This window comes from Pantoea sp. SO10 (assembly GCF_005281435.1).
Classification (GTDB): domain Bacteria; phylum Pseudomonadota; class Gammaproteobacteria; order Enterobacterales; family Enterobacteriaceae; genus Pantoea; species Pantoea leporis.
Window position 1 is genome coordinate 230,087 of record NZ_CP040096.1, and the last position, 57,671, is coordinate 287,757.

At 54.5% G+C, this 57,671-nt stretch carries 46 protein-coding genes and 1 pseudogene (1 of these 47 cut by a window edge); 27 read left to right on the top strand and 20 right to left on the bottom strand.

All coding sequences use genetic code 11. From position 1 onward, the window contains the following. Positions 1 to 268 precede the first annotated feature (268 nt). Positions 269 to 958, top strand: coding sequence for an NYN domain-containing protein (locus FCN45_RS20580; RefSeq protein ID WP_137387070.1), 690 nt, complete (start codon positions 269 to 271; stop codon positions 956 to 958). Positions 959 to 1,135: 177 nt separating this feature from the next. Here the strand turns inward: FCN45_RS20580 and FCN45_RS20590 are convergent, their stop codons facing one another. The 6 genes from FCN45_RS20590 to FCN45_RS20615 are packed head-to-tail and all read right to left on the bottom strand — an operon-like array spanning position 1,136 to position 8,686. Beyond that, on the bottom strand, positions 1,136 to 2,362 hold the full coding sequence (locus FCN45_RS20590; protein WP_137387071.1) for a M20 family metallopeptidase: 1,227 nt from the start codon (positions 2,360 to 2,362) through the stop codon (positions 1,136 to 1,138). 10 nt (positions 2,363 to 2,372) lie between these two features. Then, complete coding sequence (locus FCN45_RS20595; protein ID WP_137387072.1) at positions 2,373 to 4,010, bottom strand: ABC transporter ATP-binding protein; 1,638 nt, start codon at positions 4,008 to 4,010, stop codon at positions 2,373 to 2,375. After that, the gene (locus tag FCN45_RS20600) at positions 4,010 to 4,837 is read right to left on the bottom strand and encodes an ABC transporter permease (RefSeq protein ID WP_137387073.1); all 828 of its coding nucleotides are present in this window, start codon (positions 4,835 to 4,837) and stop codon (positions 4,010 to 4,012) included. Before FCN45_RS20600 ends, FCN45_RS20595 begins: the two co-directional genes overlap by 1 nt. Beyond that, positions 4,830 to 5,777 carry an ABC transporter permease gene (locus tag FCN45_RS20605; protein ID WP_110867133.1) on the bottom strand — a complete coding sequence of 316 codons (948 nt, stop codon included), beginning with the start codon at positions 5,775 to 5,777 and terminating at the stop codon, positions 4,830 to 4,832. The genes FCN45_RS20600 and FCN45_RS20605 overlap by 8 nt, the downstream gene beginning before the upstream one ends. 9 nt (positions 5,778 to 5,786) lie before the next feature. Beyond that, complete coding sequence (locus FCN45_RS20610; protein WP_137387074.1) at positions 5,787 to 7,385, bottom strand: ABC transporter substrate-binding protein; 1,599 nt, start codon at positions 7,383 to 7,385, stop codon at positions 5,787 to 5,789. Between the two features lie 20 nt (positions 7,386 to 7,405). Further along, entirely contained in the window at positions 7,406 to 8,686 is a 1,281-nt protein-coding gene (locus FCN45_RS20615) for a M20 family metallopeptidase (protein WP_137387075.1), read from the bottom strand. 79 nt (positions 8,687 to 8,765) lie between these two features. On the opposite strand from FCN45_RS20615, the gene FCN45_RS20620 reads away from it, so the two are divergent. From FCN45_RS20620 to FCN45_RS20630, 3 genes are all read left to right on the top strand, one after another. Next, a complete protein-coding gene (locus FCN45_RS20620) occupies positions 8,766 to 9,536 on the top strand; it encodes a GntR family transcriptional regulator (RefSeq protein WP_137387076.1) in 771 nt (256 codons plus the stop codon). Between the two features lie 130 nt (positions 9,537 to 9,666). After that, on the top strand, positions 9,667 to 9,900 hold the full coding sequence (locus FCN45_RS20625; protein WP_007885913.1) for a YgdI/YgdR family lipoprotein: 234 nt from the start codon (positions 9,667 to 9,669) through the stop codon (positions 9,898 to 9,900). Between the two features lie 27 nt (positions 9,901 to 9,927). Then, positions 9,928 to 10,155, top strand: a complete 228-nt coding sequence (locus FCN45_RS20630; RefSeq protein ID WP_101761264.1) for a YgdI/YgdR family lipoprotein — start codon at positions 9,928 to 9,930, stop codon at positions 10,153 to 10,155. Between the two features lie 74 nt (positions 10,156 to 10,229). Here FCN45_RS20630 and FCN45_RS20635 read toward each other — a convergent pair whose 3' ends face one another. Next, a complete protein-coding gene (locus FCN45_RS20635) occupies positions 10,230 to 11,015 on the bottom strand; it encodes a MipA/OmpV family protein (RefSeq protein ID WP_137387077.1) in 786 nt (261 codons plus the stop codon). Positions 11,016 to 11,139: 124 nt separating this feature from the next. Here FCN45_RS20635 and FCN45_RS20640 point away from each other — a divergent pair, with 124 nt between their 5' ends. The 4 genes from FCN45_RS20640 to FCN45_RS20655 all read left to right on the top strand — a co-directional run bounded on the left by FCN45_RS20640 (position 11,140) and on the right by FCN45_RS20655 (position 17,313). Continuing rightward, positions 11,140 to 11,835, top strand: a complete 696-nt coding sequence (locus FCN45_RS20640; protein WP_101761262.1) for a response regulator transcription factor — start codon at positions 11,140 to 11,142, stop codon at positions 11,833 to 11,835. After that, positions 11,832 to 13,016 carry a cell wall metabolism sensor histidine kinase WalK gene (locus FCN45_RS20645; protein WP_137387078.1) on the top strand — a complete coding sequence of 395 codons (1,185 nt, stop codon included), beginning with the start codon at positions 11,832 to 11,834 and terminating at the stop codon, positions 13,014 to 13,016. The genes FCN45_RS20640 and FCN45_RS20645 overlap by 4 nt, the downstream gene beginning before the upstream one ends. 89 nt (positions 13,017 to 13,105) lie before the next feature. Then, a complete protein-coding gene (locus tag FCN45_RS20650) occupies positions 13,106 to 14,251 on the top strand; it encodes an efflux RND transporter periplasmic adaptor subunit (RefSeq protein ID WP_137387079.1) in 1,146 nt (381 codons plus the stop codon). Then, positions 14,248 to 17,313: an efflux RND transporter permease subunit gene (locus FCN45_RS20655; protein ID WP_137387080.1), complete on the top strand. Its 3,066-nt coding sequence runs from the start codon at positions 14,248 to 14,250 to the stop codon at positions 17,311 to 17,313. The genes FCN45_RS20650 and FCN45_RS20655 overlap by 4 nt, the downstream gene beginning before the upstream one ends. Before the next feature lie 36 nt (positions 17,314 to 17,349). Here the strand turns inward: FCN45_RS20655 and FCN45_RS20660 are convergent, their stop codons facing one another. Continuing rightward, complete coding sequence (locus FCN45_RS20660) at positions 17,350 to 20,049, bottom strand: cation-transporting P-type ATPase (RefSeq protein WP_137387081.1); 2,700 nt, start codon at positions 20,047 to 20,049, stop codon at positions 17,350 to 17,352. Positions 20,050 to 20,555: 506 nt separating this feature from the next. Between FCN45_RS20660 and FCN45_RS20665 the strand changes: the two genes are divergently transcribed. Together FCN45_RS20665 and FCN45_RS20670 are read left to right on the top strand one after the other, a co-directional pair. After that, positions 20,556 to 21,644, top strand: coding sequence for an efflux RND transporter periplasmic adaptor subunit (locus FCN45_RS20665; protein WP_137387082.1), 1,089 nt, complete (start codon positions 20,556 to 20,558; stop codon positions 21,642 to 21,644). Further along, entirely contained in the window at positions 21,644 to 24,688 is a 3,045-nt protein-coding gene (locus FCN45_RS20670) for an efflux RND transporter permease subunit (RefSeq protein WP_137387432.1), read from the top strand. Before FCN45_RS20665 ends, FCN45_RS20670 begins: the two co-directional genes overlap by 1 nt. A 336-nt stretch (positions 24,689 to 25,024) precedes the next feature. On the opposite strand, the gene FCN45_RS20675 is transcribed toward FCN45_RS20670, so the two are convergent. Together FCN45_RS20675 and FCN45_RS20680 are read right to left on the bottom strand one after the other, a co-directional pair. Then, positions 25,025 to 26,065, bottom strand: coding sequence for an AI-2E family transporter (locus tag FCN45_RS20675; RefSeq protein ID WP_137387083.1), 1,041 nt, complete (start codon positions 26,063 to 26,065; stop codon positions 25,025 to 25,027). Between the two features lie 125 nt (positions 26,066 to 26,190). Then, the gene (locus FCN45_RS20680; protein ID WP_137387084.1) at positions 26,191 to 28,878 is read right to left on the bottom strand and encodes a cation-transporting P-type ATPase; all 2,688 of its coding nucleotides are present in this window, start codon (positions 28,876 to 28,878) and stop codon (positions 26,191 to 26,193) included. 851 nt (positions 28,879 to 29,729) lie between these two features. On the opposite strand from FCN45_RS20680, the gene FCN45_RS20685 reads away from it, so the two are divergent. The 3 genes from FCN45_RS20685 to FCN45_RS20695 are packed head-to-tail and all read left to right on the top strand — an operon-like array spanning position 29,730 to position 34,749. Then, the gene (locus FCN45_RS20685; protein ID WP_245250666.1) at positions 29,730 to 30,725 is read left to right on the top strand and encodes an efflux RND transporter periplasmic adaptor subunit; all 996 of its coding nucleotides are present in this window, start codon (positions 29,730 to 29,732) and stop codon (positions 30,723 to 30,725) included. After that, the gene (locus tag FCN45_RS20690) at positions 30,725 to 33,787 is read left to right on the top strand and encodes an efflux RND transporter permease subunit (protein ID WP_137387086.1); all 3,063 of its coding nucleotides are present in this window, start codon (positions 30,725 to 30,727) and stop codon (positions 33,785 to 33,787) included. Before FCN45_RS20685 ends, FCN45_RS20690 begins: the two co-directional genes overlap by 1 nt. After that, on the top strand, positions 33,784 to 34,749 hold the full coding sequence (locus FCN45_RS20695; RefSeq protein ID WP_137387087.1) for an acyltransferase: 966 nt from the start codon (positions 33,784 to 33,786) through the stop codon (positions 34,747 to 34,749). The genes FCN45_RS20690 and FCN45_RS20695 overlap by 4 nt, the downstream gene beginning before the upstream one ends. On the opposite strand, the gene FCN45_RS20700 is transcribed toward FCN45_RS20695, so the two are convergent. The 3 genes from FCN45_RS20700 to FCN45_RS23830 all read right to left on the bottom strand — a co-directional run bounded on the left by FCN45_RS20700 (position 34,736) and on the right by FCN45_RS23830 (position 37,168). Then, the gene (locus tag FCN45_RS20700; protein WP_137387088.1) at positions 34,736 to 36,253 is read right to left on the bottom strand and encodes a carboxylesterase; all 1,518 of its coding nucleotides are present in this window, start codon (positions 36,251 to 36,253) and stop codon (positions 34,736 to 34,738) included. The two genes, FCN45_RS20695 and FCN45_RS20700, sit on opposite strands and share 14 nt — an antisense overlap. Then, the gene (pagP, locus tag FCN45_RS20705; protein ID WP_370445567.1) at positions 36,243 to 36,800 is read right to left on the bottom strand and encodes a lipid IV(A) palmitoyltransferase PagP; all 558 of its coding nucleotides are present in this window, start codon (positions 36,798 to 36,800) and stop codon (positions 36,243 to 36,245) included. Before pagP ends, FCN45_RS20700 begins: the two co-directional genes overlap by 11 nt. A 239-nt stretch (positions 36,801 to 37,039) precedes the next feature. Further along, on the bottom strand, positions 37,040 to 37,168 hold the full coding sequence (locus FCN45_RS23830; RefSeq protein WP_256377441.1) for a hypothetical protein: 129 nt from the start codon (positions 37,166 to 37,168) through the stop codon (positions 37,040 to 37,042). A gap of 246 nt (positions 37,169 to 37,414) precedes the next feature. Here FCN45_RS23830 and cspA point away from each other — a divergent pair, with 246 nt between their 5' ends. The 6 genes and pseudogenes from cspA to FCN45_RS20735 all read left to right on the top strand — a co-directional run bounded on the left by cspA (position 37,415) and on the right by FCN45_RS20735 (position 41,228). Beyond that, positions 37,415 to 37,627 (top strand): RNA chaperone/antiterminator CspA, encoded by a 213-nt coding sequence (gene cspA, locus FCN45_RS20710; protein ID WP_007885867.1) that lies wholly within the window; start codon positions 37,415 to 37,417, stop codon positions 37,625 to 37,627. Positions 37,628 to 37,900: 273 nt separating this feature from the next. After that, positions 37,901 to 38,586: pseudogene (locus tag FCN45_RS20715) on the top strand (dTMP kinase). A 569-nt stretch (positions 38,587 to 39,155) separates the two neighbouring features. Then, positions 39,156 to 39,416, top strand: coding sequence for a hypothetical protein (locus tag FCN45_RS20720; RefSeq protein WP_137387090.1), 261 nt, complete (start codon positions 39,156 to 39,158; stop codon positions 39,414 to 39,416). 426 nt (positions 39,417 to 39,842) lie between these two features. Beyond that, positions 39,843 to 40,112 (top strand): hypothetical protein, encoded by a 270-nt coding sequence (locus FCN45_RS20725; RefSeq protein WP_101761242.1) that lies wholly within the window; start codon positions 39,843 to 39,845, stop codon positions 40,110 to 40,112. A gap of 339 nt (positions 40,113 to 40,451) precedes the next feature. Continuing rightward, positions 40,452 to 40,694 (top strand): regulatory protein YcgZ, encoded by a 243-nt coding sequence (gene ycgZ / locus FCN45_RS20730; RefSeq protein ID WP_101761241.1) that lies wholly within the window; start codon positions 40,452 to 40,454, stop codon positions 40,692 to 40,694. A gap of 249 nt (positions 40,695 to 40,943) precedes the next feature. Further along, positions 40,944 to 41,228: a biofilm development regulator YmgB/AriR family protein gene (locus tag FCN45_RS20735; protein WP_137387091.1), complete on the top strand. Its 285-nt coding sequence runs from the start codon at positions 40,944 to 40,946 to the stop codon at positions 41,226 to 41,228. Positions 41,229 to 41,342: 114 nt separating this feature from the next. On the opposite strand, the gene FCN45_RS20740 is transcribed toward FCN45_RS20735, so the two are convergent. The 5 genes from FCN45_RS20740 to FCN45_RS20760 form a co-directional block, all read right to left on the bottom strand. Then, positions 41,343 to 41,594 carry a biofilm development regulator YmgB/AriR family protein gene (locus FCN45_RS20740; RefSeq protein WP_137387092.1) on the bottom strand — a complete coding sequence of 84 codons (252 nt, stop codon included), beginning with the start codon at positions 41,592 to 41,594 and terminating at the stop codon, positions 41,343 to 41,345. 64 nt (positions 41,595 to 41,658) lie between these two features. Beyond that, positions 41,659 to 41,943 carry a hypothetical protein gene (locus FCN45_RS20745; RefSeq protein WP_110867110.1) on the bottom strand — a complete coding sequence of 95 codons (285 nt, stop codon included), beginning with the start codon at positions 41,941 to 41,943 and terminating at the stop codon, positions 41,659 to 41,661. A gap of 834 nt (positions 41,944 to 42,777) precedes the next feature. Then, entirely contained in the window at positions 42,778 to 45,828 is a 3,051-nt protein-coding gene (locus tag FCN45_RS20750) for an efflux RND transporter permease subunit (RefSeq protein ID WP_137387093.1), read from the bottom strand. Next, positions 45,825 to 46,925, bottom strand: coding sequence for an efflux RND transporter periplasmic adaptor subunit (locus tag FCN45_RS20755; protein ID WP_137387094.1), 1,101 nt, complete (start codon positions 46,923 to 46,925; stop codon positions 45,825 to 45,827). The genes FCN45_RS20750 and FCN45_RS20755 overlap by 4 nt, the downstream gene beginning before the upstream one ends. A 73-nt stretch (positions 46,926 to 46,998) precedes the next feature. Next, positions 46,999 to 47,613: a TetR/AcrR family transcriptional regulator gene (locus FCN45_RS20760; protein WP_137387095.1), complete on the bottom strand. Its 615-nt coding sequence runs from the start codon at positions 47,611 to 47,613 to the stop codon at positions 46,999 to 47,001. 240 nt (positions 47,614 to 47,853) lie between these two features. Between FCN45_RS20760 and FCN45_RS20765 the strand changes: the two genes are divergently transcribed. The 3 genes from FCN45_RS20765 to FCN45_RS20775 all read left to right on the top strand — a co-directional run bounded on the left by FCN45_RS20765 (position 47,854) and on the right by FCN45_RS20775 (position 50,207). After that, positions 47,854 to 48,330 (top strand): DUF2243 domain-containing protein, encoded by a 477-nt coding sequence (locus FCN45_RS20765; protein ID WP_371419613.1) that lies wholly within the window; start codon positions 47,854 to 47,856, stop codon positions 48,328 to 48,330. A 12-nt stretch (positions 48,331 to 48,342) separates the two neighbouring features. Next, on the top strand, positions 48,343 to 49,134 hold the full coding sequence (locus FCN45_RS20770; RefSeq protein ID WP_246862582.1) for a cytochrome c oxidase assembly protein: 792 nt from the start codon (positions 48,343 to 48,345) through the stop codon (positions 49,132 to 49,134). 137 nt (positions 49,135 to 49,271) lie between these two features. Continuing rightward, positions 49,272 to 50,207, top strand: a complete 936-nt coding sequence (locus tag FCN45_RS20775; protein WP_137387096.1) for a LysR family transcriptional regulator — start codon at positions 49,272 to 49,274, stop codon at positions 50,205 to 50,207. On the opposite strand, the gene FCN45_RS20780 is transcribed toward FCN45_RS20775, so the two are convergent. Together FCN45_RS20780 and FCN45_RS20785 are read right to left on the bottom strand one after the other, a co-directional pair. Continuing rightward, a complete protein-coding gene (locus tag FCN45_RS20780) occupies positions 50,146 to 50,952 on the bottom strand; it encodes a substrate-binding domain-containing protein (RefSeq protein WP_137387097.1) in 807 nt (268 codons plus the stop codon). The genes FCN45_RS20775 and FCN45_RS20780 overlap by 62 nt on opposite strands. 15 nt (positions 50,953 to 50,967) lie before the next feature. After that, on the bottom strand, positions 50,968 to 52,263 hold the full coding sequence (locus FCN45_RS20785) for an MFS transporter (protein ID WP_137387098.1): 1,296 nt from the start codon (positions 52,261 to 52,263) through the stop codon (positions 50,968 to 50,970). A 639-nt stretch (positions 52,264 to 52,902) separates the two neighbouring features. Here FCN45_RS20785 and FCN45_RS20790 point away from each other — a divergent pair. The 5 genes from FCN45_RS20790 to FCN45_RS20810 all read left to right on the top strand — a co-directional run. Then, a complete protein-coding gene (locus FCN45_RS20790) occupies positions 52,903 to 53,889 on the top strand; it encodes an autoinducer 2 ABC transporter substrate-binding protein (protein ID WP_137387099.1) in 987 nt (328 codons plus the stop codon). Positions 53,890 to 54,134: 245 nt separating this feature from the next. After that, positions 54,135 to 55,655 (top strand): sugar ABC transporter ATP-binding protein, encoded by a 1,521-nt coding sequence (locus FCN45_RS20795; RefSeq protein ID WP_137387100.1) that lies wholly within the window; start codon positions 54,135 to 54,137, stop codon positions 55,653 to 55,655. Then, entirely contained in the window at positions 55,648 to 56,637 is a 990-nt protein-coding gene (locus FCN45_RS20800; RefSeq protein ID WP_101761228.1) for an ABC transporter permease, read from the top strand. Before FCN45_RS20795 ends, FCN45_RS20800 begins: the two co-directional genes overlap by 8 nt. A 1-nt stretch (position 56,638) precedes the next feature. Further along, complete coding sequence (locus FCN45_RS20805) at positions 56,639 to 57,592, top strand: ABC transporter permease (RefSeq protein WP_137387101.1); 954 nt, start codon at positions 56,639 to 56,641, stop codon at positions 57,590 to 57,592. Between the two features lie 28 nt (positions 57,593 to 57,620). Next, positions 57,621 to 57,671: the 5' portion of an FGGY-family carbohydrate kinase gene (locus tag FCN45_RS20810; protein ID WP_137387102.1), read on the top strand. It continues 1,590 nt past the right edge of the window; the window shows 51 of its 1,641 coding nt (coding positions 1-51); the start codon lies at positions 57,621 to 57,623; its stop codon lies beyond the right edge, outside the window.

Here is a 57,671-nt window from a genome sequence, read left to right on the forward strand (position 1 = left end):
GAATTACCATTAATCTGAAGCAAGACCATTCGCATATCTCCCGATTTTTCAAAGTTAAATACTGCAGCACTATTGCTGAAGCCGAAAGAAGAGCCTAATTTTACAAACTTTATGGCTTAGATTTCACCTTGAGCAACTTGAGTTTAGCCAGTAATGCTGATAAGTTAGCCACACAACTCAACCCTGTACGCAGCGATTCAGTTCGCTGGCCGTTAGGGTGAAAAAACCGGCTCAGGCCGGTTTTTTCGTATCTTAAGGAAGGATAAGAGTGCGTACTGCAATATTCATTGATGGATACAATGTATTTTATGGACTCCTTGCAGGTACGCCTTATAAATGGCTCAACTTGTCATTGCTGCTGTCGCATATATGCCGGGTACAGGATCCGACTGCCATAATTGAAACAATAAATTATTATACCTCCTCGGTTATTCCCCACCTCGCCACACGCGGTATTGAATCCCGACACGCTCAGGATACTTATATTCGCGCGCTGAAAACGACCGGAATAAATATCTTCACCGGACGTCATCGACTTGAGCACGCTCGAGCTCCACGTTTCATTAGTAAAAAACTACCCGCATCACGTCTCGATAAGGTAGATATCTGGGAGCTGGAAGAGAAAGAAACCGACGTGAATATTGCCATCAGCATGTATCGTTTGTTTGCTAAACAGCAGACGTTGCCAATAGAAGAGAGGATCGCGCAGCTGGTGTTAGTATCGGCTGACACCGACATGACGCCAGCACTTAAGGCGATTCGCGAAGATTTTCCCGACATTCGTATCGGGATCATTTTGCCGCACCGCCAGGGCAACGTACGTGGTGTTCCGGGTTCACTGCAGAATCATAGTCACTGGATACGCAGAACGATCACCAATGAAGAGCTTGATGCATGCCAGTTTCCTGTTCGGGTTGCGACGCATAAAAAACCTGCGGTTAAACCCGAATATTGGTAAGCATCAAAACCACGCCATTTAATGCGCCTCGCGGTAAATGGCATAGCTCACGATGTTCTCCGTAGTGGCCTATTTCATATCGAAACGTAATGCGGGAACGGTTACTGATAAATCATTTAGTTCAACGTCCTGCGTCAGGCTAAATCCTATCAGCTCTCATCAGTGCTTAAACCTGCATTAAGCGGCCTCAACCGGCTGACAAATCTCCAGAATGGCCAGCAGATAGATGCGCACCATGTCGAGGAATTCACTGATTTCTACGCGCTCATCCGGCATGGTGTTGTATTTGCCGCCTGGCCCACAGACGATCCCTTCCATGCCCGCATGCTGATAGAGATGTGCCGCATCGGTGCCGAAGAACGCCGGAGGCGTGATCACGCCGGTGGGCTGTTCGGTGCCGCGCACGGTTTTCCAGCCGCGATTCACCGCTTTGACGATGGCGGATTCCGGTGACACTTCGAACGGTAACATGGTGGGTTTATCACGGATGCCATCATCATAAAGCTCGGCTTTTAGGCCCGGATAGCGTTGGCATAAGATATTCAGCAGCGCCTGCAGATCGGCGAGCACACCTTCCACCGTTTGTCCTGGCGCGAAACGTGCCGAGCCTTTTAAGCGCACAAAGTCAGCCACCTGCGGCGGTCGCCACTCTTCCAGATCGCGGCCTAACGCGCCATGCACGGTACCGATATGACCACGGTTAATCTTGCGATGCTCAGCGGTTTTCGCGCCGCTAAAGGTCATGCCGTTAATCTGCGGAATCAGCTCGACGGCGGCGCTGATCGCATCCACCGCTTCTTCCCGTTTTGACAGATGGCGCGTATCGCCGGTGAGCTCAATAGTAAACATCAGCGAACCGGCGTGCATGGTCAGCGCTTGCAGATCGGTGGGTTCGGCATTGATGAAGTAGTCGGCGCGCACGCCTTGCTCAATCGCCGCCAGCGTACCAATGCCGCCCTGCAACTCACCCACCACATAGGTCAAAATCACATCGCCTTTCAGCTTTACACCGGCATCAATCAGCGTTTTCAACGCGCAAAAATAAGCGGCATCGCCCGCTTTCATGTTCGAAACGCCAATACCGTAGATAAACTGTTCGTCGATTTTTCCTTCCCAGGGATCGACAGTCCAGCCTTCGGTGACCGGATTGGTATCCAGATGCCCGTTGAACAGCAGGCTTTTGCCGCCGCCGCTGCCTGCCAATCGTCCAATGGCATTCAGCCTGTTGCCGGGCACATTCTGCAGTTCGGTTTCCAGGCCCAGCTGCGCCATCTGCGCGGCCATGTATTTCGCCAATTCACGCTCGCCATCGGTGGCGCTGTAGCTTTTGTGCTGCACCATTTTTGCCAGGAATGAGAGGCAAAAATCGCGATCGATATGATGAATCAACTGTTCAGGCTTCATGTTTCTCTCGTCATGCAACGGACTTGGATAAGTCGGGAATATGCACCGCATCAAGCAGTGCACGGGTATAAGGATGTTGCGCCAGCGCCGTCATGTTGTCGCCGGGCAGCACTTCCACCACGTCACCGCGATACATCACGGCAACACGATGGGCGATTTGGCGAATCAGGTTGAGATCGTGGGTAATAAACAGATACGCGGTGCCGTAGCGGCGGCGCAGTTCCAGCAGCAGTTCGATAATGGTGGCCTGCACCGAGACGTCGAGCGCGGCGGTGATCTCGTCACAAATCACCAAATCCGGCGGATTGGCAAAGGCACGGGCGATTGCGACGCGCTGCTTCTGCCCGCCGGACAGTGCATGCGGATAACGCTGCGCAAACTCCGCCGGCAAACGCACTTCCTGCAGCAGGCGCGCGACCGCCTGCGCTTCGGTTTCACCTGCGGGTAAACCATACAACCGCAGTGGCCGTGCGATGATTTCGCCAATGGTCATGCGCGGATTCAGCGAGGCATCTGGATGCTGGAAAATCATCTGCACGCGGCGGCGATACTCTTTATCCATTTGCGCCCGGCCATGTAGCGCGTAGCCACAAAAGTCGAGCTCGCCGCTGAACGGCACCAGGCCGGTAATGGCTTTACCGAGCGAGGATTTGCCGGAACCCGACTCACCAACCACGCCGAGAATTTCTCCCTGATGCACGGTGAGCGCAACCGCATTGGCGGCGCGCGTGGTATTGCCTTCACGCTTCAGCAGACGATCAAGAAGACCGTGTTTGCCGTAATCGATGGTCAGCTGCTTCAGGCCGAGTAACGGTTGGTTGCCGGGCGCGTCCTGCACCAGCCGGTGCTGCGGATTGGGTACCGCCTTAATCAGCTTGCGCGTATAGGCGTTTTGCGGCGCGCTAAACAGGCTGCGCGTGTCGGCCTGTTCGACAATGCGTCCCTGTTCCAGCACACAGACGCGATTGGCCACTTTGGCCACCAACGCCAGATCGTGCGAGATGTAGAGCGACGCAACGCCGGTCTCTTCGCGCAAACGCTCATACAGATCGAGGATTTGCGCCGAGCTGATCACATCCAGCGCGGTGGTTGGCTCATCAAAAATCATGCAGTCCGGCTGGCAGGCAAACGCGGTGGCGATCAGGATGCGCTGCTTCTCGCCACCCGACACCTGATGCGGATAGCGGCGCATCATGCGCGCCGGATTTTTAAGTTCAACGTCACGCAGCAGCGATTCGCCCATCTCCTGCGCTTCACGCGCCGATAAACCGCGATGGCGGCGTAACACTTCGGTGACCTGCTCACCCAAGGTCAGCGTGGGATTGAGCGAGGCGCTGGGATCCTGAAAAATCATGCCGAGTTTGGCACCGCGCAGCGCTGTCAGTTTGGCTGCGGGTAAAGTCAGCAGGCTCTCGCCGTTGAGACGAATATCGCCCTGCAGCTCGCGCGCATTGCCCGCCAGCCAGCGCATGATCGCCCAGCCGAGCGTGGTTTTGCCGGAACCCGATTCGCCCACCAGCCCCAACACTTCGCCGGGCATCACCTGCAGGTTGATGTCACGCAGTACCGGTAGTGCATGTCCTTTGGCTAACGCGTAATCGAGACTGTAATTTTCCACCGACAGCACCGGTGTCAGCTTGTCACTCATCAGTGGCTCCTTGGGTTGAGCACATCACGCAGCCCGTCACCCAGTAAATTAAACCCAATGGCGACCAATGCGATGGCGAGGCCCGGAATCATCATCATCCACGGCGCATTAAAGAAGTAAGCGCGCGCTTCAGAGACCATCAATCCCCATTCTGGCTCTGGCGGCTGCGCGCCCAACCCCAGAAAACTCAGGGTGGCAAACAGCATGATGGCGAAGGCAACGCGAATGGTGGCTTCCACGATGATCGGCGCCAGAATATTTGGCAGCATTTCTCGCAGAATGATGTAGTGCCCGGCTTCGCCGCGCGCGATGGCGGCGTTGATGTAATCCTGCTGGCGAGCGGCCAACGCCACGCTGCGCGAGATGCGCACCATGCCCGGCACAAAGGCGATAGTGATCGCCAGCACCGCGTTCATGCTGCTCTGCCCAAGCGTGCTGACAATCAGCAACGCAAACAGCAGGCTGGGAATCGCCATCACCGCATCCATGGTGCGCATCATGAACTCATCAAATTTGCCGCCCAGATAGGCGCTGGCGGTACCGAGCACCGAACCGATTACCATCGCCAGTGCGGTCGCCAGCAGCGACAGTAGAATGGTTGAGCGTGCGCCCACCATCACGCGGCTGAAGATGTCGCGGCCCATCTGATCGGTACCAAACCAGTGTTCCGCGCTGGGCGGCTTATAGCGCGTCAGGATGGAGATCGATTCAGGATCAAAAGGCGCGACGTGCGCACCGCCCACCACCATCAGCAGCGCCAGCAAGATAATCAGCACGCCAGCGGCACCCTGCGGTGAACGCAGTAAACGTTTCAACATATCAGGCATAGGAGATCCGCTTATCGAGAGTGACATAGGCCAAATCAGCCAGGAAGTTCACCACTGAATAGGTCGCGGCGAGAATCATCACGCCAGCCTGAATGGTGGGCAGATCGCGCGCCTGCACGGCGACAATCAGTTCGCGGCCAATGCCGGGAATGGCGAAGATCTCCTCCACCACCACAATGCCGCCCAGCAGGTAACCAACATCCAGCGCCACAATAGTGATGGTCGGCAACAAGCCGTTACGCAGCGCATGTCGCCAGAGAATGCGGCGACGCGATAAGCCCTTTAGCCACGCGGCGCGGATGTAATCGGTATGCAACACATCGACCATTTCTGAGCGCACCATGCGCGAGACGTGCGCCACCAGAATCAGCGCCACGGTCACCGAAGGTAGAATCAGGTGCTGAATCCCGCTGACGACGTTCTCACTGAGCGGCACATAGCCGGTGGCGGGCAAAATCTGCCAGACATCAGCAAACAGCAGCAGCACCAGCGTGGCGGTGACGAACTCCGGGAAGGAGATGCCGATATAGGAGATGACACTCACCAGCACATCGGCGGTTTTGCCACGGCGCACCGCCGCCCAGATGCCGAGGGGAATCGCGATGATCAGCATCAGAATTAAGGCGCACACCGCCAGCAGCAGCGAGCGTGATAATGCCGTCAGCAGCGTCGGCGCCACTTCAAGGCCATTGCGCATCGATACGCCAAAGTTGCCCTGCAGCGCCTGCGTCAGCCAATGCCAATATTGCTGCCATGCTGGGGCATCCAGCCCCAGACGTTCACGCACCGCCGCTAGCGCTTCCGGCGTGGCGTTTTGTCCCAGCAAGGTGACAGCCGCATCGGCCGGTAACAGTTGCGTGATGCCAAAAACCAGCAGCGACACCACTAACAAGGTGTAAACCATCAGCAGAAGGCGTTTGAGCAGATAACTTGCTGTCACGTTCGCTCCTTACGCTGCGCGCTTCGGCGCTTTGTCGGTTAACCAGATATGGTCAAGACGGAATACCGCACCGCGCGGATGCAGATGATATCCGCCGACATAATCGCGGCTGGCGGCGAGCAGATCGAAGAAGGTCGGGATCACCGATGGCACTTCGTCATGCATCAGCTGCTGCGCTTTGCCATACAGCGTGGTGCGCTGTGCTTCATCACGGGTTTCACGCGCCGCACTTACCGCTTTATCAAACTCCGCGTTGTTCCAGCGCGTTTCATTCCACGATGCGGTTGAGGTGTAGAGCAGCGAGAACACCGCGTCTGGCGTCGGCTGCATGTTGTAGAAGCCAACGTAGAAGTTGCCCTTCTTCCACACCTGATCGAGATAGGTGCTGTGCGCCATGGTCTGCACGTTGATGCGGAAACCGCCCTGTTTCGCCATCTCGCGCAGGGCGATGCCCAGCTGCGTGCGGGTGGCCGGTTTGTCGGAAGCGATAAGTGTTAAATCGATACCGTTGGGATAACCGGCCTCCGCCAGCAACGCTTTGGCTTTGCTGTAATCCACCGCTTTTTTCGCCAGGTTGGCGAAGAACGGATACGCGCCGTTAATCGGCGTGTCGTTGCCCGGTGAACCCAGGCCATCCGCCACGAAATCCACCGACGCCTGACGATCAACGCACAGTGCCAGCGCCTGACGTACCCGCACATCGTTAAACGGTTTTTGGTCGCAGCCCATGTTCACATTGAGGAACTGGCCGGAGGCCACGCGCAGCGGCAGCACGCCGGAAGATTTGGACAGGCGCGCGAACTCGCTCGACTGCGCGCTCAGCATCAGATCGGTGTCACCGGAGATCAGCGCGGAACTCTCCGCGATGCCATCGGGATAGACCACCACTTCCACGCCATCCAGATAGGGACGCGCCGGATCGTAGTAATGCGGATTGCGCTTCACCACAATTTTGCGTTCTGGATCGTAGGAGACCAGCTGGAAAGGACCGGCGCCGAACGAGGCTTTGCTCAGCTTGTCATACTGACCTTGCACGATACTGGCAGGGATGATTTTCGCATCCGGATAAGCCAGCATCACCGGCAAATCGGCGTAAGGCGCATCGGTTTCAATCAAAACCGTGTTGGTATCTGGCGCGCTGACGGCGTTAATCGGCCCAATGTTATGCAGTGCTGGCGAGGCATTTTTCGGATCGAGCAGCGCCTGCAGGCTGGCGACCACATCGGCGGAAGTCAGCGCGGAACCGTCGCTGAACTTTAGGTTCGGGCGCAGGGTAAACGTCCACTGTTTAAGATCGGCGCTGGCCTGCCAGGATTGCGCCAAATCGGCTTCGGCTTTCATCTCCTGCGTCAGACGCGTTAAGCCGCTGTACAGCAGTTCCGCTACCAGATATTCCGGGTTGACGCGCACCTGATGTGGATTTAACACGCCGACGGCTTGATCAACGCTGATGCGCAGCACACCGCCTTTACGCGCCGTGCCGCCCGGCGTGGCGCTCGCCACCTGCGCGGCATGGGCCGAGAACGACCAGGGCAGCATCGCTGCGCCCGTCAGAGCGGTAGAACTGGCGATAAACTGTCTGCGGTTTAACCCTTTCATTGCGCACATCTTCTCTTCCTCGTGATTAGTTAATTACCCTGGGTTGGCTGAAAATCATCGGCGAGATACGCCAGAATGGACTGCGAAAGTGCGATCACATCTGCCAGCGTGGTGTACTCATCAGCGGCATGAATGCGGTTGTCAGGACGGGCGAGGCCGCCGAGTAAAATCTCCTGAATCCCGGCTTGCTGGACCCAGCCCATATCGGAACTGGTGGACGATCCCCAGGGTTTGAACTCACTGGGTTGGAAGCCAAAACCCTGACTCAGCGCCGCCTGCCAGCGCGGCCAGTGCGGACCGTCTGGATTAGCGACCGGCGCCAGATGGCCAATCATTTGCAGCGTCACGTCGAGCGCGGGGCTGTCACGCATCGCACTTTCCACACAGTGCGTCAGCTCCTGCCACACCGCGTCAAAGCGCTCTTCCGGCGCGTAGCGGCGGTTAATCAGCAGCTCAAACCGTTCCGGAATGGTTGATCCTTTGCTGCCGCCCTGCGCAGCGGCCAGCGTTAACAGTGACGTCAGCGGTTTGCCGTGATAGTGCGGCGGAGAAGGCATCGCCGAGGTGCGTTGTTCCACCTCGAGCTTCAGCTGATATAGCGCGTTCATCATTGGCAGCGCCGCTTCAATAGCATTAACGCCGTTAACCGGATCGCCGGAGTGCGCCGAACGTCCGGTGATAATCACTTTGAGATCGATGCTGCCAAAGCAACCGGCCCAGATGCGCGGCACCGCGCCGCCGTTGAAGCTGAGCAGGTGACCGGAGAAAAGCTGTTGTTCCGCCAGATAACGAATGCCGGGATACAAGCCGCCCTCTTCATCGCTACACAGCAGAAATACCGGATTAAAACGCAGCGGGATGGCCGCCGCCTGGGCCGCGCGCACTGCCGCCATCGCGGCAACGATGGTGCCTTTCATGTCTGCCGCGCCACGCCCAAACAGCTTGCCATCTGCTGCGGTCAGCGTGAGCGCTGGAAAACGCCAGCCATCGCCGGCGGGAACGGTATCGGTATGGAAATAGAGATTGCAGTTTTCAGCGGCACCGGCATCAAGCGATGCCAGCAAATTGACGCGTTCACCGTACGCGCTGCCGTCCGGTGCCTGCCATAAATGTTCCGGCACCGAGACGCGCGCAAAGTGAAAATCCAGCGGTGTTAACAAGTGCGTCATCAGGTCAGCAAATGCGCCATAACCGTTGCCCGGCGGGAAGCAGGTATCCACCTCCAGCATCTGTTTGAGGTCATCCGTCATTTGCGCGCCGTCATGAGCAATCATCGCTAATGCGTTGTTAAAGCGTGGATTTTGCGTCATAGGATTATCGTCTGTTGTATTTCTATATAGTTTATAGATAATGCAATTCAACGACTGAGGTCAATCGGTAATCGGAAACATGCAAAAAAACTATGACGCGAACCACGCTCAACCTTTCGCCAGACTCAGCGAAGGTGAGGGTGCGCCGCTGTATGAAGTGGTCAAGCGCCATATCAGCGAATCGATCCTGCAAGGTGAACTGCCCGCAGGCACGATTTTGCCGAGTGAAAATAGCCTGGCGGCGAAGTTTGGTGTGTCGGTGGGCACCGTGCGCAAAGCGCTGGCGGCGCTGACCACGGAAGGCATGCTGATGCGACGCCGCAAAACCGGCACCGTGGTAACCGGCTGGGCGCCGCTGCACAATCTCAGCCACTTTTTCCAGTATTTTCGCCTGCACGATAAAACCGGCGGATTGCTGCAATCCGATACCCGATTACTGGATTATCAACTGAGTCATGCCAGCGCCGACGAAGCAGAGAAACTGCAAATTGGTCAGGGCGATGAAGTGATCCGGCTGAAGCGTTTGCGTCGCGTGAAGGGCATCGCCGCGATGCATGAAACGCTTGTGCTGCCCTCGGCGCGACTGGCCGATTTCCCAGCAGCCGATCAGTTACCGCCGCTGCTTTATCGCTATTTGTTTGAGCGCTACGACCTGCGCGTCGCCGCCGTGCGTGAACAAATTACCGCTACGCTGGCGAATGAAGAGGATGCGACGCTGCTGGAGCTGAGTTTGCCGCACGCCGTGATGGTGATTGATGAAGTTTCATTTGATCAAAGTGCCCTGCCGGTAATTTTGGCGCACCACCGTTTTAGTACCGAACACTTTATGTATGTGAATGAGATCCGCTAAGCGCGCGGCATGAACCGCCATCTGAGTAGGATTAAACAGCGCAGATGCGCCGGGTTTCTGGCTGTTTTGGGAAAATGTTCTAAGCTATTTAGGTAGTTAAAACTTATTCCACTGAAAGGAACTCATCACGATGAAAAAAACAGTACTGGCAACGGCATTTCTTGGCACTTTTATGGCAATGACATTGACCGCTTGCTCTTCAAATCAGGCGATTAAGACCACCGACGGACGCACGATTGTGACGTCTGGTAAGCCGCAAATCGACAGTGACACGGGCCTTGTTTCTTACAAGGATGCGCAAACCGGTAAAACCGAGCAGATCAATCGCGACAAGATTACCAACATGAGCGAACTGGATAATTAATATCCTTTTAACAGCCTGGAGAGACTAATGAAGAAATCAATTTTGCTTTCTATTACTGCGCTTATTGCCCTGTCCGCTTTAACCGGATGTACGCGTACCTCGTACGCCATCCACACCAATGATGGACGCACCATCGTCACCGATGGCAAACCACAGGATGCTGAAACCGGCCTGCTGGGTTACGTCGATGCCAATGGCGTGAAGCAGCAAATCAATAAAAGTGACGTGAAAGAGATCTCTGAAGTTCCGCATTAATAATCTTTCTCACTCAAGCCGCCCGCTGTAGTGGATTTCCTTACAGCGGTGCGGGCTTAAACACCATTCAAATCTTAAAACGTATAGGTCACCGCCGCTGTTGCGGTCAGCTGATTCTGCCTGAACACGATGGGACTGTCCGCCGCGTGATCGTCCAGCCACGTGTAGCCCGCACTTAACGCGCCGCCCCAGTGCTGGGTAAACTGATGACTCCATGTCAGGTCGGTTTCTACCCCATAAAATCCCGCTGCCGGTGAATAAGTCGCATAGCCACTTTTCACGCTTTGACGCGCACTAACGCCGTACCAGGTTTGCATGTAACGCGCATCCCCAAACAACGCGGACGTCTGCAAGGAAAGGCTATCCTGCTGGCTTTGCAGCGGAATTAATGTTACCGAGGTGCGATAATTCACGCCCTGACTGTCTGTCAGCGGCAGCACGGCTTTCGCTTCGAGGACCAGCCACGGCGAGACCGCCCAACCGGCCGCAATAGCGGTGTTGAGTGTGGCTTTGATCGTGCCCATGCCACGCAGCTTGTCAGAACCGTCGCGCCAGTCGGAATCCTTGTCTGCCCTGCCCAGGGCATATCCCAGCGAATGCTCCAGATACAGGCCGCTGTCGTTTTGCAGATCGTAGCCGACCCCCTTTTGCGAATCGACGAAAAATGCGCCTTTTCTCGCCTGCAACATCGGCACCGCTTGCCAGCGTTGCTTGTCCGCGCCGCTGTATTTCGGCGTGGTCTGCGCGCCCACGCCAATCATCACGCCATCCTGCGCTGCGCAGTCATCAGCGCGGCTGCTGGTACTGATACTGACCAGTAACAAACAGCCACTGTACAGCGCCTTTTTTCTCGTTATCATCGTGTCACCTCAGTTACCCATCTGTTTTTAGCCCCTTGCCCGGGCGTTGCGTCACGGATTGGAGTATCCCGAAGCATTGTCAATAACGTGCCAGGGATTTATGAAGAAACTGTCAAGGTGAGCCATGAACAACAGACGAGTATTGGTTATTGAGGATGATGCAGACGCGGCAGACGTGCTGGAAGCCTATCTGCTACGTGAAGGATACGCCGTGGAGATTGCCGGCGATGGGCATAGCGGTCTTGAGCGCGTTGAGAAGTGGAAACCCGATCTCATTCTGCTCGACATCATGTTGCCCGGCATGAACGGCACCGAGGTGCTGGCTGCCGTGCGACGCCGCGCGGACACGCCGGTAATTATGATTACCGCGATGACCGACACGCCCGACAGAATCGGCGCGCTGCGCTTAGGCGCGGATGACTACGTGGTGAAACCCTATCATCCGGGCGAAGTGGTCGCGCGCGTGCAGGCGGTGCTGCGCCGCAGCCGGGCGGCCGTTGCGGAGGATGAAGTGCTGCGCTGGCAGGCGCTTGAGGTTAATACCGCCGCGATGACTGCAATGGTCGCGCAGCCAGAGCAACAGCCAACACGCGTTGAACTCACGCCAACCGAATTTTCCCTGCTGGTGACCCTGATGCGAGCGCCGGTGCGCGCACTCAGCCGTCACTATCTGATCGAAACCTGCATGCCTGAAAGCGAGGCGCTGGAAAGGGTGATCGACACCCACGTTTACAACCTGCGTAAGAAGCTCGAAAACGCCGGTTTATCCGAGATATTACTCAACGTGCGCGGCGTGGGTTACAGGTTCAGACAGCCATGAAAAAGTCACCTCCTCAAACGCTATGGCGCTGGATCTGCGTGCGTATTTTGACGCTGGCCATCGTCACGGTGATTGCCGTCGCCGGGATTATGTTCCTGCGCTTTGCGCTGCAAAACCTGTGGATTATCCACCATATGCCGCCGGCGATGCGCCAGGAATTTCTGACGCTGCGTGCGCATCCGCAAACCAATCTGCCGCGCTTCCACGAGATCGTTGATGAACGCTGGGGCGTGCGCTACTCCGATCCTTCGGTGGGTGCCGCTGACTGGCTGATGGTGATCATCCTGATTTTCATCATTACGCCGTTTGTTGCCTTCACCGTTCTGCGCAACGCCCGCCCGCTGGCGTTGCAGTTTAGCCACCTGAAAAAAACCGCTGATCGGGTATCCGAAGGGCAGTTTGGTTCCGCCGCCACCATTGTAAAAAGCGCGCCGGCGGAGCTGTTGCACTTCGCACACGACTTTAATCGCATGAGCCAGCAGCTGGCGCTCTACGATCGTGAACTGCGCGCCTCGCACGTGGCGCTGGCACACGAACTCCGTTCGCCGCTGACGGCCGCCATTGGCCGGTTACAAGGTCTGCTGGATGGCGTGTTTCAGCCCGAACCGCAGCAGCTGGAGATGATCATGAAACAGCTGCGCCACATGAGCCGACTGATCGATGAGCTCCACCTGCTGTCGCTGGCCGACGCCGGACAACTCAAGTTGGATCTGCATGAGATCAACCCCGGAGAACTGGCGCGGGAGCGCGTGGCCTGGGTGCGACCGCAAGCCGAAGCCAGCGGCATGATCATCAGCGTGGCAGCAGACAGCACGCTCACCTGCCGCGCCGATCCCTTCCGCCTGGGTCAGGTGTTTAGCGTGTTAATTGAAAATGCCTTGCGCTATGGCAAACCTGCGGGCCAGTTGCAGATTACTGCCCGCGCGGTGCCGGGAGGGTGCAGCATCGAATTCAGGGATGATGGCCCCGGCGTGGCGCCTGAATTTCTGCCCGAGATGTTTGAACGCTTCACGCGCGGTGAATCCTCGCGCGCGCGCCACTCAGGCGGCAGCGGGCTAGGCTTGTCGATCGCTCGCGCCATCTGCTCGGCGCACGGCGGCAGGATCAGCGCCAAACTACCCAAAGAGGGCGGCCTCAGCCTGGCGATTTTCCTGCCGGACGTCAGTCCGGCACCGTTTTAAGCGCTCTTGACAGGATCTTGACTCGCCGTACAACGAATCTCGACAGTTCGCCGTTTTAATGGCGCCAAATCCTTGTACGGAGTGGCGCCATGACTGACTCTTTCACCGGCCTGGTCAAACAGGCCGCCGACCATCTTATCGATGCACAACGCCTGATAACGTTGCTGCCATTGTTGCCCTGCATGGTGGCCATCGCCTTGTCGCTGACTGCCTGCGGGCCACGCGATCCCTTACCACCCGCGCCTCCCCGACCGGTAAAATTCATCACCGTGAAGCCCGCCCTGCAAGGGCAACAGGTGCAGATGACCGGCGATATTCATGCCCATGACGAAACATCATTGGGTTTCAGGCTGGATGGGCGGATTCTGACGCGCCCTGCCGAAGTGGGCGATCGTGTTGACGCCGGTCAGGTGCTGGCAACGTTAGAGAGCAGCACTACCGCCAATGCGTTACGCAGCGCGATGGCGGACACCGACAGCGCGCGGGCAGCTGAACGCGTTGCGGCGCTGAATCTACATCGTATGAAACAGTTGATGCCTTCCGGTGCGATTGCACGGGCGCAGCTCGACAGCGCGCAATCCGATTGGCAATCCGCTGCGGCGCACCTGCAAAGCAGCGAAGCCGCACTCAACAGCGCGCAGGAAAATCTACGCTGGACGCAGCTGACGGCTCCTTTTAGCGGCGTGATCACCGCCGTCAGCGCCTCTGCCGGACAGGTCGTGAGCACCGGTCAAACGGTGATGTCACTGGCAAGCGGTGCGCGGCGGGATGTGGTTCTGGATGTGCCTTTCCCGGCAGCATTTTCCTCGCTCCCCAGCGATGCCTTTCGCGTAACTCTGCTCACTTCACCGGCGATCGCCGCGCAGGCGCATCTGCGCGATATCAGCCCGCAGGCCGACCCGCAAACGCGGACCTGGCGGGTTCGATTAACGCTAGACGATCCACCGCCAGCGATGCTGTTGGGCGCCAGCGTCAGCGTGGCACTACCGGAGAGCGATCCCCGCACCTTTATCCTTCCTGCATCCGTGCTGACGCACCTGGCGGACAAACCGGCGGTGTTTGTGCTGGATGCGCAGCGCGGCAAGGTCACACGCCGCACGGTGGTGATTTCCCGCTTCACCGCCAGCGAAGTCTATATCGCCAGTGGTCTCACGGCAGGCGAAAGCGTGGTCACGGCAGGCGTCAGCACACTGCGCGATGGCGAAGCGGTTGCGCGGGGAGATGAGCAGCCATGAGTGAACCTTCCGCTCGCGATAAATTCAACCTTTCCGCCTGGGCGCTGGCTCATCAACAGCTGATGGCTTTTCTGATGCTGATGATCCTTGGCGCTGGCGTGCTCAGCTATCAGGCGCTGCCGCGCAACGAAGATCCCGCCTTTACCATCAAAACCGCCGTGGTCTCCGCGCAGTGGCCCGGTGCCGATCTCGACGATACGGTGCAACTGCTGACTGAACCGCTGGAGAAAAAGCTGCAGGAAGTGCCCTATCTGGATTACGTGCAGAGCGAAACGCATCCCGGTAAAACCGTTATCTTTGTCAATCTGCGCGACAGCACGCCGCCCGGCAAAGTGCAGGACATCTGGTATCAGGTACGTAAGAAAATGCAGGATGTCAGCTCCGCGCTGCCTGCGGGCGTTGCGGCACCGGCGGTCAATGATGATTTTGACGATACTTTTGGCACGATTTACGGTTTTACTGCGGAAGGATTCAGCACGCGTGAACTGCGCGATCGTGTTGAGTCGATTCGCGATCGGCTGATGAGCGTACCGGATGTCGGCAAAATTACGTTGCTCGGCGTGCAGGAGCAGCAGATTGTGGCGAGCTTCTCTCCGCGCAATCTCGCGGGAATGGGCCTGAGCCTGCAACAGGTCACCGATGCCTTGCAGGCGCAGAATGCCTTGTCACCCACAGGCGTCATTCGCACCAACAGCGATAACATCGCGCTGCGCGTCAGCGGTGCCTTCAACTCGGAACAGAGCCTGCGCGCCGTGACGCTGCACATCAACGATCGCTACATTCCCCTGACCGATATTGTCACACTGACGCGTGTGGCGGCGGAACCGCCAACGCCGCTTTATCGCGTCAACGGTAAGCCAGCGATTGGGCTGGCGATCTCCATGGCGCCGACCGGCAATATGCTGGATTTTGGCCACGCGTTAACGGACAAAATGTCGCGGATTGCCAGCCAACTGCCGCACGGGATTGAGGTCACGAAAGTGGCGGATCAGTCGCGGGTGGTCAACGACGCGATCAGCGGATTTGTGCGGGTGCTCGGTGAAGCCATCTTTATCGTGCTGGCCGTCTCTTTCGTCTCGCTCGGGCTGCGTGCCGGTTTAGTTGTGGCGGCGGCGATTCCTCTGGTGCTGGCGATGACCTTTACCGGCATGATGCTGGCGGGCATTGGGCTGCAACGCATTTCCCTTGGCGCGCTGATCATCGCGTTGGGGTTGTTGGTGGATGATGCGATGATCGCGGTGGAGACCATGGTCGCCCGACTCGAAGCCGGTGATTCCCGCTGGCGCGCCGCTACCGTAGCCTTTGAAACCACCGCATTTCCGATGCTCACCGGCACGCTGGTGATGATTGCCGGTTTCATTCCCGTCGGCTTCGCCGCGTCCGGTGCGGGGGAGTATTGCTACTCACTGTTTGTGGTGGTGCTGATCTCGCTGCTCAGTTCATGGGTCGTTGCGGTGCTGTTCTCTCCGCTGACCGGCAGCTGGATCCTGGCATCAAGGCCAGGTAAACCGCACGCTGAGCCCGGTTGGTTGCTGCGCCTCTATCGCCGTCTGGTTTCACAGGTGTTACGCCATCGGGGCTTGACGCTCGGCCTAGCGGGCGCATCGCTGCTGCTCGCCATCTGGGGCATGAGCCACCTGCAGGGCGAGTTTTTCCCGGCATCCGATCGCCCGGAGCTGCTGGTCAGCCTCACGCTGCCGGCGAACGCTTCGCAGGCGCGCACCTTAAGCGTGGTAGAACAGCTCGAAGCGAAACTCAGCGGCAACACCAATATCGACCATTTCTCCTCCTATAGCGGCAGCGGCGCCGTGCGTTTTTATCTGCCGATGGACGTGCTGAACGATGATGAAAACATCGCCCAGCTGGTCGTGGTAGCCAAAAATCTGGCGGCGAGGGATCGGTTGAAAGCTGAACTCGATCGCCTGCTGGCACGCGATTTCAGCGATGTGGTGACGCGCGTATCGCCGCTGGAACTGGGTCCGCCGGTTGGCTGGCCGATCCGCTATCGCATCAGCGGGCTGCACTACGAGCAGGTGAAACAGTATGCGGAAAAGCTGGCCAGCATCCTCGGGCAATCCCGCGCGACGCGCAGCGTAAACCTGACAGCGGGCGAGCCGGAACGCGTCATCACCTTTGCGGTGAACCAAACCGCAGCCCGCGCGGCTGGCGTCTCTTCACAGGATATCGCGCAGCTGCTGAACCGCGTGTGGTCCGGTCAAAGCGTGACTACCGTGAGAGATCATAACCGGCTGGTTGATGTGCTGTTGCGCGCCAACGATGCTGACCGGCTGGATTTAACCAGCCTTGCTGCGTTGAAACTGACCACCGTGTCAGGCGCGAAGATTGCCATCGGCCAGGTTGCGACGCTGCAGTGGGGATTGCAGGATCCGGTGATGTGGCGTCGCCAGGGTTTTCCCTATGTGGTGGTACAAACTGATGTAGCGGCGGGCATGCAAGCGGAGACCACATCCGCGCAGCTCAGCGCAGATGTCCAGCAGCTGCGTGCCGGATTAGCGCCGGGTTACACCCTTGATGAAGAGGGCACGGTTGCCGAATCGGATAAAGGTAACGGCTCAGTGTTTGCCGTTTTGCCGGTGACGTTGTTTGTCATGCTGATACTGCTGATGGTGCAGCTGCAACGCGTATCGCGCATGTTGCTGGCATTGGCGATGGCGCCTTTTGGACTGCCTGGCATTGTTCTGGCAATGCTGCCCAGCGGCACGCCGATGGGATTTGTCGCCCTGCTCGGTATGATTGCGCTGGCTGGCATGATCATCCGCAACGCGGTGATCCTGATCATGGAAGCCGATAGCAATCTGCGTGCTGGCATGTCGCGCAATGATGCGGTAAGCCTAGCGGCTGAGCATCGTGCCCGCCCGATTCTTCTCACCGCCTGCGCCGCGATTTTAGGCATGATTCCCATCTCACATCAGGTGTTTTGGGGGCCGATGGCCTACGCCATCATTGGTGGATTGCTGGTGGGAACGCTGATGACGCTGACAGTATTGCCCGCTGCGCTCAGTCTGGTGATGCAGCGTGAATCAGCGTCTTCCGCTGAATGAAAAAGTGTTGGCTGGCATTGCGCCAGCCAACATACGTTAACGAGCCAGGCGCCAGCCGCGTGTCAGGCGCTTCTCTATCTCCACCAGCACAAAGATCCCGGCGCTCACCGCCAGCGAAATCAGCCAGTATTTGAACGGCAATGGCGCGGTGCCAAACAGCGTGTTCATCAGTGGAACATAGATAATCATCGCCTGCAGCGCGATAAGCACCACGGTGACCAGCCAGATGCCACGGTTTTTCAGCAAGCCGGCATCCAGCGAGAATCCGTTGCTGTTGCGGCAGTTCAGCATGTAAACCCACTGCGCGGTGACCAGCATCTGCAGCAGCACGGTGCGGATGAACTCCGGCGTGTAGCCGCGCGGCTGGAGCCAGGCTTCCAGCACAAAGGCGCTAATCGAAATCAGCAGGCCGACGAAGATGACGCGCCAGATGGCGTAAGCGTCCATCACCGGGCTGCGTGCGTTACGCGGCGGGCGGCGCATGATGTTGCGCTCTGCCGGTTCAAATGCCAGACCAAACGACAGCGTTGCTGAGGTCGCCATGTTCATCCACAGAATCTGTACCGGCGTCAGCGGCAGCAGGTTGCCCATCAGAATCGCAATGATGATCAGCAATCCCTGCGCGAGGTTGGTCGGCATGATAAACAGAATGGTTTTCTTCAGGTTATCGTAGACGCGTCGGCCCTCTTTCACTGCAGCTGCGATGGTGGCGAAGTTGTCGTCGGCGAGGATCATATCCGCCGCCTCTTTGGTCACTTCGGTGCCTTTGATGCCCATCGCGATGCCGACGTTGGCCTGCTTCAGCGCGGGCGCATCATTGACGCCATCACCGGTCATGCCGACGATTTCACCGCTGCTCTCCAGCGCTTTCACCAGACGCAGCTTATGCTCGGGGCTGGTACGGGCAAAGATGTCGTATTCACGCGCCGCCACGCCCAACTCGGCATCATCCATGTGCTCCAGCTGGTAACCGGTGATGGCAGAATCGCTGTTACCAATGCCCAGCATCTGGCCAATCGCCATCGCGGTTTCCGGGTGATCGCCGGTGATCATCTTCACGCGAATCCCTGCCTGCTGGCAGTCGCGAATCGCGGTGATGGCTTCCGGACGCGGCGGATCCATCATGCACGCCAGGCCCAGCATCTTCATGCCGTTGCGTAAATCCTCATGCTCGATGTGGTGCTGCGCTTCCGGCAGCCAACGCCACGCGGCGGCAACCGTGCGCAACCCTTCGCTGGCGTAGGTGGTGATCGCCGCTTCCCAATATTCGCGATCAATCACTTCCGCATCGGTAGCACCCTGCTGCTGCTGACACAGCGACAGCAACACATCGGGCGCGCCGGTCATTAGCAGGCACGGTTTGCCATCAATCAGGCAGCTCACCGCCATGTATTTGTAGGCCGAGTCAAACGGCAGCTTGCTCAGGATCTGCACCTTGTCATTGTGAATGCCCGCCTTGGCGACCAGCACTTTCAGCGCCCCTTCCGTTGGGCCACCGACAATGCCCCAGTTGCCGTTGGCATCCTGACGCAGCTGGCTTTCGTTACAGATATCCACCACCTGCAGGAAGCCCTGCATCAGCGCATCGCTCTGCTGACCCGCTTCAAGGGTAAATTCACCTTTAGGCTCATAGCTGTTACCGCTGATGCGCCATTGGCTGTTCGCCAGCACCACCGCTTTCACCGTCATCTCGTTCATGGTCAGCGTGCCGGTTTTATCCGAGCAGATCACCGTCATCGCACCGAGCGTTTCAACCGTCGGCAGCTTGCGAATGATGGCGTGATTGCGTGCCATCGACTGCACGCCAAGCGACAGAATGATCGAAATAATCGCCGGTAGACCTTCCGGCACCGCCGCTACCGCGAGGCTGATCACCGACAGCAGCAGCTCCGTCACCGCGATGTCGCGCAGCAGATAACCAAACACAAACAGCGCCGCCATCATCAACATGATGATGCCGAAAATGGCTTTTCCGAGTTTGTCGATCTGCACCAGCAGCGGGGTTTTCGCCTCTTCAATCGCGGAGATCATCGCGTTAATGTGGCCCAGCTCGGTGTCGCCGCCGGTGGCGATCACCACGCCCAGCGCGGTACCTGAACTGACGGTGGTGCCGGAATAGGCCAGATTCAGGCGATCGCCGAGCCCTTTTTCACTTTCAAGTGCCACGGTGTTCTTTGATACCACCGTGGATTCGCCGGTCAGAATCGCCTCTTCGACGCGCAAGTTATGTACCTCGAACAGCCGCAAATCCGCCGGGATCTTATCGCCTGGGCGCAGCATTACCACATCGCCGACCACCAGATGCTGCGTAGCGACGGTGATCTGCTGGCCGTCGCGCAGCACCATGGCATCGCTCGACATCATGTTCTGGATGCTTTTCAGCGACTTTTCGGCGTTGCTTTCCTGAATGAAGCCGATCAGGGCGTTGATCACCGCCACGCCGAGAATCACAAAGGTATCCACCCAATGGCCCATCACCGCGGTGATTACCGCCGCAGCCAGCAGGATGTAGATCAGTACATCTTTGAAATGCGCCAGAAAACGCATCAGCAGTGATTTTTCCGCCTTTTGCGGCAGCACGTTCAGCCCGTTGGCATCCAGTCGTTGCTGGGCGTCGGTGCTGCTCAACCCCGCGGGTGAGCTGTTGATGGCTTTAAATACGGCGGCGTTATCCTGCTGATAATAAGGACGCGCGGATGCTTCCGGACGTTTTGGCTGAATAGGAATAACGGTCATAATTAACCCCGTGACATTGAATTGAAAATAAAAAAGCGTGCGAAAATAAAAACCACATTTTAATTATATTTTCCCGAAGCATACTGACCGTGGTCATGTTTTTACCGATTCAGAAGTGTGATGCTAATAGTGATAGCATTGATTGCGTAATGTTATTATTTAAACGCAAATAGAAAGGCACATGACGCATATTAATTTTAGTTTCATCTTGAAATGTATTAATCATAGGGGGAATTATTATGAATAAATTACACAACCTGACAATACCGATGATAATTTCCTTTATTATCATTGCGGTATCATCAGCTACCGCCATCGGCTTACTCTCTTATCATGTAGTTTCGCGCATGGTGGCATAATTGATTTCGCCAGACATCGCTAAATTAAACCAACCTTAAACGCATATAATTGCTTCCACCTAATGACCCTTATTTTGCGGAGGGTCATTATTCCCTCTTTCAGGCAATGGCATATTCCCGCCCTTTCTTTCTTATTGAGGCAGGGGCATGAATAATTGGCCAGTGCTGGGCGCACTTGTAATTTGTTTGGTTTTGATCGGTTGTGACAATAAAAGCGGTGATGAACTCAGCGCACCGCGCGTAATTAAAGCGCTAACGCTGACGGAAAATACCACAGAGAAAGTCAGGGTATTTCCAGCGCGTATTTCGGCGGGCGATTACACCGAATTGGCGTTTAAGCGTACCGGGCGGCTGGCGCAGTTGCAGGTGCGTGAAGGCAGCCATGTGAAGGCTGGCGAGGTGATTGGTCGGCTGATCGATACCGATGCGCAGCTGCGCGTCAACGATCAGCAGAACAGATTCCAGCTGGCGGATCGTCAGTATCAGCGCTTCAGTGCGCTGGCCACGCGCAGTGCGGTTTCGCAGGCAGATATGGATATGCAAAAGGCGAACCGCGACTCCGCCGCCGTGGCGCTCAACATCGCCCAACAGGAGCTGGATTATCACACCTTGCGCGCACCGTTTGACGGCATCGTCACCAGCGTGGCCTCACAAAATCATCAGGTGGTCACCGCCGGACAAACGGTGGCGGTGATCAGCCGCAACGATGTGCTGGATGTGATTTTCAGCGTGCCGGAAAACCTGTTCACCAGCCTTGACGTGCAAAACGTGAGTTATCAGCCAGAGATCAGTCTGAATGCGCTGCCGGGCCGCACGTTTCGCGCGGCATATAAAGAGCATCGCGCAGCAGCTGATGCTGCCACGCTAACCTGGCAAGTAGTGCTGACGATGCCGCGTCCGACGGATTTACCGCAGGTCAGCGGACTGAGCGGCACGGTGAAAGTGCAGATGCATAACTTGCCCACTTCCGACGGCACGCCGCTGCTGCGCGTGCCGGCCAACGCGGTGTTTAACCCGGATCACAGCCTGCCGAATCAGCCTTACGTGTGGCTGATCAGCGGTGAGGGTGATGTGCTTAACGTTCAGCAGCAGCCGGTGGTGGTGGGAAAACTCAATGCGCAGGGCATCGAAATTCTCTCCGGCCTGCGAGTGGGCGATCGCATTGTGGTCGCGGGCGTCAGCGATCTGCGTGATGGTCAGGCGGTGCGCCTATGGACACGCGAGCGAGGTCTGTGATGCGCCTGCTGGAACCGTTTCTCAAATACCCGATTCGCAGCTGGCTGGTGATCCTGCTGCTGGGCGTGGGCGGCATCTTTGCGCTGCTCAACATTGGCCGTCTGGAAGATCCGCTTTTCACCATTAAATCGGCGGTGATTGTGACGCACTATCCCGGCGCGTCGGCCCAGCAGGTGGAAGAGGAAGTGACGCTGCCGCTGGAGAACGCCTTGCAGCGCTTGCCGTCGCTCGACAACGTCAGTTCGATCTCCAGCAACGGTTTGTCGCAGATCACCGTTACGATTCATAGCCACTATCGCGCCGACGACTTGCCACAGGTGTGGGATGAATTGCGTCGCCGCGTTGACGATGCCACGCGCCAGTTTCCACCCGGCGTCAGCGCGCCGCTGGTGAATGACGACTTTGGTGATGTCTACGGCTACTTCTTTACCCTTTCCGGCGAGAACTTCACCAACAGCGAGCTGCGCACCTACGCCGATCAATTGCGGCGTGAGCTGAATCTGGTGCCCGGCGTGGCGAAAGTGGCGATTGCCGGTATTGAGCAGGAGCAGGTGAATATCACGCTCTCTAGCCAGAAGATGGTGGCGCTGGGCGTGACGCCACAGCGCGTGGCCGCTTTGCTCAACAGCGTCAATGCCGTCTCCGATGCGGGCCAGATTCGCCTCGGCAATGAAGCGATTCGTTTCCATCCGACCGGCGAGTTTCACTCACTGGATGAGATCGGTGCGCTGCCAATCTCTGCGCCCGGCAGCAGCCAGCAAGTGTTGCTGCGCGATATCGCCACGCTCAGCTATGGCGTTACCGAACGGCCGGGCAATCTCTATCACGCCAACGGCAACGACGCGCTGGCGATGGGCGTCTCTTTCGCGCCTGGCGTCAACGTGATTGATGTCGGCAATGCGTTAAGCGCCAAAATTCAGCAGCATCAGCAGGCCAAACCGCTCGGCATCGATCTGAACGTGTTTTATAACCAGGCGCAGGAAGTGAAGCAGTCGGTGGATGGTTTCATCAATAACTTTCTGATGGCGCTGGCGATTGTGGTGGGCACGCTGCTGCTGTTTATGGGCGTCCGCAGCGGTATGGTGATCGCCGCCTCGCTGGCGCTCAATGTGCTGGGCACGCTGCTGATCATGTATCTGTTTAAGCTTGAGCTACAGCGCGTGTCGCTGGGTGCGCTGATTATTTCCCTCAGCATGCTGGTGGATAACGCCATCGTGGTGGTGGAAGGCATCAAGGTCGATCGCCAGCGCGGCAAGCCGTTGCAACAGGCGATGATGCAGATGGTGAAACGCAGCGCGCTGCCGCTGCTCGGCGCCACGGTGATCGCGATCATCGCCTTCGCGCCAATTGGTTTATCGCAGGATTCCACCGGCGAATACTGTAAATCGCTGTTCCAGGTGCTGCTGATTTCTCTGCTGCTCAGCTGGATTACCGCGCTGACGCTGACGTCGGTGTTCGTGCAGTGGATGGATGGTCGCCAGGCGATCAGCAAAGAGACCACGCAGCCGTATCAGGGCGTGGTGTTTCGCCTGTATCGCCGCGTGCTCACCACGCTGCTGCGCTTCCGCATCACTACTTTAGTGCTGATGGCCGCGTGCCTGGCCGCCTCGGTCTATGGCTTCGGCTACGTGAAGCAGAACTTCTTCCCCGCCTCCAATACGCCGATTTTCTTCACCGATCTGTGGCTGCCGTATGGCACCGACATCCATTACACCGCACAAACCGCGCGCGAGGTTGAAGGCTGGATTAACCAGCAGCCGGGCGTCAGCAGTACCGTGACCACCATTGGTCAGGGCGCGATGCGCTTTACGCTGACCTACGATGCAACGCGTCAGTACAGCAATTATGCGCAGATCATGGTGCGCGTGCAGGACGCCAGGCAGCTGGAAATGCTGGCGCAGCACACCGAGCAGCACATCGGCGAGCACTTCCCACAGGTGACGGAGCGCATCAAACGCATCAATTTCGGCAGTGCCAGCGACAGTGCCATTGCGCTGCGGATTACCGGCCCCGATCCCATTACGCTGCGGCAGATTGCCAGCCAGATTGACGACATTTTCCTCGCCAAGGGCAGCGCGTTTCCGCCGCGTCATGACTGGCAGGCGCGCAGTAAAGTGATTCGTCCGCAGTATTCGCCGCTGCGCGGTCAGGAGCTGGGCGTGGACAAGCGCGATATCGACCGCGCGCTGCGTATCAACTTCACCGGTGATAGCGTCGGTTTGCTGCGCGAAGGCTCGCGGCTGATGCCGATCATGCTGCAGACTTCCGAGCTGGAGCGGCAGAATATCGACCATCTTGGCAATATTCAGGTGTGGAGTCAGGCGCAGCAGCGTTATGTGCCGCTGGCCAATCTGGTGAGCGATTTCCAGCTGGAATGGGAAGATCCGCTGATAATGCGCCGCGACCGCATGCGCGTCTTGACGGTGCAAACCGATCCCGATCCCGCCAGCGGCCGCACCGCCGCAGAGATTGTGGCGCGCGTGCAGCCGGCCATCGATCAGCTGAAGTTGCCCGCCGGCTATCATCTGGAATGGGGTGGCGAGTTGGAGAGTTCGCGCGATGCCCAAAGCGGCCTGCTTGGCTCGCTGCCGTTAGGTTTCCTCGCGATGTTTGTGATTACCGTGCTGATGTTTAATTCGCTGCGCGATGCGCTGGCGATCTGGATTACCGTGCCGCTGGCGCTGATTGGCGTCACCTGCGGCTTCCTGCTCACCGGCATTCCATTTGGCTTTATGGCGTTGATTGGTTTGCTGAGTTTGTCAGGCATGTTGATTCGTAACGGTATCGTGCTGGTTGAGGAAACGCACCAGCTGGCGCGGCATCAGCCGTTACACCAAGCGATTCTTGATGCCGCAACGTCGCGCCTGCGCCCGATTCTGCTCACCGCCTTTACCACCGTGCTCGGCCTGCTACCGCTGCTGCGCGATGTGTTTTTCCAGAGCATGGCGGTGGTGATCATTTTCGGTTTGGGATTCGCCACGGTGCTAACGCTGCTGGTGTTGCCGGTGCTGTATCAAACCTTTTATCGGGGTAGAAAGTCTTGAGCGTGAAATTTTGCCTTGAGTCCGTATTATCCGTGTGGGCACTGACGCATCTGCTGCGTCACGGGCCGTCCTCGCGCCGCTAGCGCGGTGCCTTCGGCTTCCACGTTGTGCCGACGGACCGTTCGGGGATCGGCCGTCCTGGCCGGCCCCGAACTGCCTCACGCATCCCTGCGTGAGGCTCCTGGCCCAACGTAAAAGCCTCAGCGCTGCGGATAGCCCTTTCGCCGCAGCAGACGCGCCAGCGCCTCTCACAATGTAGCCGTTTTCAACCACACGCACTGAAGCCCCGGCCGGCCTGCGCACTCACCATTGAGAAAATAACAAGCGAATCGCCATTTATGGCGACAGGTTTGTTAAATGCTCTCCCTGCTTTTCATTCCCTGCGCTCGCCAGTAATATCTTTTTCAACATAAACGTCAGCGGAATTGCAAGAATCGCACCGATGATGCCCAACAAGGATTGCCAGATAAGAAACGCCAGCAGTTGTGTGGTAAGTGCCATATTCAATCGTTTGCCCAATAACAACGGCTCAATGACTGAACTCAGAATTAAATTCAACGCCACGAAGAACAGTGCGACCACCAATGCGGTTTGGATATCGTACAGCATATAACTTTGCAGCACTGGCGGAATGGCCGCCATAAATGAACCCAGCACCGGAATATAGTTGAAGACAAACATCAACACACCCCAGAAAAAGGCGAACTTCAGGCCAAGAAGATGAGCACCCGCCCAGACAATAATGCCGCCGACAATACTGGTCAGGGTTTTAACCTGAGCATAAACGATAACGCTTTGTACACCCTCTTCAAGTGCCACATAATAGCGCTGATATTGCCCTTCGGCCTGTTTGCGTAGCAAGATTTTTAAATTTCTCATTTCATACAGCATGAAAAACAGCATCAGAAATACCATCAGCCACCAGGAAAGAATGCTGGGTATTTGCGTGAGAAAACCCGTGACAAAGCGCACCACCGCACCCGCATCAACAAACGCCAGCATGTCGTTGGGCGTTAAAACCAGGCCCAAATGACTAAACGTCTGCGTCACCGGCTCGAAGCGTTCGGCCAGTAACTGCGGTGCCTGACGGCTCAGCTGGATTAAATCGGGGGTTAATACGGTGAGTTTGATGATGGTGAACACAATCACCAATAACAGCAGCACAATCACCAGCAGCGATGACAGCAGACGCGGCACGCGTTTTCTTTCGAGCCGACTGATTAACGGATCGAGCATAATCGCCAGAAACAATGACAGCATCACCTGATTAATTAATGCCGATGCCAGATAGATACCGGTGAGAATTATGGTCAACGTGGCGAGAATTATCAGTACGCGCAAAAGCCTTGACCATAAAGGAAACTCGTTCAGTCCCATTATTAAGATCCTTCATCCTATACAAAATGTATTATAGAGAAAAACCTGTGCGCTGGGCCTTGTTTGAGGTCAAGTGACGAAAAACATTCAGGCCGTAAGAGAAACGGCCTGAATGTCACGCGCTATTAATTGATTCTGAATCTCCGCGTTAATGGCTTTTCGATTTCGACAATCAAAAACATTACGAAGCCAATGATCAAGGTAATAATCCAGTAACGTAACGGTAGTGCGGTGGTACCAAACAGCAGCTGCATAAAGGGCGCATAGATAATCAGCAATTGCAGAACTAACAGCACGCCGCTGACGATCCAGATGCCTTTATTCATCAGCAAACCTTTGCTCAATGAGAAGCCGTCGGAAACACGACAGTTCAGCATATAAAACCACTGCGCCGTTACCAGCGTTTGTAATAACACGGTACGAATAAATTCCGGTGAATAGCCGCGCGGTTGCAGCCAGGCTTCCAGAACGAAGGCGCTTATGGCGATCATCGAACCGACAAAAATCACGCGCCAGATGGCGAAACCATCCATCACATGCAGCTTGGGATCGCGCGGCGGACGACGCATGATATTTTGCTCACCCGCTTCAAACGCCAGGCCGAAGGAGAGCGTGGCGGAAGTCGCCATGTTCATCCACAGAATCAACACCGGGGTCAGCGGAATGAGGTTACCGGCCAGCAGGGCAATGATGATCAGTAAGCCCTGCGCGAGGTTGGTCGGCATGATGAACAAAATGGTCTTTTTCAGGTTGTCATAGACACGGCGCCCTTCCCGCACCGCGCTGGCGATGGTGGCGAAGTTATCGTCCGTCAACACCATATCGGCAGCTTCTTTAGTCACTTCGGTGCCTTTAATCCCCATAGCGATACCGACATCCGCCTGCTTCAGCGCGGGCGCATCGTTAACGCCATCGCCGGTCATCCCGACTACCTCTTTTTTGCTTTGCAGCGCCTGCACCAGACGGAATTTATCTTCCGGACTGGTACGGGCAAAGATGTCGTACGCCTGCGCCGCCTCACTCAATTGCTGGTCATCCATCACTTCCAGCTCGCGTCCAGTGATGGCGGTGCTGGCGTTACCGATTCCCAGCATCTGCCCAATACTCATCGCAGTTTGCGGATGGTCGCCGGTGATCATTTTCACGCGAATGCCGGCTTGCAGGCAGTCGCCAATCGCGGTGATGGCTTCCGGTCGCGGCGGATCCATCATCCCGGCGATGCCGAGCAAAATCATGCCCTGATGCAAATCCTGATGCGTCAGCTCAGTTTGTCCTGGTGTGGCCGGTTTCCAGGCCGCCGCCACCATGCGTAATCCTTCGCGCGCATACTCTTCAATTTTGGCTTCCCACCACGGCAGATCGATCGGCTGCAATCCGGCTTCTGTTTGCTGCTGCTGACAATGTCTGAACAGTACGTCTGGCGCGCCGGTCAGCAGCACGCACTCTTCATCGCCAATCAGATAGTGCGTCGACATGTATTTGTATTGCGAATCAAAGGGGATTTTATTGCGCAGTTCGGTGATGACTGAAGGCAGATGTCCTTTGGCGGCTAGCACTTTAAGCGCGCCTTCCGTTGGGCCACCGGTGATTTTCCACAGTCCGTTTTCGTCTTTAATCAGCTGGCTGTCGTTACACAGATCGATGGTGCGCAGATAGCGCTCGAGGATCGAGCCTTGCGCCACTTTCACCGGCACAGCGTCATCGGCTTTATGGATGGCGCCCACCGGTTCATAGCTCACGCCATCAACGCGGTAAATCTGATCGGCGGTGATAATCGCTTTCACCGTCATTTCATTCATGGTCAGCGTGCCGGTTTTATCTGAGCAAATCACCGTCATCGCGCCCAGCGTTTCCACGGTAGGCAGCTTGCGGATGATCGCCTGCTGCTTCGCCATGGTTTGTACGCCAAGCGACAGAATGATCGAGATAATCGCCGGTAATCCTTCGGGAACCGATGCCACCGCAAGGCTAATCAGAGACAGCATCAGCTCTGAAACCGGCATATCGCGGAACAGCAAACTAAAGACAAACAGCGCGGCCATCATCGCCAGGATGATCAGGAAAATGGCTTTACCAAGTTTATCCATCTGCACCAGCAGCGGCGTGCGGTGCTTTTCGATATCGGACATCATCTGGTTGATGTGCCCAAGTTCCGTGGCGCCACCGGTAGCGACCACCAGCCCTTTGCCGCCGCCCGAACTGACGGTGGTGCCGGAGAACAGCAGATTGGTACGATCGCCCAGCGGCAACTCGCCGATGAGCGCGTCCGTGCCCTTCTCAACCACGGTGGATTCGCCCGTCAGAATCGCTTCTTCAACGCGCAGGTTGTGCGCCTCAATAACGCGCAGATCCGCCGGGATGCGGTCGCCGGCGCGGATCACCACCACATCACCTGGCACCAACGCGGTGGTGGGCAGCGTCTCGTGATTACCCGCACGGATCACCACCGTTTCGCTGGAGAGCATATTGCGGATACTTTGCAGGGATTTTTCCGCATTGCTCTCCTGAATGTGGCCAATCAGGGCATTCACCACCGCCACGCCGAGAATCACCAGCGTATCAACCCAGTGTCCCATGACGGCAGTCAGCAACGCGGCGGCCAGTAAAACGTAGATCAGCACATCGTTGAAGTGAGCGAGAAAACGCAGCCAAACCGGCTTGCCGGGTTTCTGTGGCAGGGCATTTTCCCCGTACTGTGTTAGGCGCGCCGCCGCTTCAGCACTACTGATTCCCTCGGTGGAACTTTGCGTACTGGCCAGCGTTTCATCGACAGAAAGTTGATAATAGGTACTTTCCGGTTTAGCAGTATTCATCGCTTTCTCCTCAAATCCTGTTTCGGAAATCAAGGCGGTGATATCCCGTATTTAACAAGTCGCCATTGAACGAAAAGATCAGACCTGACTTATCCGGTGGAAGAAGCGGTCCGTTTCAGATTGAAAAATATGTCGTTAATGGCTGCTCAGCGGTAATGAAGCAGCCCTATTTTCTATACGAAATTGAAAGTTTTTTGTAAAATGAACGCTATAAACGTAGCACAGGGATATTCAACGCATTCATTTCTCAATAAAAGTCGTTAGGCGAAAACCATTTATCTCACCAGACTTATCCGATCGCGGAGAATAATAAAAATATAGTGTGATAATTCATAAGGCTGGGTAATTTAAAGCCAATATTCAGGTTACTTTAATCTGATATTTTATATCGATATTGCGGATTAAATATCCATGAAAATCAGTTTTATTAGATTTAAATCTGGTTAATTTCATCAAAAATATTACAAGCTATCAGGCTTTACTTTTTTTGACATCTGCGTCTATGCTCATCGATAACAAAAACATCCTGTTAATACTTCTCACCTTTTAAGGCGATGGCGCAGTTTTTCTGTGGTCATGGTTAATGGAGGCAACGATGTATGGTTATAGCCTGCTCCGTCTGAGTCTTTATGTTGTCATTGCGATCGTTACCTGCTCCGCCGTAGGACTATTCACCTACGCGGTTGTCTCTATGCTTGGTAATTAAATTATCCACTCACATTATTGCCAACAATGGATTCGTTGTTGCTGAGGATAAAACAGTGACTCGTTATATTACGCTGACTGCCATTGTTATATTTTTAACAACGGGTTGCGATCAAAAAACACAGGAAGTCACGCCACCGCCGCGCATGGTGAAAGTCGTTGAAGTTGTGGCGTCCGGCGAATCTCAACAACGTATCTTCCCGGCGCGCATTGAATCCGGCGACTCCACCGATTTGTCGTTCAAACGTGCAGGACAGATTGAATCGCTGGATATTCGCCAGGGCAACCGCATCGAGCAGGGCCAGCTCATCGCCAGGCTTACGGCGCGGGAAGCGCAGCAGCGCGTTAATGAGCGCCAGACTGCCGCCACGCTTGCCCAGCGGCAATTTGCCCGCTTCCAGACGCTCTCCGGCCGCCAGGCGATTTCGCAGGCAGACATGGACGTGCAGCGCGCCAACCGCGATGCGGCCAATGCCGCGCTGCAAATTGCCCGTGAAGAGTTAAGCCAGATGACGCTAACCGCGCCTTTCAGCGGTGTGGCCGCCGTGGTTAACGTGCGCAATCATCAGGTGGTCGCCGCCGGACAAACCATCGCCACCTTGACCCGCAACGATCTGCTCGACGTGGTGTTCAGCGTGCCGGAAAACCTGTTTACCGCGCTGGATATGCGCAACCTGACCTATCGCCCGGTGGTGCGCATCAACTCGCTGCCGGACCGCGAATTCCAGGCCGAGTACAAAGAGCACACCGGCAGCAGTAACAGCAACTCGCTGACGTGGCAGATCATTTTAACCATGCCGCGCCCGGCCGATTTCCCGGCGGTGGGCGGCGTCAGTGGCACGGTGACGATTAACCTCGCCAATCTGCCCGCCAACGTGAATCGCGAATCGTTAGTGGTGCCGGTGGAAGCAGTGTTTAATCCCGATAACAGCCAGCGCAACGAGCCGCATGTCTGGGTGGTGCAAGGCAGCGGCGATCAGCTGACGTTAGAAGATCGCAAAGTCAGCGTGGGCGAAGTAACCGATCGTGGCGTGGTGATCACCGCCGGGCTGCACGCCGGTGAACGCGTGGTCGCCGCTGGCGTCAACGAGTTGCATGCTCAGCAACCGGTACGCATCTGGACGCGTGAGCGGGGGCTGTAATGGATATCTCCCGGCAGTTTATCGATAATCCGGTCCGCGTCTGGCTGGCGATTCTGTTACTGGGCGTCGGCGGCATTTTTGCTCTGCTCAATATTGGCCGTCTCGAGGATCCAGCCTTTACCATTAAGACCGCGGTGGTTGTCACCCATTATCCCGGCGCGTCCGCGCAGCAGGTAGAAGAGGAAGTCACCTTACCACTGGAAAATGCGCTGCAGCAGTTGCCCTATCTGGACAATGTCAGCTCCATCTCTTCCAACGGCCTGTCGCAGATTACCGTCAACATTGACTCGCGTTACCACTCCAACGCGTTGCCGCAAATCTGGGATGAACTGCGGCGCAGAGTCGGCGACGCGGCGCGTTTCTTTCCTCCCGGCGTGGCCGCGCCGTTCGTTAACGATGATTTTGGCGATGTGTTTGGTTTCTTCTTCGCCATTTCTGGCGACAACTTCAGCAACCCGGAGCTGGTGCAGTACGCGGAGCAGCTACGGCGTGAGCTGGTGCTGGTGCCGGGCGTGGGCAAGGTGGCGCTGGGCGGCGTGATCCCACAGCAAATTAATATCGATGTCTCCTTAACGATGATGGCCGCGCGCGGCATTACGCTGCCGCAGCTCGCCAGCGTGCTAAGTCGACTCAACGTGGTCTCCAATGCGGGCGACATCAAAGCCGGCACGGAATCGATCCGTCTGCATCCAACCGGCGAGTTTCAGAACATCGAAGAGTTGGGCGACTTGCTGGTCAGCCCGCCGGGCGATCACGCCACCACCCGATTGCGCGATATCGCCTCGCTGTCGCGTGGGCTGAGTGAATCGCCCTCCAGCATTTACCACGCCAGCGGACGTCCGGCGGTCACCATGGGAATTTCGTTTATTCCCGGCGTGAATGTCATTGATGTCGGGCGCGCGCTGGAGGCCAAACTGCAGCAGATGTCGGCAGAAAAACCGGCGGGCATTCAGATCAACGTGTTCTACGATCAGGCCGCCGAAGTGGCGCACTCGGTGAATGGCTTTATTACCAACTTCCTGATGGCGCTGGCGATTGTCGTCGGCGTGTTGCTGATCTTTATGGGCGTGCGCAGCGGCATTATCATCGCGTTGTCGCTGGCGCTCAATGTGCTGGGCACGCTGCTGATCATGTATCTGTGCGGCATTGAGTTGCAGCGCATTTCGCTGGGCGCGCTGATTATTGCGCTGAGCATGCTGGTGGATAATGCGATTGTGATTGTCGAAGGCGTGCTGATCGCGCGTCAGCAAAACTCGCCGCTGATGACCACCATCAACTTTGTGATTCGCCGCACCGCCTTCCCGCTGCTGGGCGCGACGATAATCGCCATTCTGGCGTTTGCGCCGATTGGTCTTTCGCAGGATTCCACCGGCGAGTACTGCAAATCGCTGTTCCAGGTATTGCTGATTTCCCTGCTGCTGAGCTGGTTCTCGGCGCTCACCATCACGCCGGTGCTGATCAAATGGTGGCTGTTTAAAACACAGGAACCTACTAAAGCTGCGGCTGAAGTTTCACCTTATGACGGCGGTTTTTATCGCTTTTATCAGCGCATGTTGCTGGTGTTGCTCAGGCAAAAAACCCTCACGCTTTCGCTGATGGCGCTGCTGCTGGCGCTGGCGATTTGGGGCTTTGGATCGGTACGACAAAACTTCTTCCCTTCAGCCAATACGCCGATCTTCTTTGTCGATCTCTGGCTGCCGTACGGCACCGATATCAACGCCACTGAGCAGATGGCCAGCGACGTTGAAAAATCGATTACCGGGCAGCAAGGCGTGGTGTCTACCGTCACCACCATTGGCCAGGGCAGCATGCGCTTTATCCTCACCTACAACGGGCAGCGTCAGTACAGCAACTATGCGCAAATCATGGTGCGCATGGACGATCAGCGTAATATCGCCGCGCTGTCACACCGTATTGATGCCTACATCGTGCGTCAGTATCCGCAGGTCAATGCCAGCACCAAACGGGTGATGTTTGGGCCTTCAGGCGGTAGCGCGATTGAGGTGCGTATCAAAGGTCCCGATCCCGACAGAATGCGCCTGATCGCCAGCCAGGTCGGCGACATCCTCACCGCCGATCCCGCCACCGACAGCGTGCGCAATGACTGGCAAAACCGCAGCAAAGTTATTCGCCCGCAGTTCAATCTGGCATTAGGCCGCGAGCTGGGCGTCGATAAGCAGGAGGTGGATAACGCGCTGGAGATGAATTTCACCGGCAGCCGCGTTGGGCTGTATCGGGAAGGCGCTGACCTGCTGCCGGTTATCGTGCGGCCACCGGCCAGCGAGCGGCAGGACGCCAATCATCTCAATAACGTGCTGGTGTGGAGCCAAAGCCAGCAGCAGTACATCCCGCTCAGCAACGTGGTGAGCGGTTTTACGCTGCAATGGGAAGATCCGCTGATTCTGCGCCGCGATCGCAGCCGCGTACTCACCGTGCAGACCGACCCGGATCCGCTCAGCAACGATACCTCCGGCGATATTGTGGCGCGCGTGAAGCCGCAGATTGAGCAGATCCCGCTACCGCATGGCTACAGCATTGAGTGGGGCGGCGATGCGGAGAGCTCCAGTGAAGCGCAGCAAGGCGTGTTTACCTCGCTGCCGCTGGGTTATCTGGTGATGTTCGTGATCACCGTGCTGATGTTTAGCTCGCTGAAAAACGCCGTCGCTATCTGGCTGACGGTGCCGCTGGCGCTGATTGGCGTGACGCCAGGCTTTTTGATCACCGGGATTCCGTTTGGCTTTATGGCGTTAATCGGCCTGCTGAGTCTGAGCGGTATGTTGATTCGAAATGGCATCGTGCTGGTCGAAGAGATTGAACAGCAGAAACTAGTAAAGCCGCAGGCTGACGCGATCATCTACGCCGCCACCTCGCGTCTGCGCCCTATTCTGCTGACCGCCTTTACCACCGTGCTCGGGCTGGCGCCGCTATTGCGCGATGTGTTCTTCCAGAGCATGGCGGTGGTGATCATGTTTGGTCTGGGCTTTGCCACGGTGCTGACGCTGCTGGTGCTGCCGGTGATTTACGCCTGCTTCCATCGCCAACCGGTGGCTAGCGCATCATGAATGTGACCGGCCTCAACGTAATTAAAACGCTGGGATGTATGACGGCGGTGACATTTTTCACCGTGTACAACACCTGGGATCGCTACGATTACGATTATCACTGGATTCTGGCGTTTCTGACCTTTATCTCCACCATCGCCACGCCGCTGTTTTTTGTCGTCGCCGGGATTATGGATGCCCGTTCCGAGCAGGATGTTAACTGGCAGATAGGCAAGATTCGCAATCTGGTGATCGTATTTCTGTTCTGGATGACGGTCTATTACCTGTGGGAACCCTATCAGCGCGGCTACCTGATCCAGCCGTGGTTCATCTTCTCGTTCATTATCATCTATAGCTTTCACCCGCTGATGATCTGGCTTAGCCAGCATCGACGCGCGTTCGTTGCGCTGGTGTTAGCGTTGCTGGCGTTCTCATATGGCTACGATTTGCTGGCGGTGCTGCATCCGGACGACCCGCTGTTCCGGCTTGAACCGCAGTATCGGCTCTGGACCTGGCTGCTGTTTTACTTAACCGGCCAGCTGCTGTGCGATCCGCTGATTAATGACTGGATGGAGCGCAAAAAAGTGGCGCGCGGTGCGGTGATCGCCCTGCCCTTTATCTATCTGTTTACCTGGTTTTATGAGCAGCACTTCTTCTTCGCGCTATTCAAAGCCGATCGCAACGCCTTTATTCTCACCGGCTCGCAAATTTATCTGCTGGTGGTGGTGCTGGTGATTGCCGCCAGTCAGGTGCGCTTTCGCCGCAATGTGGCGGTTAAAGAGACCATTCTGGCGACCATCAGCAAAACCATGACCGGCGTCTATATTCTTCACTACTCGGTTTTCCATCTGCTCACCGCGCTGATTCCCATCACCTCGCTGGCGACTAAGCTGACGCTGATTGCCGTGACGTTCGCCGCTTCGGTGCTGCTCTCCAGAGTGATCCTCGCCAGCGGCTGGCTGAAAAAAGTCATAACGCTTTGATGCAGGCCGGCAGATTGCTCTGACTGCTGCAATCAATGCGCCCCTTGATTTGCAACATCATGTAATCGAAAAACGGATTGGAGGTGTTGCGCATCAGCGTATCCAGCCCAACGATCAGGCTGGCGGTTTCACCGCGCAGCGAGATGGTGCCAAAGCTAATACCATAACGATTCTTTTCCGTTGGCTCGCGGCCATACAGCGAGTCGCTGAGTGGGAACGGCACGGCAATGTGCGATAACGAATAGGTGTCCTGCGGCCAGGCTTCGTGCATCGAACGCACGATCTCTTGCGTTTGATCCGCCGCTGTAATGCGCGCCACGGTTTGATAGGTGGTCGGTGACGCGTTGGTGATGACCGTTGAGGCATAGCGGCGCGGCGCAGGCGGCAACAAATTATTGACCGCTGAGTAGAGCGCGGGCCTGAACAGCGCGCGCAAGTTCGCCGCCTGGTTGACGTCGAACATCACCAGTTCACTGCCGTTATCCGGCAGATAGCGATAGAACCCATTGACCACCGCGCGGGTGCTGACGGTGGAATCCAGCACTGACTGGAAGGTCAGCACCGGCGGAAACGCCGGCATGCTGCCGCCGCGAATCACATGCAGCAGCTGATCCTGCATCGCCTGCGTCAGCAGCCACGATTGCCGCGCCGCGCGCACCGGGAACGAGTTGTACTTGAAAGGATTGTATTCCGGGATGATGCTCAGCCACGCCGCTTTGGCGAAGCCGGGAATGATCGCGGGCCAGCCGGCTAAGCCGGCAAATCGCGCATAGGCGGTGACGCCAATCATCGGCGACAGCAATACCAGCTGTTGCGGCTTGCGCAGCGCGTTATTTTGCAAGGTATCGAGGCTGTATTTCACCGCCAGCGCGCCGCCGTTCGAGTATCCAACCAGATGCAAAGGTACGTTGCTGCCCGCCAGGCGTGTCGCTTCGCGCACCGCTAAGCGGGTTGCCGCCATCCACATTTGCCAGTCAACTTTGGTGAGTGAACCGGGCGCCGTGCCGTGTCCCGGCAGCCGCGGCACTACCGCCACAAAACCCTTCTGCTGATACGCCTGCGCCAGATAGCGCATGCTGTACGGCGAATCGGTTAATCCATGCAGCAGCACCACCGCACCTTTCGCTTTTCCTTCCGGCTCGAGGATATATGAGCGATTCCAGTCGGTGTCGAATCGCGCCGGATAAACCGGGCTTTGCGCGTTAAAGCGGTTGAGCGCCGTTTTCTCATCGTCACTGAGCTGGTCGGTCACGTTGAGCTTCATGTCGTGGAAAATCGCTGCTTCACGCGTCAGATAATCCGCGAAGCTGGCGCGATCAATCTCATCCACCGACATTTCATCCGCCGACCACGTATGCCAGCGATGCAGTGGCGGTCCCTGTTCGGATTGATAACCGCGGATCACCAGGAACATCACCAGCAAAACCAGCAAACCTAAAGCAATGCGCTTGAGCACTTTGCTGATACGGTCTTTGTGCAACGCGTTTGCGGAATCAGAAGGCATAGCGTACCCAGGCGAACAGCACGTTACCGTTATTGTAAGTGCCGGGAATGTAGGTGAACTGCACGTTGAGGCGTTTATAACCAGCGGAGAACAGCGGCAGCACGATGGGCAGCGGCACGTAATTGGCGAAGTCATCGCGCGCGGTGATACCGGCGGTTAGCCCGAGACCGAGACGAAAATCGCGCGATTGATCCAGATACCAGCCTTTCTCCCAGCCATAACCAATGATCGGCTGCCATTCGTTATGGGAATCTTTAAACGCCATCGCGTAGAGCGCGCTCCAGTTACCGTCTTCATTGATGCGCGAGACGCCCAACCCGCCGCCCCACGGCGTTTCATTGTAGTTATCGGTTTTATCTTTATCGTAAGCAAAACGGGCATGCCAGCTGATGAAAGGCAGATAGAGATCGTAATACTGCGGTTCCTGCCAGGTTTGTGAAACGTCCTGCTTGAGCCATTCCCAGCCATCGCTAATCGAGTTGGCCGCCGAGGCGGGACAGACAAACAGGGCCAGAGTAAGCAACCAGGCCGCCTGAAGAGTACGCATCATGTATGCCTCTGAAATTCACCGCCGCGAAAAGGAGTGGAAAAGCTGATGTGCTCACCAAGCAGATCAAGCCACTTAACCGGTAAGATTATAGTTGCTTGTTATTGCTATAGGAAATGACCTGGATTAGCTGTTATCGCGCTTTCAACCAAAACACGCCAAAGAGATATGTCGATAAAATGCGTTTTTTTAAACATGTCAAAAGAGATCGAGAAGCCCAATGTGGGCTCCTTAGTTTTTTAACAGAACGGTCCCCAGATAATCGCCACGCCAATCAGTAGCATCACCACGCAGACAACAAACCATGCGGCGATGACCGGCGCGGCAAAGCGCAGCCAAAGATGAAGCGTAACCGGTCGTTCAGCCATCCAGCCCTTTAAATGGTTAAAATAAATAAACATATTCGTTGCTAAATTATTAACGCTATGTCTTAATGCGTCATCGGTTTGGAACACAGACCTTATGAAAGCAGTTTTAGTAAAGCAGTCCTCAGTTCAAGTGTTATCCCTAGATATCCTTCTTCGAGAGCCTCCTCCTAAGTGCCCAATAAGTAAATCTTTCACTTCAGGCCAATTTCTGCCGCTACGAGTGGCTCATCAATTAAGGAATTATCTATGTCTAACAAAATGACTGGTTTAGTAAAATGGTTTAACTCTGATAAAGGTTTTGGCTTTATCACTCCTAACGATGGCAGCAAGGATGTTTTCGTCCATTTCTCTGCTATCCAGAGCGACAACTACAAAACTCTTGATGAAGGTCAGCAAGTTTCCTTCACCATTGAAAATGGCGCCAAAGGCCCAGCAGCGGGCAACGTTACTCCGCTGTAAGCCGCGCTCATTATCAGCAGCGCTTACAATAGCGATGAAGACAATAGTCTGAGCAGATAAGCACCGCTGATAATTAAAAAACCCGCCTCGTGCGGGTTTTTTATTGCCTGAAATTTGGTGTGACTAAGGTTTGCGTAGTGAATAAAATGCTCGCCAGCGAAGTCGGTAGCTTCACCGGACGTAGAAAGTGGACACCGGTTAATAAGAAGGAAATAGGATGCTTTTGCCCGATTTGAATTTCACACAAACGCTACATCACCCGTCATTTCGACTATGAGCCGTCCACTGTTTGTTTCTCTGGATGGACCCAAAGGCGTCGGTAAAACCACGCTACTGGAAGCCATTACGAAAGTACTCAGGTCAGATAACATTAAGGTAATCCGGCTTTGCGAGAAAAAAAGCGATCCCTTCAGGAGAGAAACAATGGCTCTGGTGAACAGGCTGGCCAGAAATCCCTCCATGGTTTTAGAGCGGGAAGTTTGTGCGCGCTTTGCTGATAGCCGTGCATGGATTTCCCAACATGTGCTGACTAAACAGCCACCGAACAGCATCATTTTGATGGATCGCTGGTACCCGTCGGATGCCGCGTTTCGCCGGATGGTTCCATTTGCTGAGATTTTACAGTTAAACATTGATCGAAACGTGCAAGCGCCGGACCTGCATGTCGGGGTTGTTACTGCGCCTGAAATTTCATGGGCAAGGGCTGCGGCCAGAACGCGCGGGTTAAGTAGTACGGTGATGCATAAGCTGGAAGATCATGTCGCTTGTACTCAGTCGTTCGAGCGAGCCGTTGCAGAACACGGCTGGGTTTTATGTCGTAATGAAGGGATGATCGAACACGCAACCCTGCAGGTTGTAAATGAGATCTACAACCTGCTGAATGCCCTTTAGGCATCAGTTCTGAGACCCTTTTTCTGCCGCATTCGGTTAAACCTATTAGTGGAAACACATCACTCTGACTGCACACTGAACACATCCGTCTATGGTTATCAGTTGCTACTCGGGCCAACAGTACATCGGTGTAATCCCTGAAAGTTCTACAGACGCACGTCTTGTGGATACGCTATGGCTGGGTGGGGGCTCCAGATATAACAGCGCGGTGCATAATATGCAGCTGGTGTCCGCCAACTTCCGCGTAATAAGCTGGCTTTCCGTAAATGTAACGAAACCAATATCGTTACCTGCAAAGGGTTTTATTGCATCCTTGCGCTTTCATATTTATACAGCTGTTCATGGATTACTTTAGAATTAAATATATCAGCCCTTTTTGTAGTGCCTTCCCATTATTTCAGCGAGTTAATATCCATCATTGAGAAGCGCTTAACACCTTTAACATTAAACCTCTTTCATGCAAAATTGTACATAATATCACCCTGCATTAGCACCTAATAACGGCAGTGAACAGTCACTTAGAAAATATATAAATCTAAGATTTTATGACTTTTAGGAATTAACCTTTAGCTAAATCCGTCATAGCGCCTACAGTTTAAGTCGAGGTTGTCATAAACGTGAATATGGAGGATGGTTAATGTCTTTTCAACACGACGGGAAAGGCTACGTCATTATTGGCGAAGCGGCACTGAGTATTACCTTGGGACAGAGAGTTGTCAGCGTACAATCGCTGATTGACGAACTGGAACATATGGCAAATGCAGGCGGCAGCAAGGCAAGGTTGTCTGATATTTCTGAAGCCACAAAATGGCTGAAGAGTTTCGAAGAGCCCGATCGCGCTGTCCATAACGTGCCATACCTGCAAACGCTTGCAGGCTTGAACGACGAAACGAACTGACGCCTAAGGACGTAGTCCGGCTCTGGCCGGAAGACGACGACGAAGATGACCTCAACGGTCGCGTTTAACGTGTACCGGCTGGAGAAAATGTCAGGGACGACACTCTCCCCTTCCTTAATTAATCCCCACCTGTCATTTGGCAATATTCATTTCCCATTCCCAAATTACGTATCAAAATCTTCATTAATTGAGGCAAATTTTGTCTTGAAAACGATTTCATTATTTTCCCTCGAAATTTGAGACTTTTCTTTATCATCAAGCAATGCGTTTACATCTGGCATAATTTAAGATAATTATCAGCAAGTTGAGCAGCAACGTTAACATGCAAAATTTGATAAACCGTAATCTCTAAACAATCTTAAAGACCTTAAGGAAGTTTGTTACTACACTATTCTTACGGTAATCGAAAATATTGGAGGAAACGCAGTGTTATTTCATGACGAAGAACAAGGCCATATCATTATTGGCGAGGCAGTGATTAATCTTGCTGTGAGTCAGAAGGAAATCAACATTCACTCCCTCATCATTGAGTTGGGCACCATGGCCGAAGGCGATGCCAGCGACAATAGACTTGCTCAGATAGCCGACGCCAGACGCTGGCTAAAAGCCTTTGTCGAAACCTCCCCACGAAACCGCGAAGAGCTACGTTGGCTTTCAGCATCCAGACATTTACGCGCTATCAACAATGATCGTTAATGGGTGACTAACGTTGATTCAGGTAGAGGATGCGCCTCAGGGCGCTCCGCATTATGTCGATAAGTAAGTGAGTTAAACTGACTTCATTCCCCGAACCTTTCATTACCCCCTCTTCCAGTTAATCGCCTCCTCTCTCTTTGTACAAATTTACCCTTATCTTCAACAACCAGAACTGATAGCCGATCTCACAACCAAACATAACTACCTGAATAAAAAGGATAAGCATCTTTTGCTTGAAAAGAAAATCTGTACAGATAAATTAATCCTGTACAAGTTTTAAAAGATTGTCTAACTTTATGTTCAGACAGAATCGACTATCCCAACTTTTACGAGGTTCGCATGCGTCAGAGTGTTTCTAAATTTCCCGATACAGCCAGCGATATTGCACATTATTTTAGCAAAGCAAGCGCGCCAACTCAGCAAGAAACGCTAGGTCAAATTGTTGTCGAGATCCTGCGGGCTGGCAAGAACCTTAACCGCAAGGCTATCTGCACTAAACTGTTAAGACGTCTCGAAGTCGCTGCCACTCAAGAAGAAGAACGCCATTATCAGACACTAATCGGCATGCTATTCGATCGCTAAGTTTTATCTGTTGGCGAGATAAGCCAGTCACGATCCCGTCGAAGGGATTCAGGCTTTAAACCGCTCATTAATGGATTTTAATCCATGAAAGGCGTGCCATAACAGAAATATGCGCTAAATTTAGTTCTGAATAACTTTTAACTGGGTAAATAGCCCTGAAACCCTGGGTTTGTTTAGCTAAGACCCAACGCAATAGCGTAAACATCTTTCAAACGTTGCCGCAGAAATATCTGATCACAAGGAGAGAAAATGCAACAAAGCGCACAGCAAACGTACCGCGAAATAGACATTACTGACTATCTCCAGAACGCAGGTGACAACCTTTCTGCGGAGAAGACACTGATTGACTCCGCCATCCAGACGCTTGAGAGTCAGGGTAAGAGTGTCTCCAATAGCGCCATTATTCTGTACTTCATCTCGGAAATTGAAAACACCACTGACCCGATGCAACTTGACGCGTTACTCAACGCGTTAAAAATGGTGGTGGGCTTTACTCCGGGTGAAGAAGAGCGTTGGGCATTTTTCTACTGGTGAGTAAAGTCTCAGGGAAATGAGGATCAGTATTTTTAATATGGATATAGAGGTCAGGAAAGCGGGGAATTAATACAAACCTCCCCGCTGATAGGCGTATAGAATAGATTGGTTTCTTTAGTCTTCATCATTAGGCGTGCGGCCTACAACGATTTCAAGGCAGTTGCGCAGCACATCGAGTTGCTCAATATCTGTCGCACTCTCCAGCTCCGCTATCAGACTCATAATGATGGCCTTGTTCGTCACTCTTCCTCTCTCTGCGATCAATGACTTTACGATGATACCAATGACTTCTTTTTCCTCTGCATATTGGTCACCGGTGCTGTGTAAATAACTCTGCAGGTCTGACTCGATAGTATTCTGCTGCATAAAATATCCTTACTGAGTTGCGCATTTTTGTCTCTCTCCCACGCACTTAAGCCCTTAGCCGGCGTTAATGTCGGGTTGAGTCGTCATTACCGAATTTATCTATATCAAAATTTGCCATGTGCTCCCGGTCTCCAACTTTAGGGGATTCACTCTCGGCGATTTCTTTCTTCACATCCTGCATAGCGAGAAGTATTGCGCGCGCGCGTTCTTCATCCTTTTCGGCTTTCAGCATGCATTCAAGCTTCGAGAGGAGCGCACGTCGCGAGATGCCGGCCTTTTCGCGCAGCAATGCTATTACCGCCTCGCCGATGAGAAGATCACTCAACTTTTGTTCATGGTGATTTTTCATATCACTCTCTGTTCAACAATTAGTGTTGAGAAGAGAGAGAGTTGCGGCTGAAAAACGCTGCAATATCATTTACTGAATGGCATCTACCCGGGTTCTGCTGCAAGTAAACCTCACGTGTTCATATTTTAATCAGATCGTCATGCAGTAAACTTATACAATGATCGCAATGTTGTACAGCTTTATTGGCGTGAATTGATGAATATTTAATATGAGACAGGGCAAGTAAAAAGGAATGGACTTTTATGGCAGGAAAAAAGTGACCTCTGAAAGTGGAAATCTCTAACGCTTTCAGAGGCGATGCAAAGCATCATTCGTTACGTGCGGAGAGTACCGCTGGGTCAATTTATAGGAGATTAAAAAAAATGCACGGGTTATATTTTTTTATTTTAGCTCCTATTACAGTCATTTAAATTGCATCTTTATCAAATTGAAACCGCTTCGGTTATTTATGAACTCAATCATCAAGAATATTGATAATTTTTATTTGGCCATTCCAAATAAATGCCATTTATTAATCGATTTCTCATTTTTAAAAGACCACGTTGATAAGTAACGCTCGGGTTTTACTGACGAGGATAAACGAAGCCAGGCAGTGATTTCAGGACTTTCTACCAGACCATTGCTGTGATGATTGAAGTGATAAAGGCCTCGTGCCCGAGCCTTTTCATTTTTTATTTGTGGACCTGAGTTGCAGGCGTCAAATACTGCTACTACTCTTTTATCGCTTCATACTTGGTACGAAGGTTACACACAGCACGCATAGCGTGCGAGAGTCTTTGCATATTGTTCATACTTCCTTCCCCGCTCCAGGCGGGGATTTTTTTCAGCATTAGCCTACCTGACACGGAACCAGATGGCATACATCGCCGGTAAAAACACCAGCGTCATAATGGTGCCGCCCAGCGTCCCGCCAATCAGCGTGTAAGCCAGCGTGCCCCAGAACACGGAGTGCGTCAGGGGAATAAATGCCAGAATCGCCGCTAGCGCTGTCAGCAGAACCGGCCGGGCGCGCTGCACCGTAGCCTCAACGATAGCTTTGAAAGGTTCGTGGCCTTCCCGCTCATTCTGATGGATTTGTCCAATCAGGATCAGCGTATTACGCATCAGAATCCCTGACAGCGCGATCAGCCCAACCAGTGCATTGATGCCAAAGGGCTGCTGGAATAGCAGCAGCATGGGCACAACGCCCACCAGCCCGAGCGGCGCGGTCAGAAAAACCATCACCATCGCTGCCATGGAACGCACCTGCAGGATGATGATCAGCAGCGTCAGGGCAATCATAATTGGGAACAGCGGCAGCATCGCTTTAGTCGCTTTACCCGACTCCTCAATCGAGCCCGCCTGTTCAATACGGTACCCCGGCGGCAGTGACGCGATTAATGGCTGAAGTTCCCGGCTCAACGCGCTTGAGACATCCGGTGGCTGCAATCCGTCAGCAATATCGCCGCGCACCGTTATGGTTGGCGTTCTGTCGCGGCGGCGCAGCAGCGGATCTTCCATGCGGATGTCGATTTCACCGAGTTGCGAGAGTGGAATGCGCTGCCCATCGGCTCCGGCTAGCGTCAGAGCGTCAAGGCGCGCGGGATCGAGGCGCACCTCTCCGGCTGCACGACCAACCACTTCCACAGATCGGATATCTTCACGAATCGCCGTGATCGATGCCCCGCTTAGCAGGAACTGCAGTTGACGAGCCGCCCCGGCAGGCGTCAGCCCCATCGCCTGCAGCCGATCCTGATCCAGCCTGAAGTGCATTACCGGCACACGTGAACCCCAGTCGGTGTTGACGGTGCGCATCATCGGGCTGGCCTGCATCAGTACTTTCACTTTCGCGGCCAGCTGGCGCAGTACGTCTGGATCGGGACCCATCACCCGGTAAGCAACCGGATAAGGCGAATAGGGACCGAAAACCAGCTGCGTGACGCGCACCTGCGCTTCAGGCGCGAGCCCATCTGCTGCCGCTTCTCGCAGACGCTGCTTCAGCGCATCGCGATCGTGCTCGCCGTTGGTCAGCACCACGATTTTGGCAAAAGAGGGATCCGGCAATTCCGGGGCCATCGCCAGATAGAAACGCGGCGCGCCCTGCCCGATATATGCGGTTACGGTGCGGGTTTCTTTTTGCTTTTTCAGCCAGTGCTCAATTCGCGCCGTGGTCTGGCTGGTCTGCTCTATTGAAGTGCCATAAGGCATTTGCACTTCAACCAGCACCTCAGGACGATCGGAGGTTGGGAAGAACTGTTTTTTCACCAGCCCCATGCCAATGATGGCCAGCACAAAGCAGCTAATCACCGCGCCTGCCACCCACCACTTATGCGCGATGACTTTGGTTAGCAGTCGTCTAAAGCGATTGTAGTGGCGGGTGTTATAGATTGCCGCGTGGCCACCGACTACCGGCTTGATGTCGGGCAGCATTTTCACGCCCAGATAAGGGGTAAACAATACTGCCACCACCCACGAGGCAATCAGGGCAATCCCCACGATCCAGAACATATTGCTGGTGTATTCACCAGCGGTGGACTGCGCAAAGCCGTTGGGCATGAAGCCGATCGCGGTTACCAGCGTGCCGGCCAGCATCGGCGCGGCTGTATGGCTCCAGGCGTAGGCCGATGCTTTGATGCGGTCATAGCCCTCTTCCATTTTCACCACCATCATCTCTATCGCAATGATGGCGTCATCAACCAGTAAACCCAGTGCGAGGATAAGTGAACCCAGCGTGATGCGGTCAAAGTTTTTTCCCGTGGCGGCCATCACCACAAATACCACGGCAAGCGTCAGCGGAACCGCGGCAGCAACCACGATGCCAACGCGCCAGCCCATGCTGACAAAGCACACCACCATCACCACCAGCAGAGCCACGAAGAACTTCACCATGAACTCATCGACAGCCGAACTGATGTTAACCGCCTGGTCGGAAACGTTGGTGAGCGTCATGCCCAGCGGCATGTCGCTATTTATATTTCGGACCTCTTGTTCCAGCGCTTTACCCAGCTCAAGACCGTTCCAGCCTTCCCTCATCACCACGCTCAACATCAGTGCAGGTTCACCCTCATTACGGATGAGAAAATCGGGCGGATCGACATAGCCACGTTCGACCTTGGCCACGTCGACAAGCCGTAGCGTGTGATTACCGGAGACGACCGGCGTGTTGCGGATTTTTTCGAGCGTATCCAGCGCTCCGTCGAGGCGGATAAACACCTCGGGCCCGCGCGTTTGTATCGAACCGGCGGGTGACAGGGCATTTTGCCCGTTCAGGGCGTTAAATATCTGTTCCGGTGTAATGCCCAGCGTAGCGAGGCGATCGCTGGAAAAGGAGACATAAATACGTTCTGCCTGCTCGCCGGTAATGGTGACTTTTTTTACGCCCGCAACGTGTAGCAGCTGCTGACGGAGTTTTTCGGCATCACGAGACAGAAATCGCTGCGGTTCACCCTTTGCTTTCAGTGCATAGAGGGCAAAAACCACATCCGAGAATTCGTCGTTAACCATCGGCCCAATCACACCTGCTGGCAGATTGCGTGCCTCATCATTGAGTTTTTTGCGCGCCTGGTAAAACTGCTCCTGCACTTCAGATGGCGGCGTGCTGTCCTGCAGGGAAAGCATGGTGTATGCCATTCCGGGACGAGTATAGGTCTCGGTGCGGTCATACCACTTCAGCTCCTGCAGCCGCTTCTCCAGCGGTTCGGCCACCTGATCCTGCATCTCCTGCGCGGTGGCGCCAGGCCAGGCGGTGATCACCGTCAGCTGTTTGACGGTAAAGGGGGGATCTTCCGCTCTTTCCAGACCCAGAAAAGCCACTACGCCAGCGACCGTAACGAGAATGATCAGGAACAGCGTGACCGATCGTTCACGCACCGCCAGCGCCGAGAGGTTAAAGCGATTGCGGCTCATGGCGTGGCTCCTCGCGACCCAGGCGTTCCGATGCGGACGTCTTCACCTTCATGCAGCAGGTGTGCGCCCAGCGCGGCCACCTGTTCCCCGCTCTGAAGCGGACCCGACACGCGCGCACTGTCGTCGCTGATGCCGAGCAGCGTCACGGCCCGCCAGGTGACTTTGGCGGGTTTGCCTTCCACCAGCCAGACGCCAGCACCGCGTCCCGCATCCCACACCGCACTGAGCGGTACTGACCAGGATTCTGGCGTCGCCACAGATTCCGGGATACGCAGGGTTACGGTTGAACCCAGTGGAGCACCGGCTGCGGCACCGCTCAGCACATAGCGTGCTTCGTAGGTGCGGGTTGCTGCATCCGCCGAGTCTGACAACTCGCGCAGCCTGGCATCATTCTCGATCCCACTGCCATACAGGATGGCTGTGGCCGGCGATCCCACCTGCGGGCGCAAAGTCTCCGGCAGACTGACCATCGCCTCACGCTGACCGGCGCGGGCGAGGCGCACAACCGTTTGACCGGCGCTAACCACCTGGCCTGGGTCGGCCAACGTATCCACCACCACGCCATCGGCATCAGCACTTAATACGGCATATTGCGAGGCGTTGAGCGCCACGCGTGCCTGCGCCTGCGCGGCGCTAAGATCGGCACGCGCGGCATCTGCCGCTGCACGAATTTGACTGTAAGAGGATGCAGAGACCGCGCCAGAACCCACCAATCCACGATAGCGTTTCTCATCATCGCCGGTCTGGCGCGCGCGTGCCTGGGCGGCGTTTACCGCACCCTCCGCAGCGCGGACCTGCAGCGCGAGATCAGCCGGATCAAGCCTCATCAGCAGCTGGCCGCGTTTGACGCTTTGCCCCTTATCAACCAGACGCTCAAGCACCTTGCCCGACACGCGAAAACCCAGGTCGCTTTGAAAACGTGCGGCCACAATGCCGGTAAAAACGCGAGATTGACCCGCCGCAGGCTCGACGGTCGCCGTCCTGATGAGTGGCGGCCGGGAGCGCGGATCGCCAGCGGCTGATAGAGGTTCGCCGCAGCCAGTCAGAATGACCGGCAGCAGGCAGACGACAGACAACAAAGGGAGATGCCGGAGCATGGGTTACCTTACTCAAAGAAAGTATGAGGACGCCATTCTCTGACTAGTGACCAATTATGTCAATGGTCACAAATTACGAAGCGAGACTTCTAAGTACTAATGCAGCCAATTGGCTTGCATCTTCTCCGGCCGTATCAAGTGAGGATTGCAATTGGAGTGGATCGGCAAGAGGTCTGAGTACCAGATAGACGGCAGCGGCCGTTTCATCCAGCGGCGTTTTACGCTCAAATTCCCCGGCAGTGCGTCCTGCGCGCAGGATGGCGAGCACGATTTCACGCAGGGAATCCTCATATTGCACAGCAGCAGGCCAGTGCTCACGCGAGGAAGCGGCGGCGATGTCATACAGCCGACGCTCGCGGAAAAACAGCTCGCAGCCTGCCACAGCAAGCGTCTGAAACAGCTGCTTTATTTTTTCCGTGGCGGAAGGTGACTTCTCCAGCGCAGCGTTCAGCCTTTCCGTGATATCCGTAAGGCAATTGGCGCAGATGACTTCACCGATTTCCTGCTTAGAACCGAAAAACTTGTAAATGTAGGCTTTGGAGAAGCCGATTGATCGCGCGAGATCGGATACGGTGGTTTTCTCAAAGCCGTAATGGCTAAAGTACTCCATGGCGGCAGCCACAATCTGATCGCGGATGGTGTGATCGGAAGGCCCACGCGTGGCGGCGGTAGTTTTTTTCACTGTCATATTTCAACTTTGCTCGGTGAGCTGATGTAAACGATGAGTGACCAGTGGATATTTTGGTCACAATTTCTCATCGCTTCAAGGCCTGATTGCTATCATCACAATCTCAGCGGAATCTCTGAAAAACCGCTTTCGGTAATGTCGTGCGCCCTGCCCGACATAACGCTGGCGTAAACCGACCGGGCTGCGGGAATTATCATCTACGCTTCTTAAGTGAAATTTAACTTTTACCCGGAGAGCGTAGTGCCAACTTTGAATTCCAGTCCTCAATCCGATCTGAAACGTTCATTCATAGCCACCCTTCCACTGGGTATCGGTATGATGGCGGCAATTGATGAAGTGGTATTTCATCAGATTCTGGCCTGGCATCACTTCTTTGACTGGGGCACACCCGCGTTTAGCCTGCTTTCAGATGGATTATTGCACGCAGGCGAGCTGATTCTTTTCGTGCTTGGTTTTTTCATGTTTGCGGACCTGCGAAGCCGTGGAAAACTCAACCGCGCGGCAGCATGGGCAGGATTCATTGTGGGGTTGGTTGCGTTTCAACTGTTTGATGGAATTGTTGATCACAAGCTGCTCAGGCTGCATCAGATCCGCTATGTTGATAACGTGCTGCTTTATGACCTCATCTGGAATCTGTCTGCTGTGCTGTTATTGGTGGCAGGCTTGCTGATTTATCGTCACGCGCGGTCTGCTCTATCCGCTAAAACGGCAGTTTAATCCGTGGATTCCATGATGCATCCTGCGGCGATGCCCCATTCAGTCGCGCTATTTATTCTTTTGGTCATAGCTCCTGCTGTCATTCTCTTTTTTTATTTGATCGCCGCTGTCCGTTTACGCCGGGTTGCCCACTGGAGCGCCTGGCGCGTGGCCAGCTTCACCGCCGGCATCGTCATGATCGTGGCATCCATGCTGCCGCCTTTGGCTAACTGGGCGCATCATGACTTACGCGGTCATATGTTGCAGCATCTGTTACTTGGTATGTTCGGACCTCTCGGATTGGTATTTGGGGCGCCCGGCTCACTGATATTACGCACTCTATCCGCACGGTGGGCGCGCGCTATGATGACTATTCTCCGCACCCGCCCGATACACTTTTTAATCCATCCATTTACCGCTGCTTCGCTGGATATTGGCGGGATGTATCTTCTTTATCTCACTCCGTTATATGCGTTGAGCATGGCCATTCCTGCCCTGTTTATTTTCCTTCATCTGCATTTTGTCCTCTCCGGCTACCTGTTTACCTGGTCTGTTGCCGGGCCCGATCCCGCGCCTCACCGTCCATCGAGAACTGTGCGTCTGGCGGCAATTTTTTTTGCTACTGCCGCTCACGCTATTCTCGCGAAGTTGATGTACGGCTTCGGATATCCACGTGGAACCTTAGCCAGCGCTGGAGAAATTCAGCAGGCTGCGCAGTGGATGTATTACGGCGGAGATATTGCCGAGTTTTGCATTATCATCGGCTTTTTTGCCGCGTTTTTCCGGCAACGCAGCATGCTGCCAGAAATGCTGGCGGGGAAATAATGACCATTTCATGGCAAAATTATTTGCCAACTTAAGAAGTAATAACATTTGTAGGTAAGACGTGGTTACCGTAATCAATAATGTGGCTATCATTGCCCCTTTGAACACCCGCTGGCTCCAAAGGACTGTCTGCTGCTATGCCTGTAAACTTTGACCTTAACGATCTTTATGCCTTCCGTGCGCTGGTTGAATACAGTAATTTTCGGCTTGCCGCTGAGTCCATCTGCCTTTCACAGTCAGCATTGAGTCGTAGGATAGAAAAGCTGGAATCCGCGTTAGGGATTAAGTTGTTCGACAGAACGACCCGGCGTGTCACGTTGACACTGTATGGACGGACCTTTGCTGAACGCTCAGATCAGCTGCTGGCGAATGTTGAACTGGTATTAGCAGATATTAATAAGGTGAGTCAGGATCGTGTAGGGCTGGTCACCGTTGCCACTGTGCCCTCGGCAGCCTACTATTTTATGCCCGATGTTATCCGCTGTTTCCAGACACGCTATCCACGAGTGCGTGTAAAAATCATTGATAGTAGCGCTGGAAACGTCATTGAAGCAGTAGCCAGTGGTCAGGCAGACTTCGGCATCTGTTTTGCCAGGGATCTGCAAACCACTATCGAATTTATACCCTTGACGAGCGATGTCTACGTGGCGGCCTGCAGGCGGGATCATCCATTAGCCAATAAAAAAAACCTGACCTGGCGAGAGTTTTATCAGCAGGATTACATTGAGCTGGATAAGACCTCCGGTAACCGCCATCTACTTGATAAGATGCTGGATCACATCGTTCCTGAGCGCCCCAGTATCTGCGAAACCCGTCATGTAACCACCATGCTGGGTATGGTTGAAGCGGGTATCGGCATGGCTGCCGTACCCGCTATGTCGATGCCGATGTCAGAGCATTCAGTACTCACACACCTTTCACTCACTGAGCCGGTGGTAAAGCGTACGGTTGGCCTGATTAGGCGCAGTGGCCGTATGCAATCCTACATTGCAGCTGAGTTAGAGAAGTTGATCACTGAACAGTATCGTGTTGTTTCACCGGCAGTTCAGCCGTCACCGATCGCAATCCGGTAGCGCGCACAGTATCTTGCGCCTCAGCCGAAGAGAGGAAGTTCAGTAACGCTTTGCCCTCCTGCCCGTTTGTTGCTTTGGCGGTCACCGCACCGGCAAAACGGGTAACGTATTGCACATCTTCAGGCAGTTCACCCACAAAGGTGACGCCCGGCACAGGTAGCAATTCACTCACTTGTTGGAAACCGACGGCATAAGTGCCTTTAGCCACTTCGGATGCCACCGGAATGCGCTCTACCCTATGCGCTTTTGTTTTTACCTTGTCTTCTATTCCCAGTTTTTTAAACAGTTGGCTGCTGACATAGCGGCCGCTGGCACTGTCAGAATAAGCAATAGATTTGGCCTGCAAAAGGGCATTACGCAGATCTGCATCCGTTTTAATATTTAGTTTAGGCTCACCTTCTTTAACGACCATACCAATTGAAGAGTCGGCTAGCTCAACGCGCGAACCCGGCTGAAGCCAGTTATCCTTCTCCAGGTTTTTCAGCGCATCACCGACCATAATCACCACATCCGCCTTCTCCCCGCGCGCCAGGCGCGCAGGAATCGCCTGAGGCGTTCTCCCCATCGAGGGGCCAGAGATCAAAATGATCTTGTCGCCGCTTTTTGCTTCAAATTGTGGGGCCAGTTTTTCCAGCGCCGCTTTAAATCCGCCCGAAATCATAACGGTGACATCTTTGGCCGCCGCTGAAAAACTAACGGAACTCACTAACAGCGTAATAAGAAGTGAACGATGTATTTTTTGCATGATGTCATTCCTGAACTAACCAGCGGTTTGAAGTGATAACGCGCTGCGACGGTATAAATAGAGGGTGGCCAGTAATGCACAAATCGCAGCAAAGCTCATCCAGTAGCCGGGTGAAGCTTTATCGCCGGTGTACTCAATCAGTGCAGTTGAAATGACTGGCGTAAATCCGCCAAAAATAGCCGTAGCCAGACTGTAGGCCAGAGAGAAGCCTGCAACTCGCACCTCTACCGGCATAATCTCGGTTAATGCCGGGATCATGGCGCCGTTATACAGACCGTAAAGGAAGGAGAGCCACAACAGCACTGTCAGCATCATGGAAAAGCTGGGGGCTTCAGCAAGCAGGTTAAGTGCCGGATAGGCAGTCATCAGCGCTAACATCGCCATGGTTACCAATACAGGCTTACGGCCATAGCGGTCTGACAGGGCTCCCCCAACCGGTAGCCAGAAGAAGTTTGATACCGCAACCAGCAGAGTCACCAGCAGGCTGTCAGAAGCGCTCAGCATCAGCACCTTTTTACCAAAGGTAGGGGCATATACGGTGATCAGATAAAACGCGGTGGTGGTCATGGCGACCATCAACATTCCGGCGATAACCACCTGCCAGTTTGCTAACAGCGTTTTAAACACGTCACGCATCGCCAGGTGGTTGCGCCGAGCAGTGAACGCTTCGGTCTCCTCCAGTTTACGGCGCAGAACAAAAATGAACGGAACAATCAGGCAGCCGAACAGGAAAGGCAAACGCCATCCCCACTCGCGAAGGGTACTTTCTTCCATGAACGCATTCAGTGCGAAGCCCATGGCCGCTGCCACCATAATGGCCACTTGCTGGCTGCCAGATTGCCAGCTGGTGTAAAAACCTTTACGGCCGGGCGTGGCAATTTCTGCCAGATAAACGGATACGCCGCCTAACTCTGCGCCCGCTGAGAAGCCTTGCAATAAGCGACCACATAGCACTAAAAAGGGTGCCCAGAGCCCAATCGTTTGATAAGACGGAATGAGAACAATCAGGAAGGTCCCCGCCGCCATGATCGACAAGGTAACAATGAGCCCTTTACGTCTGCCGACTTTATCAATATACGCGCCAAGCACAATTGCGCCGACCGGACGCATTAAAAACCCCGCGCCAAAGACCGCGAAGGTCATCATCAGCGAAGCAAATTCACTGCTGGCCGGAAAGAAAGTATGGGCGATATAAGTGGCATAAAACCCGAAAAGGAAAAAATCGAATTGTTCCAGAAAGTTGCCAGAAGTCACCCGCAGTATCGCACTGCATCGGGTTCGGGCCGTCATGGGTAGGTTAGAGGAATGCATGTTTATCTCCAGTTTGTCATTAGCGCTTTTACAGCGCCTGCTTCTGCAGACTGGATGAGCAAAACAAACTATATAAGCGCAATAAACTCATGAGTTGATGCGTTTACTGCATTAATCTGCGTAAACAAATTCATTAACAAGCTGCAACGGGCCTTTAACAGCCCCTCACTTCTTAGCGTTACTTTTTGAGGGCTAAAAACGTCATACGTATTTTGTGACAAGGCTCATATCCGGTGAGGATGAAAATGACGGCGGTCGGGAAACGTCGTTTTCGGAATCTTGAAATCGCCAGGAATGCGCTGCTGTTCACATTCCGTACAAATAAAATTTCTGGCAGCGCCTTCTTCGCTGCAAGAAAGATACGACGCGGTCAAATATTTCTCTTTTGTTACTTTATTGGAAATAAATTGTTAATAGAAACACCCCATCACCTCTGAAATTCGGGATGCCGGGAAAGGGAGGAGTGTTTATTTACTTTTTATTAACACAGTTAATCTTTAAATTTAACAAAACTGGGCATTGTTCACATTTTGATCACAATCATGCGAAAACCGGTGTCTCCTTCAGTTAATCTCTGAGTGTGAATTGAATACCAACCGTCCGCTCCCTACTGCAAAACATCATAAGAAAGGTATCGCAATGAAATTTAACCTCGCATTAGTCAGTGCATGTGTGGTTTCAGCATGCATGTTATTCACAACACCCTCTTTCGCCGCTAAGCCTTACGATATTGCCGTGGTCGCCAAAGTCACCGGCATTCCATGGTTTACCCGCATGGAAGTCGGCGTGAAAGAAGCCGCGCAAAAACTGGATGTCAACGCTTATCAAGTCGGCGGCTCCACTCCAGACCCGGCTCAGCAAGTCAAAGTGATTGAAGATTTGATTGCTAAAAAAGTCGACGCCATCATCGTGGTGCCAAACGATGCCAAAGTATTGGAGCCGGTATTAAAGAAAGCGCGTGACCAGGGCATCGTGGTATTAACCCATGAATCGCCGGACCAGCAAATTGGTCAATGGGATATCGAAACCATCGACAGCCAGAAATATGCTGAAGCCAATATGGATGAACTGGCAAAAGATATGGGTAGCAAAGGAGGGTACGCCATTTATGTCGGGTCCCTGACTGTGCCGCTGCATAACGCGTGGGCGGATGCTGCGATCAAATATCAGAAAGAAAAGTACCCGAATATGCATGAAGTAACGTCTCGCCTGCCGGTGGCAGAAAATATTGATAAGTCATACTCCACCACGTTGGATTTAATGAAGACCTATCCCGACCTGAAAGGGATTATCGGTTTCGGTTCGCTCGGCCCGATTGGTGCGGGTCAGGCGGTTCAACAGAAACGCGCTAAAAATAAAATCGCCGTTGTTGGTATCGCTATGCCCGCTCAAGCTGCTCCGTATTTAATGCGCGGTGATATTAAGAAAGCGCTGCTGTGGGATCCGAAAGATGCCGGCTATGCCTTAGTAACGGTTGCTGATCAGCTGTTGCAGGGTAAAGAAGTCACCAAAGATCTGACTATCGAAGGGCTTGGGAAAGCCGACGTAGATATGGATAAAAAAGTCATTCGCTTTAATAAAATTCTGGAAGTGACACCAGAGAATGCGAAATCACTTGGATTCTGATCAGGCTTTTTAATTCAGGTATATTCCGGAGACAGATTATCTCCAGCGCCACACCAGGCTAAGAGAAATAAATACGGCGTTGTATGTTGTGCCGTATTTAGATCTCGACTCAGACATGAAAATTTATACCCTAAATAATTCCAGCAGGGCAAAACGGCCAATGCGCAAACATAACCCATTGATTAGCTCTAAATTGCGCAGCCAATGCCCACTGGAATTACAAAGGATATGCTTAAGGATCGGTGATGAATACGCTTAATACGTCCCCTGCACCTTATGAGGCCTTTATCAGCCTTGAAAGAATCAGCAAAAAATTTCCCGGCGTACTAGCATTAGACAATGTCAGCCTGACGTTAAATAAAGGCGAAGTGCATTGCCTTGCTGGTCAAAATGGCTGTGGCAAAAGTACCATCATTAAAGTCATTTCTGGTGTTTATCAGCCGGAAAAAGGCGCGGCCATTACGCTGGACGGAAAACTATTTCATACTCTTACGCCCCAGCTCTCTTCGTATTACGGCATTCAGGTTATTTATCAGGATTTGTCTTTATTTCCCAACCTGTCGGTAGCCGAAAACATTGCCATTCACCGTTATTTACCCGGCGGAGATTTTTGGGTACATCGCGAGGCAATGCGCAAAAAAGCGGTGGCAGCGATGCAACGGGTCGGCGTCTCTCTGGATCCAAATCGTAAAGTCGAAAAGCTGTCGATCGCCGATCGCCAATTAGTCGCCATATGCCGCGCTATCGCCGCTGACGCCAGTTTAGTGATTATGGATGAACCGACCGCATCGCTGACTCGTACTGAAGTGAATGGTCTATTGCGCGTGGTGAATGAGCTCAAATCCGCCGGTATCTGCGTGGTGTTTGTCAGCCACCGTCTTGATGAGGTGATGGAAGTGGCCGATCGCATCAGCGTGATGCGCGACGGCAAACTGGTTGGCACCTATCCGGCCAGCGAACTCGACAGTAATGAACTGGCATTCCTGATGACCGGACAACGTTTTACCTACAGTCATCTGCCGCATCGTGCGCCAGCTAACGTAACGCCACTCCTTGAAGTCAGCCAACTAAGCCGCAAAGGTCAGTATCAGAATATTTCACTGGCGCTGCGCCAGGGTGAAATCACCTCGATTATTGGCCTGCTCGGTTCGGGCCGGACGGAACTCTGTCTGAGCCTGTTCGGCATGAGCCAACCAGATAGCGGAGAAATCCGCGTTAACGGCAATGTGGTGCAATTCCACAGTAACCGCGACGCCATCCGTCACGGCATTGCTTATGTGTCAGAAGACCGTCTGACGCAGGGTCTGATCATGGAACAATCCATTTATGACAACACGCTGGTGTCCATTTTCGACAAGCTGCACACCAGCGCAGGATTAATGGACCATCAGAAAGCCGCAGCGGTGGTGAGAGACCTGATCCGCGATTTGAACATCAAAGTCTCGGATAGCCAGTTACCCGTTAAAACCCTTTCCGGCGGTAACGCGCAGCGTATCGCCATCGCCAAATGGGTAGCAACGCGACCCCATATTCTGATCCTCGATTCGCCGACCGTCGGCGTAGATATTGCCAACAAAGAGGGAATTTATCGCATCGCACGCGATTTGGCGGAATCTGGCATGGCGGTGCTGATGATTTGCGATGAAATTCCGGAAGCCTATTACAACAGTCATCGCGTGCTGGTGATGCGCAAAGGCGAACTGGTAGCGGAATTCGCGCCGCACCAAAGCAGCGAAGCGCAGATTGCGGAGGTGATTAATGGATAATAAATCTCTGTCGAAACTGTTTTCCCAGCACGAATTCTGGCTGGGATTACTGATTCTGCTGCTGGTGATTGGCTTAAGCGTCGGCACCAGTGAATTTATGACCCTGGGTAACCTGACTGACGTCGCCACCAGCTACGCCATTCTTGCCATTCTGGCCTGTGGACTGTTTGTGGTGTTAATTGCCGGGGGCATCGACATCTCCTTCCCGGCCATCACCTCAATCGGTCAGTACGTGATGGCCAGTTACATCATCCATCACGGCGGTAGCTTTCCACTGGCATTTGCCCTGTCGATGGGCAGCGGGTTGCTGCTCGGGCTGGTCAACGGTTTTCTGGTGTACTGGCTACGCGTTCCGGCCATCATTATCACCATTGCCACGTTAAACCTGTTTTACGGTCTGCTGGTGTATGTCACCAATGGCACCTGGTTATACGGGTTTCCCGACTGGTTTATGAACGGTATTAATTGGTTCTCCTTTACCGCCGCCGACGGCTACGACTATGGCCTGACTCTGCCGCTGCTTAGCTTGCTGGGCGTGATCATCGCCACCGGCGTGTTGATGAACCGCACACGCGTGGGGCGCCAGATTTATGCCATGGGCAGCAACCGTGACGCTGCGTCGCGTCTGGGCCTGAACATCCTGCGACTGCATTTTTATGTATACGGATTTATGGGATTGCTGGCGGGTATAGCGGCCGTGGTTCAGGCGCAAATCACCCAGTCTGTCGCGCCTAATTCCCTGCTGGGTTATGAGCTGACGGTGCTGGCGGCGGTGGTATTAGGCGGCACCAGCATGACCGGCGGCCGTGGCTCGCTGACCGGCACCATTCTGGGGGTAATGCTGCTGGCCTTCCTGCAAAATGGTATGACCTTGCTGAGCATTTCATCTTACTGGCATCAGGTTTTCAGCGGCGTGATCATTCTGGTCAGCATCAGCAGCACCGCGTGGAATGAAAAACGCAAACTGGCAAAGGGAATGTGACATGACAACCTTAAACCGCTTCTTTCCGGGCGATCGCATCATCCGCTTGCAGTTATTGATCATCGTCGCCGTTGCCGTGCTGTTCTCGTTCACGCTGGGCGGCAGTTTTTACAGCGTCGGCAATTTCCAGTCGATCTCCTCTCAATTACCGATTCTGGGCATGCTGGCGCTGGGGATGGGTATCACCATGCTCACCGGCGGTATCAATCTTTCGGTCATTGCCGGAGCCAATGCCTGTTCGCTGGCGATGGCGGCCATTCTGGTGGCGCACCCGAACCAGCCAGAATATTTCGCGCTGGCAATGCTCGCGGGTCTGGTCATCGCCGTGCTCATTGGCGCGCTCAATGGCGCACTGATCGCCTATATCGGTGTTTCGCCGATTCTGGCGACCCTCGGTACCATGACGCTGATTGGCGGGCTGAATATTCTGCTAACCAATGGTGCTGTGATTTCCGGCTTCCCGGCAGCCATTCAATATCTCAGCAACGGCAGCCTGCTCGGCATTCCGGTTGCGCTGCTGTTATTCCTGCTGGTGGCGCTGCTGTTGTGGGTGTTACTGGAACATACCACGCTGGGACGCAGCCTCTATCTGATGGGTTCCAACGAACAGGCCACGCGGTTCAGTGGTGTCAATACCCACAAAGTTACTCTCGCGGTGTATGTGCTTTCCGCGCTGCTCGGATGGGGCGCGGCACTGCTGATGATGTCCAAATTCAACTCGGCCAAAGCAGGCTATGGCGACTCCTATTTGCTGGTGACCATTCTGGCTTCTGTACTTGGCGGAATTAATCCCGACGGCGGGTTTGGCCGGATCATCGGCCTGGTGCTGGCGTTGATCGTCCTGCAAATGCTCGAGAGCGGCCTTAACCTGATGGGCGTCAGCAGTTATCTGACCATGGCGCTGTGGGGTTGCGTCCTGATCCTGTTTATCGCTCTGCAAAACAGAAAATCATAAGCGAAAGATTTTTACGAAGGGAAAAAACATGGCGACATATTTTGTTGGAATAGACGTAGGAACCGGCAGCGCCCGCGCA

Excerpts from the sequence above, each read along its gene's own strand:
- FCN45_RS20795 (WP_137387100.1), top strand. The coding sequence starts at position 54,135 with ATGAATACGCTTAATACGTCCCCTGCACCTTATGAGGCCTTTATCAGC.
- FCN45_RS20805 (WP_137387101.1), top strand. The coding sequence starts at position 56,639 with ATGACAACCTTAAACCGCTTCTTTCCGGGCGATCGCATCATCCGCTTG.
- FCN45_RS20785 (WP_137387098.1), bottom strand. The coding sequence starts at position 52,263 with ATGCATTCCTCTAACCTACCCATGACGGCCCGAACCCGATGCAGTGCG.
- cspA (WP_007885867.1), top strand. The coding sequence starts at position 37,415 with ATGTCTAACAAAATGACTGGTTTAGTAAAATGGTTTAACTCTGATAAA.
- FCN45_RS20620 (WP_137387076.1), top strand. The coding sequence starts at position 8,766 with ATGCAAAAAAACTATGACGCGAACCACGCTCAACCTTTCGCCAGACTC.
- FCN45_RS20655 (WP_137387080.1), top strand. The coding sequence starts at position 14,248 with ATGAGTGAACCTTCCGCTCGCGATAAATTCAACCTTTCCGCCTGGGCG.
- FCN45_RS20735 (WP_137387091.1), top strand. The coding sequence starts at position 40,944 with ATGCAACAAAGCGCACAGCAAACGTACCGCGAAATAGACATTACTGAC.
- FCN45_RS20755 (WP_137387094.1), bottom strand. The coding sequence starts at position 46,925 with ATGCTCCGGCATCTCCCTTTGTTGTCTGTCGTCTGCCTGCTGCCGGTC.
- FCN45_RS20800 (WP_101761228.1), top strand. The coding sequence starts at position 55,648 with ATGGATAATAAATCTCTGTCGAAACTGTTTTCCCAGCACGAATTCTGG.
- FCN45_RS20720 (WP_137387090.1), top strand. The coding sequence starts at position 39,156 with ATGTCTTTTCAACACGACGGGAAAGGCTACGTCATTATTGGCGAAGCG.
- FCN45_RS20595 (WP_137387072.1), bottom strand. The coding sequence starts at position 4,010 with ATGAGTGACAAGCTGACACCGGTGCTGTCGGTGGAAAATTACAGTCTC.
- FCN45_RS23830 (WP_256377441.1), bottom strand. The coding sequence starts at position 37,168 with ATGGCTGAACGACCGGTTACGCTTCATCTTTGGCTGCGCTTTGCCGCG.
- FCN45_RS20600 (WP_137387073.1), bottom strand. The coding sequence starts at position 4,837 with ATGCCTGATATGTTGAAACGTTTACTGCGTTCACCGCAGGGTGCCGCT.
- FCN45_RS20660 (WP_137387081.1), bottom strand. The coding sequence starts at position 20,049 with ATGACCGTTATTCCTATTCAGCCAAAACGTCCGGAAGCATCCGCGCGT.
- FCN45_RS20760 (WP_137387095.1), bottom strand. The coding sequence starts at position 47,613 with ATGACAGTGAAAAAAACTACCGCCGCCACGCGTGGGCCTTCCGATCAC.
- FCN45_RS20690 (WP_137387086.1), top strand. The coding sequence starts at position 30,725 with ATGGATATCTCCCGGCAGTTTATCGATAATCCGGTCCGCGTCTGGCTG.
- FCN45_RS20625 (WP_007885913.1), top strand. The coding sequence starts at position 9,667 with ATGAAAAAAACAGTACTGGCAACGGCATTTCTTGGCACTTTTATGGCA.
- FCN45_RS20680 (WP_137387084.1), bottom strand. The coding sequence starts at position 28,878 with ATGAATACTGCTAAACCGGAAAGTACCTATTATCAACTTTCTGTCGAT.
- FCN45_RS20695 (WP_137387087.1), top strand. The coding sequence starts at position 33,784 with ATGAATGTGACCGGCCTCAACGTAATTAAAACGCTGGGATGTATGACG.
- FCN45_RS20610 (WP_137387074.1), bottom strand. The coding sequence starts at position 7,385 with ATGTGCGCAATGAAAGGGTTAAACCGCAGACAGTTTATCGCCAGTTCT.
- FCN45_RS20775 (WP_137387096.1), top strand. The coding sequence starts at position 49,272 with ATGCCTGTAAACTTTGACCTTAACGATCTTTATGCCTTCCGTGCGCTG.
- FCN45_RS20780 (WP_137387097.1), bottom strand. The coding sequence starts at position 50,952 with ATGCAAAAAATACATCGTTCACTTCTTATTACGCTGTTAGTGAGTTCC.
- FCN45_RS20685 (WP_245250666.1), top strand. The coding sequence starts at position 29,730 with ATGGTGAAAGTCGTTGAAGTTGTGGCGTCCGGCGAATCTCAACAACGT.
- FCN45_RS20670 (WP_137387432.1), top strand. The coding sequence starts at position 21,644 with ATGCGCCTGCTGGAACCGTTTCTCAAATACCCGATTCGCAGCTGGCTG.
- FCN45_RS20645 (WP_137387078.1), top strand. The coding sequence starts at position 11,832 with ATGAAAAAGTCACCTCCTCAAACGCTATGGCGCTGGATCTGCGTGCGT.
- pagP (WP_370445567.1), bottom strand. The coding sequence starts at position 36,800 with ATGCGTACTCTTCAGGCGGCCTGGTTGCTTACTCTGGCCCTGTTTGTC.
- FCN45_RS20790 (WP_137387099.1), top strand. The coding sequence starts at position 52,903 with ATGAAATTTAACCTCGCATTAGTCAGTGCATGTGTGGTTTCAGCATGC.
- FCN45_RS20750 (WP_137387093.1), bottom strand. The coding sequence starts at position 45,828 with ATGAGCCGCAATCGCTTTAACCTCTCGGCGCTGGCGGTGCGTGAACGA.
- FCN45_RS20640 (WP_101761262.1), top strand. The coding sequence starts at position 11,140 with ATGAACAACAGACGAGTATTGGTTATTGAGGATGATGCAGACGCGGCA.
- ycgZ (WP_101761241.1), top strand. The coding sequence starts at position 40,452 with ATGCGTCAGAGTGTTTCTAAATTTCCCGATACAGCCAGCGATATTGCA.
- FCN45_RS20665 (WP_137387082.1), top strand. The coding sequence starts at position 20,556 with ATGAATAATTGGCCAGTGCTGGGCGCACTTGTAATTTGTTTGGTTTTG.
- FCN45_RS20745 (WP_110867110.1), bottom strand. The coding sequence starts at position 41,943 with ATGAAAAATCACCATGAACAAAAGTTGAGTGATCTTCTCATCGGCGAG.
- FCN45_RS20635 (WP_137387077.1), bottom strand. The coding sequence starts at position 11,015 with ATGATAACGAGAAAAAAGGCGCTGTACAGTGGCTGTTTGTTACTGGTC.
- FCN45_RS20650 (WP_137387079.1), top strand. The coding sequence starts at position 13,106 with ATGACTGACTCTTTCACCGGCCTGGTCAAACAGGCCGCCGACCATCTT.
- FCN45_RS20770 (WP_246862582.1), top strand. The coding sequence starts at position 48,343 with ATGATGCATCCTGCGGCGATGCCCCATTCAGTCGCGCTATTTATTCTT.
- FCN45_RS20590 (WP_137387071.1), bottom strand. The coding sequence starts at position 2,362 with ATGAAGCCTGAACAGTTGATTCATCATATCGATCGCGATTTTTGCCTC.
- FCN45_RS20615 (WP_137387075.1), bottom strand. The coding sequence starts at position 8,686 with ATGACGCAAAATCCACGCTTTAACAACGCATTAGCGATGATTGCTCAT.
- FCN45_RS20740 (WP_137387092.1), bottom strand. The coding sequence starts at position 41,594 with ATGCAGCAGAATACTATCGAGTCAGACCTGCAGAGTTATTTACACAGC.
- FCN45_RS20700 (WP_137387088.1), bottom strand. The coding sequence starts at position 36,253 with ATGCCTTCTGATTCCGCAAACGCGTTGCACAAAGACCGTATCAGCAAA.
- FCN45_RS20630 (WP_101761264.1), top strand. The coding sequence starts at position 9,928 with ATGAAGAAATCAATTTTGCTTTCTATTACTGCGCTTATTGCCCTGTCC.
- FCN45_RS20675 (WP_137387083.1), bottom strand. The coding sequence starts at position 26,065 with ATGGGACTGAACGAGTTTCCTTTATGGTCAAGGCTTTTGCGCGTACTG.